The 57671-nt window shown below is 44.9% G+C and carries 57 protein-coding genes and 1 pseudogene (1 of these 58 running past the window's edge); 46 read left to right on the plus strand and 12 right to left on the minus strand.

Annotation, left to right across the window (positions count from 1 at the left end; translation table 11 throughout):
• Positions 1-190: 190 nt before the first annotated feature.
• From ACFWMP_RS29770 to ACFWMP_RS29800, 7 genes are all read left to right on the plus strand, one after another.
• Positions 191-583 (plus strand): MerR family transcriptional regulator, encoded by a 393-nt coding sequence (locus ACFWMP_RS29770; protein WP_042184564.1) that lies wholly within the window; start codon positions 191-193, stop codon positions 581-583.
• A 38-nt stretch (positions 584-621) separates the two neighbouring features.
• Positions 622-948: a thioredoxin family protein gene (locus ACFWMP_RS29775; RefSeq protein WP_042184566.1), complete on the plus strand. Its 327-nt coding sequence runs from the start codon at positions 622-624 to the stop codon at positions 946-948.
• A 214-nt stretch (positions 949-1162) separates the two neighbouring features.
• Positions 1163-2038, plus strand: a complete 876-nt coding sequence (gene sigJ / locus ACFWMP_RS29780; RefSeq protein WP_076285911.1) for an RNA polymerase sigma factor SigJ — start codon at positions 1163-1165, stop codon at positions 2036-2038.
• Between the two features lie 85 nt (positions 2039-2123).
• Positions 2124-2561, plus strand: coding sequence for a carboxymuconolactone decarboxylase family protein (locus ACFWMP_RS29785; RefSeq protein ID WP_042184569.1), 438 nt, complete (start codon positions 2124-2126; stop codon positions 2559-2561).
• 181 nt (positions 2562-2742) lie between these two features.
• The gene (locus ACFWMP_RS29790) at positions 2743-4485 is read left to right on the plus strand and encodes a spore germination protein (RefSeq protein WP_042184572.1); all 1743 of its coding nucleotides are present in this window, start codon (positions 2743-2745) and stop codon (positions 4483-4485) included.
• A 27-nt stretch (positions 4486-4512) separates the two neighbouring features.
• Positions 4513-5604: a GerAB/ArcD/ProY family transporter gene (locus ACFWMP_RS29795; protein ID WP_042184574.1), complete on the plus strand. Its 1092-nt coding sequence runs from the start codon at positions 4513-4515 to the stop codon at positions 5602-5604.
• Complete coding sequence (locus ACFWMP_RS29800; protein ID WP_340973963.1) at positions 5601-6812, plus strand: Ger(x)C family spore germination protein; 1212 nt, start codon at positions 5601-5603, stop codon at positions 6810-6812. Before ACFWMP_RS29795 ends, ACFWMP_RS29800 begins: the two co-directional genes overlap by 4 nt.
• Before the next feature lie 22 nt (positions 6813-6834).
• On the opposite strand, the gene ACFWMP_RS29805 is transcribed toward ACFWMP_RS29800, so the two are convergent.
• Positions 6835-7719 (minus strand): CHAD domain-containing protein, encoded by an 885-nt coding sequence (locus tag ACFWMP_RS29805; RefSeq protein WP_379425953.1) that lies wholly within the window; start codon positions 7717-7719, stop codon positions 6835-6837.
• 178 nt (positions 7720-7897) lie between these two features.
• Here ACFWMP_RS29805 and ACFWMP_RS29810 point away from each other — a divergent pair, with 178 nt between their 5' ends.
• Positions 7898-8827: a lipoate--protein ligase family protein gene (locus ACFWMP_RS29810; protein WP_052404138.1), complete on the plus strand. Its 930-nt coding sequence runs from the start codon at positions 7898-7900 to the stop codon at positions 8825-8827.
• A gap of 72 nt (positions 8828-8899) precedes the next feature.
• Here ACFWMP_RS29810 and ACFWMP_RS29815 read toward each other — a convergent pair whose 3' ends face one another.
• A complete protein-coding gene (locus tag ACFWMP_RS29815; RefSeq protein WP_379425955.1) occupies positions 8900-9679 on the minus strand; it encodes a carbon-nitrogen family hydrolase in 780 nt (259 codons plus the stop codon).
• 163 nt (positions 9680-9842) lie between these two features.
• On the opposite strand from ACFWMP_RS29815, the gene ACFWMP_RS29820 reads away from it, so the two are divergent.
• The 8 genes from ACFWMP_RS29820 (at position 9843) to ACFWMP_RS29855 (ending at position 16667) form a co-directional block, all read left to right on the plus strand.
• Positions 9843-10271 (plus strand): MarR family winged helix-turn-helix transcriptional regulator, encoded by a 429-nt coding sequence (locus tag ACFWMP_RS29820; protein ID WP_042184581.1) that lies wholly within the window; start codon positions 9843-9845, stop codon positions 10269-10271.
• A 42-nt stretch (positions 10272-10313) separates the two neighbouring features.
• Positions 10314-10955 carry a nitroreductase family protein gene (locus ACFWMP_RS29825; RefSeq protein ID WP_042184583.1) on the plus strand — a complete coding sequence of 214 codons (642 nt, stop codon included), beginning with the start codon at positions 10314-10316 and terminating at the stop codon, positions 10953-10955.
• A gap of 27 nt (positions 10956-10982) precedes the next feature.
• Positions 10983-11276, plus strand: coding sequence for a putative quinol monooxygenase (locus ACFWMP_RS29830; RefSeq protein ID WP_042184585.1), 294 nt, complete (start codon positions 10983-10985; stop codon positions 11274-11276).
• A 173-nt stretch (positions 11277-11449) separates the two neighbouring features.
• A complete protein-coding gene (locus ACFWMP_RS29835; protein ID WP_379425957.1) occupies positions 11450-13018 on the plus strand; it encodes a phospholipase D-like domain-containing protein in 1569 nt (522 codons plus the stop codon).
• A gap of 61 nt (positions 13019-13079) precedes the next feature.
• Positions 13080-13457 (plus strand): hypothetical protein, encoded by a 378-nt coding sequence (locus tag ACFWMP_RS29840; protein ID WP_339244578.1) that lies wholly within the window; start codon positions 13080-13082, stop codon positions 13455-13457.
• A gap of 72 nt (positions 13458-13529) precedes the next feature.
• Positions 13530-13856 carry an ArsR/SmtB family transcription factor gene (locus tag ACFWMP_RS29845; protein WP_042123860.1) on the plus strand — a complete coding sequence of 109 codons (327 nt, stop codon included), beginning with the start codon at positions 13530-13532 and terminating at the stop codon, positions 13854-13856.
• 99 nt (positions 13857-13955) lie between these two features.
• Positions 13956-15734 (plus strand): SulP family inorganic anion transporter, encoded by a 1779-nt coding sequence (locus ACFWMP_RS29850; RefSeq protein WP_379425960.1) that lies wholly within the window; start codon positions 13956-13958, stop codon positions 15732-15734.
• A 231-nt stretch (positions 15735-15965) separates the two neighbouring features.
• Positions 15966-16667, plus strand: a complete 702-nt coding sequence (locus ACFWMP_RS29855; RefSeq protein WP_076285900.1) for a DUF1361 domain-containing protein — start codon at positions 15966-15968, stop codon at positions 16665-16667.
• On the opposite strand, the gene ACFWMP_RS29860 is transcribed toward ACFWMP_RS29855, so the two are convergent.
• The gene (locus tag ACFWMP_RS29860; RefSeq protein ID WP_042184593.1) at positions 16664-16981 is read right to left on the minus strand and encodes an MGMT family protein; all 318 of its coding nucleotides are present in this window, start codon (positions 16979-16981) and stop codon (positions 16664-16666) included. The genes ACFWMP_RS29855 and ACFWMP_RS29860 overlap by 4 nt on opposite strands.
• Positions 16982-17020: 39 nt before the next feature.
• On the opposite strand from ACFWMP_RS29860, the gene ACFWMP_RS29865 reads away from it, so the two are divergent.
• The 11 genes from ACFWMP_RS29865 to galU all read left to right on the plus strand — a co-directional run bounded on the left by ACFWMP_RS29865 (position 17021) and on the right by galU (position 28091).
• The gene (locus ACFWMP_RS29865; protein ID WP_379425963.1) at positions 17021-17146 is read left to right on the plus strand and encodes a hypothetical protein; all 126 of its coding nucleotides are present in this window, start codon (positions 17021-17023) and stop codon (positions 17144-17146) included.
• 56 nt (positions 17147-17202) lie between these two features.
• A complete protein-coding gene (locus ACFWMP_RS29870) occupies positions 17203-18753 on the plus strand; it encodes a spore germination protein (RefSeq protein ID WP_379425965.1) in 1551 nt (516 codons plus the stop codon).
• On the plus strand, positions 18750-19904 hold the full coding sequence (locus ACFWMP_RS29875; protein WP_042184597.1) for a Ger(x)C family spore germination protein: 1155 nt from the start codon (positions 18750-18752) through the stop codon (positions 19902-19904). Before ACFWMP_RS29870 ends, ACFWMP_RS29875 begins: the two co-directional genes overlap by 4 nt.
• A 239-nt stretch (positions 19905-20143) precedes the next feature.
• A complete protein-coding gene (locus ACFWMP_RS29880) occupies positions 20144-21250 on the plus strand; it encodes a GerAB/ArcD/ProY family transporter (protein WP_042184601.1) in 1107 nt (368 codons plus the stop codon).
• Between the two features lie 126 nt (positions 21251-21376).
• Positions 21377-22003 (plus strand): hypothetical protein, encoded by a 627-nt coding sequence (locus ACFWMP_RS29885; protein WP_339244592.1) that lies wholly within the window; start codon positions 21377-21379, stop codon positions 22001-22003.
• 19 nt (positions 22004-22022) lie between these two features.
• The gene (locus ACFWMP_RS29890; RefSeq protein ID WP_379425968.1) at positions 22023-22319 is read left to right on the plus strand and encodes an antibiotic biosynthesis monooxygenase family protein; all 297 of its coding nucleotides are present in this window, start codon (positions 22023-22025) and stop codon (positions 22317-22319) included.
• A gap of 14 nt (positions 22320-22333) precedes the next feature.
• Positions 22334-23152 (plus strand): phosphotransferase family protein, encoded by an 819-nt coding sequence (locus ACFWMP_RS29895; protein ID WP_379425970.1) that lies wholly within the window; start codon positions 22334-22336, stop codon positions 23150-23152.
• 28 nt (positions 23153-23180) lie between these two features.
• Positions 23181-23726 (plus strand): DUF1697 domain-containing protein, encoded by a 546-nt coding sequence (locus ACFWMP_RS29900; protein WP_379425971.1) that lies wholly within the window; start codon positions 23181-23183, stop codon positions 23724-23726.
• 219 nt (positions 23727-23945) lie between these two features.
• Entirely contained in the window at positions 23946-26099 is a 2154-nt protein-coding gene (locus tag ACFWMP_RS29905; protein WP_379425973.1) for a glycosyltransferase family 39 protein, read from the plus strand.
• Between the two features lie 78 nt (positions 26100-26177).
• Positions 26178-27158: a glycosyltransferase family 2 protein gene (locus tag ACFWMP_RS29910; RefSeq protein ID WP_042184612.1), complete on the plus strand. Its 981-nt coding sequence runs from the start codon at positions 26178-26180 to the stop codon at positions 27156-27158.
• Between the two features lie 21 nt (positions 27159-27179).
• Complete coding sequence (gene galU / locus ACFWMP_RS29915) at positions 27180-28091, plus strand: UTP--glucose-1-phosphate uridylyltransferase GalU (protein ID WP_379425976.1); 912 nt, start codon at positions 27180-27182, stop codon at positions 28089-28091.
• 374 nt (positions 28092-28465) lie between these two features.
• Here the strand turns inward: galU and ACFWMP_RS29920 are convergent, their stop codons facing one another.
• From ACFWMP_RS29920 to ACFWMP_RS29935, 4 genes are all read right to left on the minus strand, one after another.
• Complete coding sequence (locus tag ACFWMP_RS29920) at positions 28466-29032, minus strand: FAD-dependent oxidoreductase (RefSeq protein ID WP_042184618.1); 567 nt, start codon at positions 29030-29032, stop codon at positions 28466-28468.
• Positions 29033-29141: 109 nt separating this feature from the next.
• Positions 29142-30725, minus strand: a complete 1584-nt coding sequence (locus ACFWMP_RS29925; protein ID WP_379425978.1) for a sensor histidine kinase — start codon at positions 30723-30725, stop codon at positions 29142-29144.
• On the minus strand, positions 30722-31405 hold the full coding sequence (locus ACFWMP_RS29930; RefSeq protein WP_076116779.1) for a response regulator transcription factor: 684 nt from the start codon (positions 31403-31405) through the stop codon (positions 30722-30724). Before ACFWMP_RS29930 ends, ACFWMP_RS29925 begins: the two co-directional genes overlap by 4 nt.
• 278 nt (positions 31406-31683) lie before the next feature.
• Positions 31684-31848, minus strand: a complete 165-nt coding sequence (locus tag ACFWMP_RS29935; RefSeq protein ID WP_379425980.1) for a hypothetical protein — start codon at positions 31846-31848, stop codon at positions 31684-31686.
• A 20-nt stretch (positions 31849-31868) separates the two neighbouring features.
• On the opposite strand from ACFWMP_RS29935, the gene ACFWMP_RS29940 reads away from it, so the two are divergent.
• From ACFWMP_RS29940 to ACFWMP_RS29950, 3 genes are all read left to right on the plus strand, one after another.
• A complete protein-coding gene (locus tag ACFWMP_RS29940; protein ID WP_042184623.1) occupies positions 31869-33032 on the plus strand; it encodes a glucose-1-phosphate adenylyltransferase in 1164 nt (387 codons plus the stop codon).
• Between the two features lie 122 nt (positions 33033-33154).
• On the plus strand, positions 33155-34258 hold the full coding sequence (gene glgD / locus ACFWMP_RS29945; RefSeq protein ID WP_042184625.1) for a glucose-1-phosphate adenylyltransferase subunit GlgD: 1104 nt from the start codon (positions 33155-33157) through the stop codon (positions 34256-34258).
• Between the two features lie 97 nt (positions 34259-34355).
• Positions 34356-36788, plus strand: a complete 2433-nt coding sequence (locus tag ACFWMP_RS29950) for a glycogen/starch/alpha-glucan phosphorylase (protein WP_379425983.1) — start codon at positions 34356-34358, stop codon at positions 36786-36788.
• 87 nt (positions 36789-36875) lie between these two features.
• Here the strand turns inward: ACFWMP_RS29950 and ACFWMP_RS29955 are convergent, their stop codons facing one another.
• On the minus strand, positions 36876-37355 hold the full coding sequence (locus ACFWMP_RS29955; protein WP_042184630.1) for a GAF domain-containing protein: 480 nt from the start codon (positions 37353-37355) through the stop codon (positions 36876-36878).
• A 227-nt stretch (positions 37356-37582) separates the two neighbouring features.
• Here ACFWMP_RS29955 and ACFWMP_RS29960 point away from each other — a divergent pair, with 227 nt between their 5' ends.
• From ACFWMP_RS29960 to ACFWMP_RS29970, 3 genes are all read left to right on the plus strand, one after another.
• Positions 37583-37864, plus strand: a complete 282-nt coding sequence (locus ACFWMP_RS29960) for a hypothetical protein (RefSeq protein ID WP_094874766.1) — start codon at positions 37583-37585, stop codon at positions 37862-37864.
• Between the two features lie 184 nt (positions 37865-38048).
• Positions 38049-38609 carry a GNAT family N-acetyltransferase gene (locus ACFWMP_RS29965; RefSeq protein ID WP_379425986.1) on the plus strand — a complete coding sequence of 187 codons (561 nt, stop codon included), beginning with the start codon at positions 38049-38051 and terminating at the stop codon, positions 38607-38609.
• Between the two features lie 24 nt (positions 38610-38633).
• Complete coding sequence (locus ACFWMP_RS29970; protein ID WP_042184634.1) at positions 38634-40142, plus strand: MDR family MFS transporter; 1509 nt, start codon at positions 38634-38636, stop codon at positions 40140-40142.
• 113 nt (positions 40143-40255) lie between these two features.
• On the opposite strand, the gene ACFWMP_RS29975 is transcribed toward ACFWMP_RS29970, so the two are convergent.
• Positions 40256-40723 carry a MarR family winged helix-turn-helix transcriptional regulator gene (locus ACFWMP_RS29975; protein WP_042123913.1) on the minus strand — a complete coding sequence of 156 codons (468 nt, stop codon included), beginning with the start codon at positions 40721-40723 and terminating at the stop codon, positions 40256-40258.
• A gap of 343 nt (positions 40724-41066) precedes the next feature.
• Between ACFWMP_RS29975 and ACFWMP_RS29980 the strand changes: the two genes are divergently transcribed.
• From ACFWMP_RS29980 to ACFWMP_RS29990, 3 genes are all read left to right on the plus strand, one after another.
• Entirely contained in the window at positions 41067-42410 is a 1344-nt protein-coding gene (locus tag ACFWMP_RS29980; protein ID WP_379425989.1) for an MFS transporter, read from the plus strand.
• 201 nt (positions 42411-42611) lie between these two features.
• A complete protein-coding gene (locus ACFWMP_RS29985; RefSeq protein ID WP_042184638.1) occupies positions 42612-43352 on the plus strand; it encodes an ABC transporter ATP-binding protein in 741 nt (246 codons plus the stop codon).
• The gene (locus ACFWMP_RS29990) at positions 43349-44611 is read left to right on the plus strand and encodes an ABC transporter permease (RefSeq protein WP_223178910.1); all 1263 of its coding nucleotides are present in this window, start codon (positions 43349-43351) and stop codon (positions 44609-44611) included. The genes ACFWMP_RS29985 and ACFWMP_RS29990 overlap by 4 nt, the downstream gene beginning before the upstream one ends.
• Before the next feature lie 68 nt (positions 44612-44679).
• Here the strand turns inward: ACFWMP_RS29990 and ACFWMP_RS29995 are convergent, their stop codons facing one another.
• Positions 44680-45948, minus strand: coding sequence for a BaiN/RdsA family NAD(P)/FAD-dependent oxidoreductase (locus ACFWMP_RS29995; protein ID WP_379425992.1), 1269 nt, complete (start codon positions 45946-45948; stop codon positions 44680-44682).
• A 178-nt stretch (positions 45949-46126) separates the two neighbouring features.
• On the opposite strand from ACFWMP_RS29995, the gene ACFWMP_RS30000 reads away from it, so the two are divergent.
• The 3 genes from ACFWMP_RS30000 to nadE all read left to right on the plus strand — a co-directional run bounded on the left by ACFWMP_RS30000 (position 46127) and on the right by nadE (position 49377).
• A complete protein-coding gene (locus tag ACFWMP_RS30000) occupies positions 46127-47848 on the plus strand; it encodes a two-component system sensor histidine kinase NtrB (RefSeq protein ID WP_081951015.1) in 1722 nt (573 codons plus the stop codon).
• A gap of 116 nt (positions 47849-47964) precedes the next feature.
• On the plus strand, positions 47965-48399 hold the full coding sequence (locus ACFWMP_RS30005; RefSeq protein ID WP_042184644.1) for a BrxA/BrxB family bacilliredoxin: 435 nt from the start codon (positions 47965-47967) through the stop codon (positions 48397-48399).
• A 168-nt stretch (positions 48400-48567) separates the two neighbouring features.
• On the plus strand, positions 48568-49377 hold the full coding sequence (gene nadE, locus ACFWMP_RS30010) for an ammonia-dependent NAD(+) synthetase (protein ID WP_042184646.1): 810 nt from the start codon (positions 48568-48570) through the stop codon (positions 49375-49377).
• A gap of 86 nt (positions 49378-49463) precedes the next feature.
• On the opposite strand, the gene ACFWMP_RS30015 is transcribed toward nadE, so the two are convergent.
• Entirely contained in the window at positions 49464-50285 is an 822-nt protein-coding gene (locus ACFWMP_RS30015) for an alpha/beta hydrolase (protein ID WP_379425995.1), read from the minus strand.
• Positions 50286-50492: 207 nt separating this feature from the next.
• Here ACFWMP_RS30015 and acpS point away from each other — a divergent pair, with 207 nt between their 5' ends.
• Positions 50493-50891 (plus strand): holo-ACP synthase, encoded by a 399-nt coding sequence (gene acpS / locus ACFWMP_RS30020; RefSeq protein ID WP_042184650.1) that lies wholly within the window; start codon positions 50493-50495, stop codon positions 50889-50891.
• A 37-nt stretch (positions 50892-50928) separates the two neighbouring features.
• Entirely contained in the window at positions 50929-52311 is a 1383-nt protein-coding gene (gene mutY, locus ACFWMP_RS30025; RefSeq protein WP_379425997.1) for an A/G-specific adenine glycosylase, read from the plus strand.
• Positions 52312-53124: 813 nt separating this feature from the next.
• Here mutY and ACFWMP_RS30030 read toward each other — a convergent pair.
• Positions 53125-53733, minus strand: a complete 609-nt coding sequence (locus ACFWMP_RS30030; protein ID WP_042184652.1) for a superoxide dismutase — start codon at positions 53731-53733, stop codon at positions 53125-53127.
• A 479-nt stretch (positions 53734-54212) separates the two neighbouring features.
• Between ACFWMP_RS30030 and ACFWMP_RS30035 the strand changes: the two genes are divergently transcribed.
• The 5 genes and pseudogenes from ACFWMP_RS30035 to folE form a co-directional block, all read left to right on the plus strand.
• A complete protein-coding gene (locus ACFWMP_RS30035; protein ID WP_036676822.1) occupies positions 54213-54632 on the plus strand; it encodes a GNAT family N-acetyltransferase in 420 nt (139 codons plus the stop codon).
• 190 nt (positions 54633-54822) lie between these two features.
• Positions 54823-55431 (plus strand): signal peptidase I, encoded by a 609-nt coding sequence (gene lepB / locus ACFWMP_RS30040; protein WP_042184655.1) that lies wholly within the window; start codon positions 54823-54825, stop codon positions 55429-55431.
• Positions 55432-55467: 36 nt separating this feature from the next.
• Positions 55468-56658: pseudogene (queG, locus tag ACFWMP_RS30045) on the plus strand (tRNA epoxyqueuosine(34) reductase QueG); the annotation flags it as partial.
• 136 nt (positions 56659-56794) lie between these two features.
• Positions 56795-57046 carry a YneF family protein gene (locus tag ACFWMP_RS30050; RefSeq protein WP_042123938.1) on the plus strand — a complete coding sequence of 84 codons (252 nt, stop codon included), beginning with the start codon at positions 56795-56797 and terminating at the stop codon, positions 57044-57046.
• A 45-nt stretch (positions 57047-57091) separates the two neighbouring features.
• On the plus strand, positions 57092-57671 hold the 5' portion of the coding sequence (gene folE / locus ACFWMP_RS30055) for a GTP cyclohydrolase I FolE (protein ID WP_042123940.1). It continues 14 nt past the right edge of the window; 580 of the gene's 594 nt are visible here — the first part of the coding sequence; the start codon lies at positions 57092-57094; its stop codon lies beyond the right edge, outside the window.

The raw sequence follows: 57671 nt of genomic DNA on the forward strand, positions 1-57671 counted from the left end.
GGATTTAAAAAAGATGACCCCTGTTCAATACAGAGATCATCTTCTTCAATCTGCCTAGACTTTTTTTAAATGTCCTTTACATAGGGTACAGTTTAGGATAACTACGGTTGGATTTTTTTATTGACTCTTACATTGATGTCAGGGTTTATACTGGTGTAGAACAATTCTCATGAACCCCGGGGAGATTGCTATGAAAATAGGTGAGCTTGCTAAAATGACGGGCGTAAGCGTCCGTTCAATTCGTTATTATGAGAGTCAGGGATTAATTTCGCCGATCCGTCAGGCCAACGGATATCGGGAGTACTCTCCGCTCGCTGTGGAGACGGTAGAAACGATAAAATTATATTTGAACCTGGGTCTGTCCACAGAGCAGATCGCGGGCTTTCTACATTGTGTCTTGAAGAACAAAGAAGCTTTCTGCGCAGAAGTGATGCCACTATACCGTAGCAAGCTTGAAGATATTGAACGTCAGCTTGTAGAACTGAATCAGATCAAACGCAATTTGGAAGAAAGAATGGCCTCTATCTTGCAAGAGCAGAACGAGAGTAGTTTAGAGGCATGTACACTGGAGAGTTTGGAGTAGGTACTGCTGGAGTTGAAAACTATGAGGAGGAATGACAAATGGCTATTACAAATGCAGATAGCGCTGATTGGGTACGAGCAGAGATTCGCGGTGGTGGAACGGTATTGGTAGATTACGGTGCGCCATGGTGTCCCCCTTGCAAGGTGCTGCTGCCTCTTTTGGAAGATCTTCATCAGGAATATGGAGACGATGTCTCTATTGTGAAGGTGAATTGTGACGAGTTGCCGGATCTGGCTGGTGAAGCTGGTGTTATGGGGATGCCTACAGTCATTGTATATAAAGATGGGCAGCCAATGGAAAAGTTAGTTGGCTTACGTCCGATAGCAGCCTACCAAGGGATATTGAACAAGGTTATTCTAGCATAGCGAATTGGAATTTAGTTGTATTTTGATGCTATATTAATTTCAAGCTGAGAAGGCATTAAGAAGCCTCATCCGGATATTTCCTGCGTGCACTCGATAGGCTAGACGTGAAGCCCTAGGAGAGCGTCTATATTGTTGATCATCCGCTGATCGATGTAGACGCCGCGGTGAGCCGTGATGGTATGAAAGGCACAGCTTTGGAAGGAGTCTAGCCCGTATGGATTTTCAGGTCGCATATACCAACTATCACTCTCTGCTGAAAGCAATCGCTTACCGTATGACCGGCTCTATAGCAGATGCAGAGGACCTCGTTCAAGACGTATTCATCGAGTACAGCAAGCTACAAACAATAGATATCACCCATCCGAAAGCTTACTTAATCCGTATGACAACAAATCGTTGCATCAACTATATGCAATCCGCCCGTATAAGGAGAGAGCAATATGTCGGCACATGGCTGCCGGAGCCACTCGTCAGCTTTACGAATGGAGGCGGAGATAATCCTGCTGATCTCTTCGATCACGATGAAAATGTATCCTACGCCCTGCTCGTCATGCTGGAACATTTGTCGGCTGTCGAGAGAGCCGTCTTCATCTTGCGCCAATCCTTCGCTTTCGAATATAGCGAACTTGCCGATGTATTAGGAAAATCAGAAGCCAACTGTCGAAAAATATTTAGCCGCGCTAATGATAAGCTGCATCAACAATCGCCAGTTCTGCCAGGCAACACGGCTCAGGCAACACCTCTTGCGACAGCATTCCTCGCAGCTGCGCGAGGCGGCAACGTCGATGCGCTTGTCAGCCTGCTGACCGAGGATGCGCTGCTTACGTCGGACGGCGGCGGTAAAGTTCGCGCAGCGATCTTCACTATTACGGGCAGGGATCGTGTTCAAGCTTTCATTGGAGGCGTCATTACGAAGGGCTTCCTCGGAGATTCGCAAAGGATGGTGCTACTTAACGGCCAGCTGGGCATCGTCATCTATCGGGATGGCCGGCCGCTTAAGGCGATCAGCTTCCAGCTTGATGCGGCCGGGGAGCGGATCGAGCATATTTATATCGTACTCAATCCCGATAAATTACAACGAATGGGGTAACCTGTCACAAACGGAGCTTTTGCATTGTCTTATTAGTGAAACAATCAAAAGATAACCGGTCTACAGCCGGAGAGGAGCTATCCCCATGGAACAAAGAATGGATCTGGCCGGTGAAATTCCAGCCGCATACAAAGCGATGATGGGTCTTGAAGCGTTCGTACAATCGACAGGCGTGGAGAAGTCGTTATTGGAGTTAATCAAAATCAGAGCGTCACAAATTAATGGCTGCGCCTTCTGCATCGATATGCATACGAAGGATGCCCGCAAGGCAGGCGAGTCGGAACAGCGCATCTACATGCTGAACGCATGGCGTGAAGCGCCGTTCTACAGCGACGAGGAGCGTGCAGTGCTTGCGCTGACCGAGTCGGTTACACTCGTGACACAAGGACATGTACCGGACGATGTCTATTCGGAAGCGGAGCGCCATTTCGATACTAAGCGACTTGGCGAGATCATCATGGCAATTGTTACAATCAATGCATGGAATCGCATCGCGATCACCACTCGCATGATGCCGCAATAAACTTTAATTACGTCAGCCGAACGTCCAAGGCTAGCATCCGACACTTTACAGATACAATAGAGGTATAAGAACATATGAAGTTTAACTTAGGGAGACCCCATACTATGGGGTCTTTTTTGTATGCATGAATTATCCATCTTCGGTAAAAAATACGGTCACAGCTATAAAGGAGGTGTTAGGGGTGTGGAATGAGGTAATAGAATTAATTCCAAGTTGGGGTGTGGTTTTCCAAGGGATTATGATTTTCTGTGTCCCTTTCTTCCTGCTTCGTACAATAAGCTGGGCTAAAGCTAAAGAAGACAGGATAACGACTAGAGCGGAAAAAGCTACTGGCAGCAAAGGTGGAGGTGTTTCTTCCGTAGAAAACTCTGGAGAAACAGGCATTTTAGAAGGGCCGGTGAAGCAGTCCAGCTCGAATGTAGTAACTAAGGATAAGGGGAAGAGAATAACTTATAGTGGCCATTTTGAGGATGATTTGCAGAAATTCAGAGAGATCAGCGCCGATATGCATGATGTGAATGTAAGGGAGTTGCGAATCGGAAGCATTAAGACAAGGGCAGCACTTTTGTACGTAGACGGTCTAACGGACAAAGACAAAATGGATCAGAATATTTTAAAACCGTTAATGAATGCATATCAGCCGTTTATGAACATGAATAACAAAGCGGAAGCGAAAGATCTACAAGATATTCTCATCCACGAGATCCTGCTTATCTCGGAAGTTGAGCTTACGGATAATGCATACCTCTCCCTTCAGAAGGTGTTATTTGGATCTGCCGTGCTACTCGTGGAGGGGATATCAGAAGTTTTTGTGCTTAGTAGTCCAAAGGGGGCTACAAGAGGGATTCAAGAGCCAGAATCTGAAGCAGTCTTACGGGGCTCACGGAGCGGATTTAATGAGACTTTAAGCGACAACACGGCAATGCTGCGTAGACACGGGCAGAGTACGGAGCTAGCGATGATTTCTTTTACTCTAGGAAAGAGAATGCAGAAGGAACTCATCTTAACCTATATCAAGGATATTGCGAATGATGAGCTTGTAGAAGAGGTTAAACGAAGAATTAAAACGATAGATATAGATGATGTTCAAGAATCTGGTTATGTCGAACAATTGATTGAAGATAATAGTTATAGTCCCTTCCAGCAGATTCAGAATACAGAAAGACCGGACCGCGTAATGGCAGCACTCCTGGAAGGAAGAGTAGCTATCTTAATTGATGGTACTCCCTTCGCGTTGATTATGCCGGTTACCTTCGGGATGTTACTGCAATCTCCAGAGGATTATAACGATCGTTGGATGGTAGGGTCGCTGCTACGTCTGTTACGTTTTTTTGCGGCAACGATATCACTGTTTGCGCCGGCACTATATATCTCCTTTCTCTCGTTCCAACCCGGATTGATTCCAACGAAGCTGGCCATTTCCATTATTGCCTCCAGGCAAGGCGTTCCCTTCACTGTATTAATCGAAGCATTGATTATGGAAACCTCGATTGAAATTTTACGGGAGGCTGGACTTCGTTTGCCTAAACCTATCGGTCCGGCGATGGGGATTGTCGGCGGTTTGATCATCGGCCAGGCCGCGGTAGAAGCAGGAATCGTGAGTCCAATCCTAGTCATTGTAGTATCAATTACTGCTGTTTCTTCCTTCTCTATGCCAATGTATAGTGCTGGGATGACGCTTCGTATGCTCCGGTTTGCGGCTATGTTTTTTGCAGCAATCTTTGGATTATACGGAGTGGTACTTTTTTTTCTTTTGCTTAGTAGTCATTTAATTAAGCTGAAGAGTTTTGGTGTTCCCTATCTTGGTCTGGCAGTCCCGAATAGAACATTCAATTGGAAAGATTTTATATTCCGAATGCCTTTGCAATTTTTAACCGGGCGGCCTACATTGTTGAAACCCAAGGACCCTTTGCGTAAAGGGTGAAAAGTCTAGGTGAAGGAGGAAGAGAACATGAGCGCCGAGGTAAAGGATCGAATAACTGCTGTTCAAGCGACGATCATTCTAGCCAATTATACGATTGCGGCAGGGGTACTTACGCTTCCTCGGACCATTGTAGAGGCCAGTGGTAGTCCAGATGTATGGATAAGTATTTTTTTAGGGGGATTAATCTCCTTTCTGTTAGGCTTGATCATTGTGAAACTTAGTCAAAGGTTTCCAGGCCAAACTTTTTTTCAATATATCGGGAAGATCATCGGCAAACCACTCGGAGTGGTTCTCTCAATAGGAGTCATTGGGTATTTTCTCAGTATTGCCGGCTTTGAGATACGTTCGGTGCAGGAAGTGACCTCTTTTTTTCTACTGGAAGGAACACCTCCTTGGGCGATAGTGGCTGCTTTTATATGGATCGCCTTCTATTTATGCAGAGGAGGAATTAATGCGATCACTAGCATGTGCAGACTTATTGTTCCGATTACCTGGACAGTGTTTCTGGGGGTTTGTCTGCTAAGTTTCGAAGTTTTTGACCTCAATAATCTACTTCCAGTACTGGGAGAGGGAATGGAACCCGTATGGAAAGGGATCAGGCCAACCATTCTGACCTTTACAGCTGGTGAAGCGATGCTGTTCGTTGTTGCTTTTATGGACAAGCCCCAAAAAGCAGTAAAGGTAATTATAGCCGGAACCTGTATATCGACGATATTTTATGTCCTGGCAGTTGTAGCAACCATAGGTGCCTTTTCTATAGATGGAGTTCTCACAAGAACCTGGCCGTTTCTCGATCTTGTACGTAGCTTTGAGGTGAACTATCTCATCTTTGAAAGGTTTGAGTCGTTGTTGCTGGTGATCTGGATTATGCAGATCTTTTGTACCTTTTGTGTTGCGATTTATGCAGCGGCGTTAGGTTTGTCTCAAATCATTCATAGAAGCTTCAAAAGCTGTTTATTGGCATTACTTCCGGTTGTTTATATAGTTTCTAGGATTCCTCCTAATGTGAATGCTTTGTTTGCTTTAGGATCAGGCATTGGTGATTGTATGCTTATTTTATTCGGAGTGCTTCCTTTACCATTATTAATCATCACATACTTCCGGAGGGCTGCTTCATGAAAAAATGGAGGTTGTGGATCGTACTCACTGTACTATGTTCTCTGTTATCAGGCTGCTGGAGCAGCGTACCGATCGAGGAATTAAACATGCAGATTGGTGTTGCACTGGACAGTGCGGAGGAGTCAGGAGGCGAGGGAGTAGCTAATCCGGAAGGTGGGAGCCATAAGAAGCCTGAAAAAATAATAAGTACCTATCAATTTACGATTCCACAAGGATCGGGAGGCGCCGTCATGAAGTCTTCTGCCAGTTCCTCTTCCTCCTCCTTTAAGAATTACTATAATATGAGTGAAACTAGCGATTCTATCTTTGAAGCGATGCGGCAGCTTTCACTGCGTACTAGACGCACTCCGATTGGTCATCATTTAAAGGTTATTGTGATTAGTGAAAAACTCGCGCGTTCCAATAATCTTACTAAAATCATAGATTTCTTTACGCGGGATAATGATATTCGTCCGAGTGTTATGTTATTTGTCAGCAAGGGAATGGCCAAGGATGTATTGGAAAATGCGCTGCCGGGTCAGACTCCTGCCTTTGTACTTGAAGGGATATTCAATAACAGAGACCGGAATATGGGGATATGGGAGCCGGTATCTCTGGCTAAAGTAGTTGGCCCGTTGCAAGGAAAGAAAAGCTTCTTATTGCAAAATGTTATCCCTATTGATCAGGAGACAAAGCTATCGGGAGCAGGTGTAATCAACGGGGAAACGGGGAAGCTTGTTGGGTTTTTGGATGAGTCGGAGCTGGAAGGGATGGCCTGGTTGACCGGAAAGGGGCTAGGGGGAGTGCTTAAGACGTATAATCCGGATACCAATGACCTCTTAACCTATGAGGTTAAAACCATGCATAGCAAGATCAAAGCCAATGTGAATAATGGTCAGATCTCTTTTAACGTGAAAATAACATCTACAGGTAGATATGCTGAGGTCTTTGCCGAGAAATCGAAGAAATTACACGACGGAATTGTAAAGAAGGATAAAGCCTTGCTGCAGAAGCGTGTCCTAGAAATGGTGCAAACTACTGTAACAAAGATGCAGAAGGAGCTGCATACCGAAGCTGCCGGTTTCGGCACCAGTCTACATAATCAGCATCCAGCCGTATGGCGGAGCGTCAAGGATAACTGGGACGAAACCTTCAGCCAAATTCCGATTACCTATGAAGTAAATGTGAATATAGAAGAATACGGCGCATCAGATACAACGGCTGAATAGAGAGATTGTAAAAGGTTCAGAGTTACTTCATTTGATGTGTGAGCGGTATGACATCATTTTGGTGCAGCGCATCGAGTACATCGGTTTTTAATTGCTCAGTAAAGGTATTCCATGTTTTTTTGCCGACATTCAGCTCTTCTCGCCCAATAGCATTTAGTGTTTCCAGCCAAAGGCGTTTATCGTTAATTAGCCCGAGTTGATCTTGAATCTGCTTATATATTTCCTCATGGGCATGAAATTTTTGATTTAACGCAAAAGAGGCTGCACTAGCGGTATATCGCAGTTCCTTAGCAGCCATCCTCAGCTCATGCAGTGAGTCGAAGGCTGCTTCTGATTCGGCATCTTGTCCACGAAATATAGCCTTGCAAGCTTTTTTCTTCTGCTCGTAAGCTACCTCAAGTTCGCGCATGACAACGTTGGCATCTTTTTTCGCTACCAGGGCCTCTAGCTGTTCACTTAGAAAAGCTTTCCACTTCTCATCCAGATCCTCATTGATTAGCTTAGGCAGCTCATCGGCCAGCTTCTTACGATAAGTTTTGCGCTTGTCCTTTTGGTGGTCGATCACAGCCTTCAACAGTTCTGCTGTCTTTGTATCGCCGTTTTCCTTGGCGTGTTTACGTTTAGTCTTGAACGATTCAATCAGAACGTCTGCATCTCTGACCTTGCCTAATCTCTTTTGGGCTTTTTCAAATAGGGGGTATAGCCCTAGAGTATGACCAGGGTCGATAATGGAAAGCAGTGTTAACAGCTTGCGGCAGTTCACTCTTGCTTGGTGAATGTCCTCGTCATCGAATTTGCTAAGTGCATCATGGCAGTAATCCCAAAAATCAATATACAGCAGGTTAAGTGCCTGTTCCCATTGTCTTGTCTTGGTTAACTGTCGTTCCTTCATCACTTCCACTGTCATGCGGCATCACTCCTTAACGTTGTGTATAGCATGAACCTAAGGCTACCCCCTATTCGAGCTGGGGTATGTTCGTATACTATAAGGATAGCGTTATCATAACCTCATTTCAATTCTGATTTCGCACTAGCGAGGCAGATTGATTACAATATTACGGATAATACGGGAAAGAGGGGAATCGGTGGATACTCGGGAATACGATGCAATGATCAATGGATCTGTTGATAGAAGTAAAGAAGTCATCGGACTTCCTGCAGAAATGGGACTTTTCCAGCATCTAATCTTAAAGGATGACAGGATAGATGAGAAAGCAGGGGGCATCGGGGAGATGTTGATCCCGTTCGCCTTTGAAGAGACCCTTTGTAGGGATGTCGGAGCGGGACTTGTTCCTCCTAGTCTGCACCTATGGAGTCATTCTGGGGGTGTTGTGCTCGGCCTACGGGACAGCAAGCTTCCGTACGCGGCTCAAGCGATGGCTAAGTTGGAGCAGCGAGGAATTCGTACAGCGGTAAGACATTCCGGTGGTGCTGCGGTGCCTCTGGATGATGGAATTGTTAATGTTTCGCTAGTTCTCCCCAAAGGACGCGGAAAGCTGGACTTTCATGATGACTTTAGGCTTCTGGCTTCTCTGATCACTGAGGCAGTTGCTATGAGTCATCCACAGGCTGCAGCTCAAATTGAGGCTGGTGAAATTGTTGGTTCTTACTGCCCGGGAGACTTCGATTTGGCGATCGGTGGGCGGAAATTTTGCGGCATTGCTCAGCGCAGACAAAATAATGCCTATTTCGTACATGCATTTGTAGTGGTTTCAGGTTCGGGACAGGAACGTGGTGAACTCATTCATAAATTCTATGAGCAAGCCTCTGGAGGAGACTCAGCATTATCTTATCCGCGGGTTCGTCCAGAGACGATCGCTGGGCTTGGCGAACTAGGCGGACCGAATGCGACTGAAGTATTTGCCGAAGGCATTAGACAAGCATTAGCCCACCGTGGAGTGGTGCTTAAATCCTCTGACAGGCTACAGCAGGAGACCGGATATTTCCTAGACTATGAAGATCCGCGTGTTCTGGATGCTGCGCGAGTCCTGCATGAACGTTATGCCCAAGGATAAATGGATATTGCGCATCGTTAAGAAAGGACGAAACAGAAGTCTGGCGAGAGGCCAGCATCTGTTACGTCCTTTTTAATCATATAAGTCCGGACGTCTGTCTGAAAAAATCGGGATTTGTGCTCGAATTTCACGCACCATATGTAAATCGATATCCCCCGTTAGGATTTCTTCCCCTTCAGAAGCTTCACATAAAATATCTCCCCAAGGATCAATTATCATAGAATGCCCAGCAAAGGTATTGTTAGGATCGCTTCCTGCACGGTTACAGGCTACTACATAACATTGGTTCTCGATCGCTCGGCTGATCAGTAGTGCACGCCAATGTGACAGCCTGGATAATGGCCATTCTGCACTGATAAACAAGATTTCTGCACCTTGTGCGGTATGAGCCCGAACCCACTCTGGAAATCGGATATCATAACAGATTAATCCGGCACATAACGTGCCCTCCAATGTGAAGAGGCCTTTGTCTTCTCCAGGCTGCAAATATAGATGTTCATCCATTAGCTGAAACAAATGTAGCTTACTGTATTCGCCAACGAGTTCTCCAGTTCGATTAAATACAAACATACGATTAGTTACACCGGAGGCGTTCCTGCTAGCGACTGAACCAGCGACGATATTGATGTTGTATTGTCTGGCTAAGATGGAGATGAATTCCTTGGTAATTTCTCCTTCTGGATCACCAATATCTTCTAGTCGGGTCAGATCATAGCCAGTGGTCCAAAGCTCAGGGAGAATAAGACAGTCGGGGGCTGTGGCGGCAGCTACACTAATTTTATTTGCTACAGCAGCATAATTCATATCGGGTTTGCCAAATGCTATATCCAGCTGAATCAGGGAGATTCTCATAGGATTCCTCCTTTTTGTTCAAGACTATAGCACCATAAGAGGATAAGCAATGTTGATTTTTAAAAAATGATTTGATATATTAGTTGACGGGTCAATGATTATCAGTTAGTATTATTTTATACAAAACAATTGTGCACAATTAAATTTATAAAGGAGGTATATTTTGACGGAGCACTATCCTGAGGAAGACCGTATATTTGAACTGCTGCAGGCATTAAACAAGGGAATCTGTCCGAAATTCGAACGATGTGCTGGGATTAGTCCCACACGGCTTCGCCTCCTGCATGAACTATTCCAGGTGGATGAAGTCAGCCAAATTACGCTGCAAAAGGGCATGGATATAGATGCGGCCGCCGTCACTCGGCACTTGAAAGGGATGGAAGAGAGTGGTACGATCACTCGCCGCAACAACCCCGCAGATAACAGGGTTACATTGGTCTCATTGACGGATCAAGGGCGGGAAAGAATGATTCAATATGGCGAAGAGAAGAGACGATTTGTCGCTACTCTGCTTACTGGATTTAACGATCAGGAGCGAAAAGTGCTCATAGATATGCTTAATCGTCTGCAATCTAATATCAATCTGTTGTAACTGTAACTACCCAAATTACACATTCAAAGGAGAAATACACATATGAACGCTACACAAACACAAACCAATGATTTTAAAGAAATTATTACGGGTCGCCGCTCTATCCGCAAATATGATCCATCCGTTAAGATCAGCAAAGAAGAGATGACTCAGATTCTTACGGAAGCGACTCTTGCACCTTCTTCTGTAAACATGCAGCCTTGGCGGTTTCTTGTCATTGAAAGTGACGAAGCAAAAGCTACTTTAGCTCCTCTTGCTCGCTTTAATGGCGTACAAGTTGAAACCTCTGCAGCTATGATTGCCATTTTCGGTGATTTGAACAATTTCGACTATGCAGAGGAGATTTATGGCACAGCTGTTGAACGTGGACTAATGCCTGCTGAAGTAAAAGAAAACCAATTAACTAGATTATCTGCTCACTTTGCTACCTTGCCACGTGAAGTTAACAAAGATACTGTGCTTATTGATGGTGCTCTTGTTGCAATGCAATTGATGCTGGTTGCCCGTGCACATGGATACGATACAAACCCAATCGGCGGTTATGAAAAAGATCAAATCGCAGAAGCGTTTGGCATGGAAAAAGATCGTTATGTTCCTGTAATGTTGCTTTCCATCGGTAAGGCTGTTGATGCAGGTTACCCATCTGTCCGTTTGCCTATCGATAAAATTGCTGAGTGGAAATAATACTTTATACCTTAGGAGGAAAACACAATGATCATTATCCATGCAGTACTTAAAGTGAATCCAGAACGTCGCGAGCAGTTTTTAGCGGAGTCCAAAACACTTCTCACAGCTACTCACGCTGAAGAAGGAAATCTCTCTTACGAGCTGTATGAGAATGCTGGAGAAGCGAACTCATTTATTATGGTGGAGACTTGGCGCGACGCTGAAGCCGTATCCAGCCACAATACGAGCGCTCATTTTACCGCGTTCTCAGCTAAAGCTGGTGAATTCTTGGCTGCGCCACTAGACGTAAAAGTATTTAGCGCAGAGCAAGTGAAATAAGTTATCTCGATTCTTAGTGAATCCTGGTTAATCTTAAACAGGGATGTTCCATAGCCATAATGGCTGCGGGGCATCCCTGTTTTTTATGTTCCCCGTTTATAAGGAGAAGTTCAAGGGTATCTATCCTTACCTTGATACATGTGCACTCACAATAAAGATAGGGGATCTTACATATGGAAATACAGAAAAATATGATCGATATGGTGAACTATTATTTATCAGGCGGTTCACTTGCCCGCATTATGGGCGAAGCAGGAGAAGAGGCGGAGCACAGGCTAATGGGGATCGATCTGGAGGCGGCTAGAGCATACCGACAGTCCATTGGCGGAGTCATTACGGAGGGTCAGCAGCTATTTCAGGTTCCTGGCTTTAGCCCAAGATTGCTGGGGCAACTTACTGAAGTATTAGACAGATTAGATTCAGACAAGCTAAAAGCTCTGGCCCCACAAACCACATGGAATAACCAAGTAGATCCTTACGTGAATGGACCCGAGTGCCTAGGGATGATACTAGAAGAAATAAAGAAGGCACAGCATTATATTCACCTGTCCGTGATGCTCTTCTTTAATGACCGTTCAGGCAATCTGGTTGCAGATGAATTATTTCACGCCCTTAAACGGGGGGTGAAGGTACGGATCATGGTCAATTACGCGCTGACAGCTTTAGGGTATGAGAACAATCTGGCGTTTGGTCAATTTTCCAAGATTTCTGAAAGGCTCGAGAATGCAGGAGCTAAGCTGTTGAATACCTTCAATTCTTATTATACAGCCGTAGAATGGCGTGTGAAGCGGAAGGCGCTGAAGCAACAAGGCGTACCGGAAAGTATCCTGTTCTTACAGGATAAAGTACAAGAGGACGTTGAAATCACTGGGTTGAATGTCATTGATCATCGGAAGTTTATGGTCATTGATGGGGTAACCTCTATTATTGGCAGCCTGAATATTGGAGATCAATACACGTACGTGACGCCTGTTCAGGCATCTTCTTCGATCAGTATAGAAGGACATCTACAGGGGATTCCTAGTAAAAAAGAGGAGTGGCATGATGGCTGCTTCCGCATCCGTGGCGCGGCGGCGCAGCCTTTAAATGCTAAGTTTCATTCCCGTTGGTTACTTCTGGGAGGTGATCATTTTGACGTGGATGATGCCTTCTACCATCCGAATGTAAATTATCATTTTGGGGAGGAAGAATGTACACTGTTTGCAAGCTTTCCGGGTAATCCAGTTAACTTAATTCAGCAATACTATTTGAATTTAATTACCTATGCGACTGAGGAGACGGTGATTGTAAATCCTTATTTGATTGATCAAGAGTTTTGGGATCGGCTGGGGGAGCTGGGGCCAGACTGTTCCTGTCATCTGAGCATCTGCAATCCGCTGAAGGTTAATGATCATCCTACCAATACTGCGGCGGTACGAGGCAATATGTATAAGCCGTTTCTCAATGGGGTTTCCTTTTATGATTACAGTTTCACAGGTCGTTTTTCACATTGGAAAATAACCTATGACCATAGATCACGGGCGGTATTTCATGGCTCCTACAACATCAATGAGAGAAGCGCCTGCCACGATTTCGAGCTGGGAATGCTGGTGAAAGGGGAGGCCTTCGCAGCGCGGATAAAGTCTATGATCGATTATGATCTGGGTGTCTCACGGAGAATTACGAAGAAAAGTGAGTTCTTTAAGTATCCTTGGCTGCATCCTAGTACGTATCTGAACAAGGTTACTCAGAATTACACTTGATAATATCGGTTCATTGTCATGTATAATGATCGTTATAAATTATCAAGGTGGAATAATAGCTATGAAAATCAAAATTACAAAGAATGGCATGAAAAAGGATGAGGTATTCTTTCGCACAGAGTTTGGCGAGGGTCGGGGGATCTGGTGCGGTGCTCCTGTGGAGCCAGATACGGAAACAGATGTGGAATTCGAGCTTTCGGAGCTGCTGATGAGATGGGTGGATATTCTGCCTGCACCTGCTAGTGAGTTCAATACTAGGTTAGAGGGAGATAAGGTTGTTTTTACCGGTGTGCTGGAGAATATTGAAGAGGACGGAACAGGATTTTTGCGAATAGGTGAAAGTTTAGTGATGTTCGAGTGTCTCGGTGAGCCTATGGCGCTTGGTGTGTTTGTAGAAGTACAGGTTCGTAATGTGAGTATCTACCCTTTGAGTATTTGACGCTTATCAGGGACTAAGATAACATACAAAGATAGCATTAGATTCAGAAGTAAGTATGAGGAGTAGAAGTCTATGAACACCGAAATTCAGCAATTTAAGACCGAATTCTTCAAGGCGCTGGCTCATCCGATGCGAATTCGTATACTGGAACTGCTCAGCGAAGGTGAGAAGAATGTGAATGAGCTACAAGCCATTCTAGGATCAGAAGGCTCTGCTGTATCCCAGCAGCTAGCTGTTTTACGCGCCAAGAATGTAGTAGCCAGTGTAAAAGAAGGCACCACTGTGATCTATTCGTTACGTGATCCTCTAATTAAAGATCTTCTGGTCGTAGCCAAACAAATATTTGATAACCATCTGGTGAATACCATTTCATTGCTCGAAGGTATGCGCGGAGAATAAAGGAATAACATTATTTTGGCGTTGACAACAGTTGCGTCCTAGAGTAATGTTCTTCTTATATTCAAATAATCAGATATTTAAAGAAAAGAAGGTTTGATCATGACAGGGTGGGGCCGATATAAAGGCTACAACATGAATGCATTTCGCAAGGATTTGATTTCGGGAACAATCGTTGGTGTTATTGCCATTCCTTTGGGGATGGCATTTGCTATTGCATCTGGTGTAAAACCGGAGTATGGCATTTACACGACAATCGTTGCCGGAATATGTATTTCATTGTTCGGAGGATCAAAATTTCAAATTGGTGGGCCAACAGGTGCTTTTATTCCTATCTTGTTTGCCATTGCGATGGAGTATGGCTATGAGAACTTGCTTATCGCTGGGATGATGGCAGGGGTTATTCTAGTTCTCATGGGATTATTAAAGTTGGGTGTATTGATTAAGTTTATTCCGAGGCCAGTAACGATTGGTTTCACAGCAGGGATAGCGGTCATTATCTTCACCGGGCAGATTGCTAATTTCCTTGGACTAAGGAATATAGAACGGCATGAGAGCTTTGTAAATAATATGAAAGAAATAGGGCTTCATCTATCGACGATGAATGGATACAGTATTCTGACCGCCGTGATTTGTCTTGCCATCGTTATCCTAGCGATTCGATTCGCTCCGAAGGTGCCTGGATCATTGGTAGGTCTTCTGTGCGCGACTGTAGTTGCTGCGTTATTCTTTAGCGGCAAAGTGACTACGATTGGCTCTGCTTACGGAGAAATCCCTAATACCTTACCGAGCTTTCGATTTCCGGACATTACTTGGGAACGAATTACCCTGCTAATTCGTCCGGCATTTATCATTGCAATGCTAGGTGCTATAGAGTCATTGTTATCCGCTGTTGTAGCGGATGGAATGACAGGCAGCCGCCATAATAGTAACCGAGAGCTGATCGGTCAGGGAATCGCAAATATTGCTGCTCCATTGTTCGGGGGCATACCAGCGACAGGAGCAATTGCTAGAACAGCGACGAACATCAAGAGTGGCGCTGTTTCTCCCATCTCGGGGATCGTTCACGGTGTTGTGGTGTTTCTAATTCTCCTGTTGCTCGCACCCTATGCTTCCAGTATTCCTTTAGCTGCGATGGCACCGATCTTAATGGTAGTAGCTTGGAATATGAGTGAGCGCAAAGAGTTCCTTCATCTGCTTAAGATCAAGACCGGCGATTCCTTGGTGTTATTCATCACCTTCTTGTTAACGATATTTGCAGATTTAACGCTGGCTGTAGAGGTGGGATTAATTCTTGCGGTTATTCTGTTTGTGAAACGAATGGGAGAGGTTCATCTGGTAGCCAAAGTGCTGCCTGATCCGAAGTCCGTTAAGGTAGAGGCACACATGGTTACGGAGAGTCATGACTGTCCGCAAATTGGAATTTACACGGTGGAAGGTCCGCTGTTTTTTGGCGCTGCTTATCGATTCGATGACACTATGCCAAGCTATGGTTCAGATCAACCTAGAATTATATTAATGCGGATGGGGAAAGTACCCTTCATGGATACCACTGGAGAATCCAATTTAGCAGAGCTTGTGCGGCATTTACAAGCTGTTGGAGGGAAACTTATGATTTCAGGTATTCAGCCACAGCCGCTTGAGCTACTCAAGAGAACTGGACTGTATAGTACCATAGGTGAGGCTCAGTTTTATCCGCACACCGGGGAAGCCATTAATGACGCACTTAACAGCATCGATTACAACAAGTGTATTGGATGTAGCCATGCCGCTTTTAGGGAGTGTACAGCGTTCTCCTGTCTGGAAGAGGCGGGAAGTGTGCGCGGTCTGAAAGGGCGTAAGAAACCTGTAATTGCACCTGAACTAAATAGTGGTCTTTGAGTGAAATAGATAAGAGTCAGCCCGGACGTTTCTGCGTCCGGGTTTTTCTGTTCAAATATATGAATTTAAGTTTCACATTATATATTATCCTTATATTTCTCGCTTAAACGCTGATCGTCCTAATAAGGGCGACAAAGGCGTTTATGCTTGAGATTGGACTTGGGAATGCCAAATTTGTACAATTGGGTATAAGTTAAATGTAAACTATCTCGATAAGGAGAATATAAGCTCATGAAGGAATTGCATTATCCGAAGGTGTTTATGCTCTTGGCAGGTCTGTCTGTGGCGACATTGGCCGTATATCGTGTAGTGTCACTACAGACGGATTCGTTTTATGCATTTTTACTCTGGAATTTATTCCTGGCTTGGATTCCGTTCCTGTTCTCTATGGCTGCTTATGAACTGGATAAAAGGAAGATAGGCGGCTTGCTGCTTGTTCCGCTAGGCGTCGCTTGGCTGCTGTTCTTTCCGAACGCGCCTTATCTCATGACGGATCTGGTGCATCTGACGATAAGAAAAAGCAGATATATCGTGGATGGCACCATTCAGAATCGGTATTGGTATGATCTGGTTACCCTCTTATTGTTCACTTGGAGCGGCTGGTTGACTGGTTTCTTCTCTTTATACCAGTTCCAGACGGTTGTTTATCGCAAAAGCAGCCTGCTGTTCTCTTGGATATTCGTATTCGCAGCATGTGTACTTGGGGGGTATGGTGTCCTGCTTGGCCGAGTCTACAGGCTGAATAGCTGGGATGTACTGACGGACCGGCATCAGTTGTACCAACTGGTTATGGACAGCTTGAATCGACAGTCGGTATTTTTCAGCTTGTTCATTGCGTTTGTATTGCTGGTTATCTACGCTACGATGTACTGTTTGCTGAATGGTCTTGGAACCAGTGAAAGAGGAAGGGGCGCTAAGCGCATACGTGGTTAATCCATAAATTCCGGATCAAATTGGTATTGCTTCAGATCTACCACACCTTTTTCATTAAAAATAATCCCTTCCTCCTGTAAATAAAGCTTCTGGAGGGAGTTGGATTCATCTTCAGTCAAGGCGATCATTCCTTTGGCGTTGATAACCCGATGCCAGGGAAGCTTATATTTTCTACTCATGGAGTGAAGGATACGAACTACCTGCCTTGCGCCTCTTGGGCTTCCTGCCGCACGAGCAACGCCTCCGTAAGTCATCACTTTTCCTTCAGGTATAGATTGTATGATACGAATCACTTGTTCTGTAAATGGTGTCATAGGGAGCTCCTATCTTTTATTTTCATCAAATTATACCAGATGATCACTACAATCATAAACATTCAACATGCCGCTGCTAAAGCGGCTTTTTTTTATTTTAACGGATGGACTTTACTCTCCTTTGCGAAGAAGTTGATCCCTTTACAGTATAATTTTGGCGGATAGTATTTAGTGAGATGGGGGATAATTTCTAGGAAACTATTGTGACAGGAGTGACTACTGTGGAGAAACAGACAGCAGATGGTATCCGCAAAGATTCCCTAAAAAATACGACGTCTGGGCAGACTCCGAGTACGTCACTAGATGAAATGATGAATCTGTTTCGACAAATATTCAAGGATGATGGGACACTTAGAATAAGGGTGATAAATAATATCCATAGTGACGGCATCCGCTGCGGATTAGTCTATGTAGACGGAATGGTAGACAGGGAAATGATCCAGTACGGGGTGATAAAGCCTCTAATGGATTTTGATTTTACGGCAATGGATAGCGGGAATACAGCTGAAATGATGGAGAAAATTCGGACGCTGGTTATTAACATTAGTGATGTGGTTTGCTCTACGAGTTTGGATGAGATGGTTAGCGCGGTCGTAGCCGGAAAAACTTTGTTTCTGATGGATGGCTTTGCGGGTGCGCTTAACATTAGTGCGCAGGGGTGGGAAACGAAGGCTATCGCGGAGCCTGTGACGGAAAAAAGCGTAAAGGGTCCGCGAGAAGGTTTTACAGAGTCGCTGCTTGTAAACTTGACGCTCATTCGCCGAAGAGTGCAAAGTCCGGACTTAAAGATTATTTATGGTCAAGTCGGGACTCGCTCCAAAACACAAACTTGTATTTGTTATATCGAAGGTTTGGCCTCACCGGATGTTGTTAAAGAACTGCAGAACCGAATTCAACAGGTGGACATAGATGTTGTATTGGATACGTCTATTCTTTCGGAGCTTATTCGAGATGAACCCTTTTCACCCTTTGAAATGACGGGAAGCACAGAACGTCCTGATTCTGTAGTAAGCAAAATTATGGAGGGTAGAGTTGCCTTATTAATGGAAGGTAGTCCTTATGCAATGACAGTGCCCTATTTGTTTGTGGAGAATTTTCAGGCCAGTGCTGATTATTATATTAACTATTACTTTGGTTCATTTAACCGAATGATAAGGGTACTTGGAGCCTTTTTGTCTATTAGTATTCCTGCTTTGTACGTAGCGTTGGTTACCTATAGTCAGGAAATGCTGCCTACCATGTTGTTACTTAGTATTTCAACGTCGAGAGTAGCCGTTCCTTTTCCAACTGTGGTGGAGGTCTTGTTCATGCTAACGATATTTGAAATTCTGCGAGAGGCAGGAGAACGAATACCGACCTACATTGGTCAGGCGATTAGCATCGTAGGTGCGCTTGTACTGGGTCAGGCGGCTGTGGAAGCGAGAATCGTTAGCGCTCCTATGATTATTGTAGTGGGTTTAACAGGAATTATGGCTTTGCTTAACCCAAGACTGACGGGTCCTCTAATCGTAGTAAGGTCGCTTTTGCTGTTCGTAACCTTTTTTCTGGGATTATATGGGTATTTTTTGGGTGTGATCGGTTTAGTGATTCATTTGATGAGTTTACGTTCCTTTGGGGTTCAGTACATGCTTGGAGTAGGTTCTATTCATCCGCAGGACATTAAGGATACAGCTATAAGGGCGCCGTGGTGGCATATGTATTTACGTCCGGCGATGATTGGAGCGCGTAACCGAAAGAGAAAAGCGACCAATAAAGTAAGGAATCGGTCATGAAAAAAATCAAAAAAGGGTTGCTAGCTTGTATATCGCTATTACTTCTGGTAAGTACCTTGGGTTGTTGGGATTACGCCGAAATTGAAGATAGGGCAGTTGTAGCAGGCGTGGGCATCGATAAGGATTCTGACGGGAAGCTACTAGCAACGGTCGAAATTGTGGATACGAAAGAGGGGATGAAATCTAGTCAAGCGGGTTATAAGATGGTTAGTCTTTCAGGAAAAACGATGTTTGATATTGTAAGAAGCATGATTTCAATCACGGGAAAGAAACTATTTTGGAGTCATTCCAAGGCGATCATCCTCAGTGAGGAGATAGCGAAGGAAGGGGTTGTAAAAGTGATTGATTGGTACAACAGAGATACAGAAACTCGATCGGATGTATACGTGTTTGTTTCTAAAGAGAAGACGGCTCAGGAAGTAATTAATTTAAATAGCTCAACAGAAACTATTATGTCTTATGGTCTTGCTCAGCAGATGGCAATTGAACAAAATGTTAGTACGGCCCCGGTTGTGGAGATTTGGGACTTCATTGAAAAGCTGGAGACGCCCGGGGATTGTGCTATAGCTCCTCTTATTTATATCCACGAAAAAAATGGTCAGAAAAATCCGCGTGTTAGTGGAACTGCTATATTCAAAATGGACAAAATGATTGGCAAACTGAGTGGCGAAGAGACCAAGTACATGTTGTTTATTAAAGATGAGATAAAGGGTGGGGTGTTAACCGTGAATAACGAAAAGGGAGCCCCCGACTTCACACTTGAGATTTTTTCCAATAAAACAAAAGTAAAGCCTGTTTGGGTAAACGGTAAGCTTCAATTACAGATAAATATGGTCACACATACCGGGCTTGATGAGGTAATGACTACTGAAGGATTCACTAGTCTGAATAGTAAGAATGTTATAGAGAAGCGTGCCGCTAAGGAATTACAGAAGCATATTCTCTCTGTAATTAAAAAGTTGCAGCAGGAATATCATTCCGATATTTTTGGATTCGGAGAGATTATCTTTGAGAATATGCCTAAGACCTGGACCGAGCTAGATAAAGATTGGGAGCGGGAATTCTCTGATCTAGATGTGGTTGTAAATTCAACAGTAATTATTGAGAGCAGTGCTCAAAACTCAAGATCTATCCAGATCCATCAAGAATAGGTGATAAAATTGGCTGTTATCGTTGTTTTGATCTACTTTTTTGTTGTATTGATGGATCCTTACGGATTGTTAAAGCAAGGGATGAAACGGGATTTTTATGTGTGTTGTACACTATGTCTGTTTTCTTTCTGTATTGCTTTTGCATTGGCCATGAAATGGCAGCTTCCTAGTCCTTCACCTTTAATTGTAAGCTGGATCAGCAAGTTATTTTAGTTACAAGTCCAAGAGGAGATTTAAGCATGAAAAAAGAGATCATACCCACAGGGCATTCTATAAGTATTGTTGTTCTATTTATTATTGGGACTTCACTATTCATGGGTCTGCCGGGGAAATCGGGCAACAGTAGCTGGATTGCTCTACTTTTTGCCATATCTTTAACGGTTCCCCTGCTGTTTATATACGCCAGATTTCATGTGCTTTTTCCGGGTAAGAATCTATTTGATATATTGATCATCGTATTTGGATCTATCTTTGGGAGAGTAGTTTCTTGTATGTATATATGGTACGCGCTGCATATGGGGGCCCTCGTTCTACGGAATTTTGGGGAATTTAGTAAAACGGTTGCCTTGACAGAGACGCCTATGATTGCACCCATGTTATGCGTAGGTCTGTTATGTATTTGGGTGGTTAAGGCAGGAATTGAGGTGATTGGGAGATGTGCTAAGCTATTTCTGCTGCTTCTTTTAGCTGAGGTTCTGTTTATTGAAATTTTAGCCATTCCCAAGCTCAAGTATCACTATTTGAAGCCTTTTCTTGCCAGTGGATGGTCACCAATATTTGCAGATACATTTGGGTCATTTACTTTTCCTTTTGCTGAAATTGTTCTTTTTATGGGAGTGTTCAGTCATTTACCGGCAAAAGACTCAGCCAAAAAGATTCTGCTAAGCGGATTGCTGATTTCTGGTGGGGTGATTTTGCTCGTTTCTCTGCGGAATTTGCTGATTCTCAATCCTGATATTGTTCAAAGTTTATACTTCCCCTCTTATGTAGCGGTTAGTCGGATTAATATAGGGGATTTTTTGACCCGAATGGAGGCATCATCAGCACTTGGATTTGTCATCACGATATTCATAAAGACTAGCTTATGTTTATATGTGGCTAGTGTTGGAGTCGCTAAATTATTCAAACTGAAGAGCTACCGATCCGTTGTGCTTCAGCTGGGATTGATTATGGTTTATTTCTCTCGATTTATCTTCAAGGATATTATGGAGATGCAGCATTTTGCCTATACTATTTATCCAATATATGCGCTTCCTTTTCAGGTGATTATTCCGTTGATATTGTGGATTTGTGCTGAAATTAAGGTTAGTAAAAGTAAAAATAAGCAGGTGGCATCACAGCAATAGACCTACTTTCGAACATTCCTGATCTCTAGTAAAGATTAGGAATTCTTTGATTTTAAAACTAAACATAAGTTAGCTATAATGATAGATATATATAGAATGGTTGTTTTAGAAAAGAGGGAAACAGGTATGAACGTCAGCAACATCATTATGTCCTCTTATTGGGGTAGAGAGGTTAGACATAAATATATTACTCAAGGATCTAAGGCATTGGCTGTTATTTTTCCAGGTAAAAATTACTCGGCTGAACGCCCCCTGCTAGATTATGCGGCCAAAGCAGCTCGGGAACATAATTGCGATGTCCTGCTGCTTGAATATGGCTACCAGAGTGCTAGAGTAGGTTTTAAGCGTGATGAAATGATTATTCTCATTCAGGAATGCAAGGCGGCCATTGCATCTCTTCCTGAATACAAAAAGATTCTATTCATTAGCAAAAGCGTGGGTTCGGTCATAGCAGGGAGAATTGCAGAAGAGCTAGAAATACAGAAAAAGACGTCTCATCTATATATAACACCATTACCTGAGGCGATCCCTTTGATACAGCAGAGTCGTGGGACTGTAATTTATGGGGGAAGCGACCCTTTATTTAGCGAACAGCTTTCTGGTGAAATTAGTGGGCTTCATCATTTGAAAGTGTATAGAATCGATGATGCTAATCATAGCCTTGAGGTAGAGCAGGTCAACGAGTCACTAGCCATTCTGCTTGTTATTATTAATTTTTATCATGAATTTTTCCGTGATGCTTTAAATACATAACCTTTGGAGGATGCTGATTATGATTTTGGAAGCTGCGATGCTGCAAGTGAAGCCTGGTTTAACTACTGAATTTGAAAAAAGCTTCAAGGAGGCATCGAGCTTAATTTCTTCGATCGAAGGCTACATAGGGCATGAATTGCAACATTGCTTGGAGGATGAACATAAGTATCTACTGCTTGTGAAGTGGAGAACGCTTGAAGATCATACCATAGGATTCAGAGAATCCAGCCAGTATCAGGAATGGAAGGCGCTACTTCACCATTACTACAACCCATTTCCGGTTGTTGAGCATTTTACCCGCATTAATCTGGACTAAATGGAGGCTGCCGAATGAAGGCGAAGCTTGTTGGGAAAGGCAGAACAGCGGAGATCTGGCAGCATGATGATCAGAGGATTCTTAAATTGTACCTAGAGGATGTTTCAGAACAGAATATTAGCCGAGAATATAAGATCAGCCAGTTTGTGCACTCGCAGGGCGTCCGGACACCACAGCCATTTGAACTCATTTCTGAACAATCAAGACAAGGTATTGTATTTCAACAAATTAAAGGTCCCTCCCTGCTAAAGGTGATGGGTGAGAAGCCTTGGAAAGTTAGTAAGTATGCCAGAATGATGGCTAGGCTTCACTACGATTTGCATAAGCTTGAAATTACTGAGGAGATTGGACAGCAGAAGGATATGTTGAAGTGGAATATCATGGGGGCTCCAATGCTTAGTGAAGATGAGAAGTCAGCCATCCTGCGCTATCTGGAGAAGTTACCACAAGGAACCTATTTATGTCATGGAGATTTCCATCCTGACAATGTACTTATGGATGATCAGCTCTGGGTAATCGACTGGATGACAGGTGTGGTGGGAGAACCAGCGGCCGATGCTGCGCGATCTGTAGTGATGTTCAGTATGGGAGCCATGCCCCCTGGAGCCTCTGCCTTATCGAGAATGATGATAGGTTTTATTAGAAAGAAATTAACCAAGGGATATATTCAGGAGTATCTCCGTTTATCAGGACTCACCTATGAGGACGTAGACCACTGGATTTTGCCGATCGCTGCCGCGCGTCTGGTGGAGGGGCTTTCGCCTTCAGAGAAGGAGCTGCTGGTAAAAGAAGTTCGTAAACGTCTACAAACCTTAGCCGCAGAGGTAAGCTGATCATGGCACAAAAACGGAGGCGTATTCTATGACTACCTATATTGCGCTGCTGCGTGGAATTAACGTCGGCGGGAACAAAATTATTAAAATGTTGGACCTGAAGGCGATGTTTCAGACTCTTGGATTTGAAAATGTACGAACGTATATTCAGAGCGGAAATGTTGTATTTGAGAGTGATGAAGGTTCGGAGAGTCTGCTTACTGGAGTCATTGAACGTAAGATTCATGAGGTTTTTGGATTCGAGGTCTCTGTTATTATCCGTACCTTAGCAGAAATGGAGAACGTGATCGCTAACGATCCCTTTCAGCTCTCCGAGCCAGAGGAATTCAAAAGATGGTATGTTACTTTTTTACCAGTCGAGCCTTCAGCGGAAGCATTGGATAAACTGCGCACTTATGAGGATGGAACAGATAAAGTGCGTTTTGTCGGCAGAGAGATGTACGTGTTATATGAGGTCAGTGTGAGCCAGTCGCCGCTTTTCAAGGTTCCTTTTGACAGAATATTGGGTATGACGCTTACAGCACGTAATTGGAATACGGTGAATAAGCTTGTTACTATGGGCAGAATGGAATAGTCTATTTTAAAATATTTGCTTGGGTTGGGATTTGAACAGAAAGCCTCCACAGTTGTGGGGCTTTTTTTGCGTTCTGGTGGCCTTGTATATTCAGCAAACATTCAGCTTGGACTCATTGAGAGTTAAGGTAAGGGTGAAATAATACACCTACAGAAAGTTTGAACCGGGGGCACAGAACTGCCGGAATTATAGACGATCAAAGGATAGGAGTGGATGGAGATGAGTAGGTTCAAAAAAATAAGCTCGGATCTTATACTTTGGCTCATTTTATTACTTGCCGCTTTTTTGTATGGTTATGGAGTTTGGAACGACCACTATGTGAATACATACTACACCACCGCGGTGGGAAGTATGCTGCAGAACTTTCATAATTTCTTCTTCGCTTCATTGGATTCCGCGGGTTCAGTAACGGTGGATAAACCACCAGTTACCTTTTGGATTCAGACACTTAGCGCACTTATCTTCGGGCTGCATGGTTGGAGTGTGATTTTGCCACAGGCACTCGGCGGCGTGGGCTCCGTGTTACTTGTATACCTGCTGGTGAAGCCTACCTTTGGCAGAGCGGCAGCACGTATAGCAGCTCTAGTCATGGCGACTACTCCGGTAGCAGCGGCAGTCAGCCGGACGAACAATATTGATGCACTGCTTGTATTCACCCTTCTGCTTGCGGCATGGTTTTTATTTAAAGGGACGAAGAGCAACAAGATGGGTAGCCTTCTTACCGCATTTGCGTTAATCGGTGTTGGGTTTAACGAGAAGATGCTGCAGGCGTACATGGTTCTGCCGGCTTTTTATTTCTTTTATGTCTTAGCTGCCAAAGTGAACTGGAAGCGGAAGACGGGAGTATTGGCAGCCTCCACAGCAATATTGCTTGTAGTCTCCTTATCCTGGGCAGTGATCGTGGATTCGATTCCCGCCAGCAAACGGCCTTATATCGGCAGCAGTGGTACCAATTCAGTGCTGAATCTTGCTTTTGGGTACAATGGCGTTGCCCGATTAACGGGGGATCGTGGGGCAGGTGGTGGTGGCGGTGGAATGCCAGGAATGAATGGCGGTGAGATGCCAAACATGAACGGTGAAATGCCCGCGATGAATGGTGAGATGCCAAACATGAACGGCGAGATGCCAGCTATGGATGGGTCAGGCAGTAATAATGGCACTGATGGTGGACGTGCAGCATTTTCGGGCCGGCAAGGCACAAATTCGACCTCAAATAGCCAGACTGGTGACGATGATGGAGGTGCACCAGGTCAGCCTCCTAGTGGAACAGACAGTCAAGGCCGGCAATTTGGTGGCGACGACGGCGGGCGAGGAAATCGCGGCGGCATGAATGGCGGTGGAAGCGGAGGCGGAATGTTCAATACAGGAACAGCAGGCCCACTGCGCCTGTTCCAATCAGAACTGTCAGGTCAAGCTAGCTGGATGCTGCCTTTTGTATTGCTAGGCATCATTGGATTATTCGCCAATCTGCGGAGAAAGAACTTTACTCAGGCTCATAAAGAAGCTCTCTTCTGGTTAGCGTGGCTGGTGCCCGTTATGGGGTTCTTCAGTATCGCAGGGTTCTTCCATCAATATTATCTGGTGATGATGGCTCCGCCAGTTGCAGCGTTAGTCGGTGCAGGATGGTCAAAGCTGTGGACGCTATATCGCGAGCACTCTGGTTGGCTGTCTTGGTTATTGCCAGCCGCAACGCTGGTTACAGCAGGTTTCCAGTGGTACATTGTTCATCCTTATAACGATACGATCGGCAGTGGCTGGTCCATTGGGATTTTAGCTGCAGGCATTGTGGTTTCGCTGGTACTGGTAGTTCTTAAAGGCAAGAAGAAATCCTTTATATATACGACAGGCATTGCAGCCGTATTAGTATTGTTAATTGGGCCGCTTTACTGGGCAGCTACCCCCATTACTTATGGCTTGAACAGTCAAACCCCTGAGGCGGGCCCGACTAGTAGTGAGGGTAGAGGGGGAATGGGAGGCAGTCCAAGCAATTTTGGACGTAATAGCGCCGCAAGTGCGAATGAGAGTCTGTTGTCCTATTTGGAGGAGAACAATACTGGGGAGCCCTATCTTTTCGCTACATTGGATTATGGCACAGCAGCTCCTTATATCGTTGACAAGGGTACATCGGTAGTTATTTTGAACGGATTTTCTAACTCAGACACCGTGTATACCCCAGATACCCTAAAGGCGTTTGTAGAGAGTGGAAAGGTGAAGTACTTCCTGATCAATAGCGGTGGTATGGGTGGTGGACGCGGGGGAAGCTCCGAGTTAACGACTTGGATCACAGAGAATGGTACAGAAGTTCCAGCAGCCGATTGGGCAGGAAGCGATGGAGGAAATAGCGGGACATTATACAAAGTTACTGTAAACTAGGCGAATGTTAATCCTATGAGGCGTGTTATGAGATAGATCAGGCACGCTTCATTATTCAAATTTAAGGAGGAGCTGCTCATGAGTACCAACGTGCGCTATTCCATTATTATACCGATGTTTAACGAAGAGGCGGTCATTCAAGAGACGTATCGACGTATCAAAAAAGTAATGGGTTTAACTAATGAAGTGTATGAGCTGATCTTTGTGAATGACGGCAGCACAGATAATTGCGCCCAGATGATTGAGGAATATAGCTACTGGGATGAAAGTGTGAAACTGATCGACTTGTCTCGTAACTTTGGACATCAGATCGCTATTACTGCCGGAATGGATTACGCCCTAGGGGATGCAGTTGTCATTATTGATGCCGATTTGCAAGATCCGCCGGAACTGATTCTGGACATGATTGCGGAATGGAAGCAGGGGTATGAAGTTGTATATGCCAAAAGGATAAAGCGCAACGGAGAATCCTTATTCAAAAAGTGGACGGCCAGTCTCTTTTATAGAGTGCTACGTTATTCAACCGATATTTCAATACCTGTAGACACGGGGGATTTCCGCCTCATCGATCGTAAAGTCTGTGAGGAGCTCAAACGCCTGCCGGAGAAAAATCGGTTCGTACGCGGGCTAGTCAGTTGGGTCGGTTTTCGGCAAAAAGCCATTGAATATGAACGCGATGAACGTCTGGCTGGAGAAACTAAATATCCGCTGAAACGGATGATCAAGCTCTCTCTGGATGGAATTACTTCCTTCTCTTATAAGCCGCTGAAGCTGGCAGGATACCTTGGCGCACTGCTGTCGGCCTCCGGCTTTCTATATCTGATGTATGTGCTATATCTGGTGATTTTTACGGATTCAGTCGTTAAGGGCTGGGCATCGATGATCGGAATCACACTGACCTTTAATGGCTTTGTGCTCATTATGTTAGGGATTCTGGGTGAGTATGTCGGTCGGATTTATGATGAGACCAAGGGACGTCCGCTCTATATTGTTCAAGAGTTCTATGAAGGTAAGAAACAGCAGGATGTTCGTGAGCAGCAAGTTCTACATCGTCAATAAATGTAAGGGGAGGGATTCGTTGTGAAGATTAGAAAAGCGGTTATTCCCGCCGCGGGTTTAGGCACTCGTTTCCTGCCTGCAACTAAGGCTCAGCCCAAGGAAATGCTGCCCATTGTGGATAAGCCGGCGATTCAATATATCGTAGAAGAAGCTGTTCGATCCGGCATTGAAAGCATCATTATCGTGACGGGTCGCAACAAGAAGTCGATTGAAGATCATTTCGATAAATCAGTGGAACTGGAACAGACGCTTTTGGAAAAAGGAAAAGAGGAGCTGCTTCGTGAAGTCCAAGCGATTAGCGAACTGGCCAGCATTCATTACATTAGGCAAAAAGAGCCGCTAGGACTAGGTCACGCCATCCTTTGTGCGGAACAGTTCGTTGGCGATGAGCCCTTCGCTGTTCTGCTCGGTGACGATATCATGGTCTCGGAGGACCCGGCGCTGCTGCAAATGATGCGATTATATGAACAAGAGGAGAAGACCATCGTCGGTGTTCAGTCGGTACCACGGCAGGATGTTCATAAATACGGAATTATTTCATCAAGCGGTTCTCTACAAGGCGTCCATGAAGTTAAAGGTTTGGTGGAGAAGCCCTCCCCGGATACGGCACCTTCAGAGCATGCGATTATGGGACGTTACATTTTGGAGTCTTCGATATTTTCAGTGCTGGCTAACCTTGAACGGGGAGCAGGTGGTGAATATCAACTGACTGATGCATTGCATGAGGTATGTCGTAATGAAGGTTTGCTGGCCCTGGATTTGATCGGCAAACGTTATGATATTGGTGATAAATTCGGCTACATTCAGGCTACGCTGGAGGTCGGATTGATGCGGGAGGAGTTGCGTCCATTACTGGTTCCGTATTTGAAGAAACTGGCTGCTAGTCTGAAGGAAAGTGAAGAAGTGGGGGCGTTACCTTGGGGTACACGCTAGTGATTGAAGGAGACTGTTTCAAACGATCCTAACATCGTCTTCGGCGGCGGTGGGATGATGTTTGGGGCAGTTTTTTTGCGCGTGGGGCGTTTACAGGGCAGTTGGGGATGAACAAATAAGTGTACTTTATACAATTAAAAAGCGCATCAGACTGCTATGGATCGACTTAGTTACACTTGATACACTTATTTCTTCAAAATCCAATGGAAATACTCTTTCCATCTGTTTTTAGTTGCATAAACTACACTTAAAAGAGTCATAGAGGGGCTAAAATATGAAATACCTGCACCAAATGCAGTTATTTTTTGCGATATAAAAAATCCGGAGGACAGATTCCTAAGAATCGTCTCCGGATCTATATTTTCAGTCATTGATTAAGCCTTTAGTACATCATGATCCACGTAACGCGCACCATTTAACTCGCTAATCACATTAATGGCTACCTTCGCGCCATCGCCTGCCGTAATAATGGCATGTACACTTACTCCGGCAACGGTACCTGCAGCCCAAATGCCTTCAATATTTGTTTTGCCTTCTGGATTAACAGCGACAACTGTTTTGATTCTTGGCTCTGTACCATCCTTAGTTTCCACGCCTGCTTTGGCGGCTAGATCGGTAAGGGCGCCTGTTGCAAGAATAACATGTTTGGCTTCATAAATGATTCCATCTTCGGTCTCAATGACAAATCCGTTGCCGCTGGAAGTGAGGTTAATAGCTTGTTCTGCTACTAGCTCAGCGCCGAATTTGACGGCTTGCTTATGTCCGGTTTCTACGAGATCAGGACCGCCTACTTCGGAAATTCCATAAAAGTTCTCAAACCATCCTCTACGGGTCATGCCTTTATCATTGTCGATCAGCAGCGTTTTTTTGCCCGCCTTGGCGGCGAACAGGGCTGCGCTTGCACCGGCAGGACCGGCTCCAATTACGGCGATTTCGTACATTTTTTTGACCTCCTCAAAGTTTTGCGGAGCGTGGCTCCTTACAATGGACAACATAGCAAAACTGGCATCATAGACATAGGCTTAAGTCTATCATCTATTATAACGGTTGTTACTCTCTCTTGGCTAATCCTTCCTCGCAAGGAAGGGTAACCCTAAACGTTGTTCCCTCACCGAGAGTGCTGCTTACACTAATCTTGCCGTGATGTGCCTCCACGATAGACTTGGTAATAGAAAGGCCGAGTCCAGATCCACCATATTTTCGTGTGCGAGAGGAATCGCTGCGGTAGAAGCGATCGAAGATATGTGGGATATGCTCTGGAGAAATCCCGCAGCCGTTGTCTTGCACCGTTAAAATGGCCTCATTTCCTCTAGTATGTAAAGAGAGATGAATGGTGCCAGATTCTGTATCCGTATGCTGAACTGCATTGTGGAACAGATTCAGAATTACCTGTTTGATTTTATTGGGTTCATATTTACCATGGATGCCATACGAGATATCAAAAGTAACCTTGCGCTGATCCGCTAACAAGAGCAGATGCGGCTTCATTTCGGAAATGACCTCACCGAGCAGCAGATCCGTCATCCGCAGTTGAGGGGCGCCGTCCATCCGAGCGAGCAGCAGCAAATCCTCCACCAGCTTATTGATCCGTTTCGATTCGCCATGCATGCTTCGCAATGAATTGTATAACTGTTCTTTGTTGTCCGCAGCGCCACGCAGTAAGACCTCCAAAAAACCGTGGATTGAGGTCAGCGGCGTTCGCAGCTCGTGAGAAGCATCGGCAGCGAAGCGGCGCATCTGTTCCTTGGCTTCCCGTTCATTATGAAAGGATATTTCGAGACGCTCGAGCATACCATTGAATGAATGGGCCAGCTTGTCGATCTCAGTCTGGCCTTGGTTAATTGGAAATCGGATATCCAGATTACCGGCATCAATGATCTCGGCGGACTCTCCCATATTTGAAAGAGGGACCAGCGTCTTTCGAAGGGCAGGCAAGTATAGGAAGAAGCCAGCCAATAAAGCAATCACTGACAAACCTGCGTAGATCATCAATTGCTGTAAGATTACATCCGTAAGAGGTCCGGTATTCACGCTCATTTGGAGAAGCAATCGAGTATTTCCAGGTCTATAGAGATTCACGAATATAGCCAGATGTTCAGTGCCGTCATCGGCCTCTATGAGCTTGTAATTTCCTGTTGCTCTATCCGTGGTATGAATGAGCAGATTATTGTATTGCTCATTCGTTAATCTAGGCGCGGCTGAATCAGATAAAGTCATTTGCTGTAAGTCTCTGAAGGTGCCATCTGAGCTATAAATAGCGAGGGTTGTATGGGCATCCAGCAGGAGTGGACGCCTATTCTCACCGGTTCTTTGACCATTTGGGATTTTATTCTCGCCGTTTCTTTCCCCCGGCAAATTGCCGTTATACTCGGTGTTTCCCTCATTCGGAGTTGTGGTGTCCTCGTCATAGGAATTGAAAAAGTTGAAAAACATCTCACGGGGAACTGAACGTATTTGCGCTTCCATAGACTCTGCTCTATTGCTATATATGAAATCCCGCATGAGTATATATTGTAATACTCCGATTAGAAGAAGCAATCCTGATAGAATGAGCAGCGAAATGGCTAGCAGCTGTTTGCGTAGAGAACGTGGTGCGGGCAGCTTACGAAACCATTTAGAGAAGCGCGTACTCATAGATCTACCCGGTAGCCTGCTCCCCGCAGGGTACGGATAATACGGTGCTCCTTATCCCCGAGCTTCTCGCGAAGCGAACGGATATAGACCTCAACGATATTTTCCTCACCACCAAAGTCATAGCCCCACACTTTATCAAGAATCATGGGTTTACTTAGTACAAGGCCGTGATTAATAACGAGATACTGTAATAACTCGTATTCCGTGGGTGAGAGTTCAAGGACTTCTTCCTTGAAGCGAATTTCTTTTCTACGGCTATCAATTCGGAATGGACCGCAGCGTACCTCGCCGAGCAGACCTGGAAACTGATTGCGTAGCCGCGCTTGAATTCGGGCAAGCAATTCGTCGAAGCTGAAGGGCTTGACCATATAATCGTCAGCACCAATAGTGAGACCCTTGACTCGATCGTCCACTTCATCCTTTGCAGTTAGCATGATAACGGCTAGTTCCGTCTCTTCCGAGCGAAGGTAATGACATAACTCGAATCCATCCATGCCAGGCATCATGACATCTAGGATGGCTACATGTGGCTTGAACTCAGCAGCGACCGAGATGGCTGTGATTCCGTCGGGTGCGGTTCTGACTTCAAATCCTTCGTTAAGGAGACCCAACTCTAGAAATTGTAATATATGAGGCTCATCATCTACGAGCAGTAGTCGAACGCCTTGAGCTGCTTTCATCATAGGTACCTCCAAATCAGTGATAGATAGCTACATTATGACATATTCGGTTGAATGTTTGCTGAAGATGAGTCCCTTTGCTTTACGATTAAAGGAGCCTTTTCTTATTTCATGATGATTCAAAGCGGTTAATTTAGTTATAAGTAATATTAATGTGTTTAATAACAAACAAGGTTAAAAAATTCGGATTTTCGAAAATGTGATAAAGGGTTTTGACGGCGGATATAGAACACTTTACAATAAGGATAATCTCCTGATTTTGGTGAAAGTTACCCATTTTAGGAAAGATCATCCGGCCGTGTTACATTTCCTTCCACGTTTTTCTCATCTTTGTCCATCTTCCTATCAAGGCTCATTTCTTTCAAGTGTATTTCTTGTTCATTCATTTCTTTTTGGAACTTCTGTTCATTCAACCTGTGCTTGCTGAACTTCATATTACCCATAAGTCAAGGGAGGCTTTTCCATGAAGAAAAAGGAAATGGTAGCCATGCTATTGGCTGGAGGCCAAGGCAAAAGATTGAAAGGTTTAACCAAATCGCTTGCCAAGCCCGCTGTTTATTTTGGAGGGACCTATCGGATCATCGACTTCCCTTTAAGTAACTGCTCCAATTCAGGTATTGATACAGTTGGTGTGCTGACTCAATATGAGCCACTCATACTGCATTCTTACATCGGAGTAGGCAGTGATTGGGATTTGAACCGTAAGAACGGTGGGGTATTCGTGTTGCCACCGCATGAACGTGAGAATGGAAGCAGCTGGTATCGGGGAACAGCCGATGCGATTTATCGGAATCTTAAGTTTGTGGATCAGTTTGATCCAGAGCATGTTCTTATTCTGTCCGGTGATCACATTTATAAAATGGATTATCACGCTATGCTTCAATACCACAAGGAAAGAAACGCTGATTGCACAATTTCTGTCATTGACGTTCCGCTGGAGGAAGCAAGCCGATTTGGAATTTTGAATACGGAGGACGATCTAAAAATTTACGAATTTGAGGAAAAGCCCGCTCAGCCAAAAAGCACATTAGCTTCTATGGGTGTGTATATCTTCAAATGGGAGGTTCTCCGCAAGCATTTACTAGAGGATGGGGAGAATGTAGGATCATCCCACGATTTCGGCAAGGATATCATTCCTTTGATGCTGGAGGACGGAAACTCCTTATTTGCGTACCCTTTTGAAGGATACTGGAGAGATGTAGGTACAGTAACTAGCTTATGGGAAGCAAATATGGATTTGCTGAGCGATACTCCGCCACTTAATCTAAATGATCCCAGCTGGCGCATTTTTACACGTAATCCGAATCAACCTGCCCAATATGTTGCCCCTGGGGCGAAAGTGTCAGGCTGCATTATTAATGAAGGCTGCATAGTACACGGAGAAGTGAATCATTCGGTTCTCTTTTATGGGGTAGAAGTGGGTGAAGGAAGTGTAATTACGGACTCCGTGATTATGCCTAAGGTCAAGATTGGCAAGAACGTACGCATTCATAAAGCGATTATTAGTGAGAATACGGTAATCGACGATTATATGGAAATAGGCATCGAACGGGAGAACGAGAACGAAATTCTGCTGATCGACAATAAAAGCAAAAAACGTAAATCAGCTGTGGCCAAAACCATATAATCAAGCTAAAACGCCTTCGGCGTCCTTCTAGGGACGGTAAGCGTTTATGCGAGATTTATAAGGATAAAGTATATCGTGAAACTTATACTTTCTTATAAATTATAAGAGGACGGTGGATTCCGATGAAGCAACTCATGGGTGTAATTAATCTGGATCATGAACTCGACAAACTAAATGAACTCACTTATTTCCGCTGTGGTGCAGCCGTACCTTTTGCCAGTCGTTATCGGTTGATTGATTTCGTGCTTTCTAATATGATGCGTGCAGACCTGGAGAGCGTTGGCCTGTTCGTCCGCCGTAAATACCGTTCTCTAATGGACCATTTGGGTGACGGGAAATCGTGGGATATGAACCGCAAGCATGGGGGATTATTCATTTTGCCTCCAGACTGGAACGATCCAACGGATACTTCTCTCGGGGACTTACAGCATTATCATAACAATCTGGATCTTTTTAAACGGGGATCTGCTAAATATATCGTGTTTTCCGGCAGCCAGCATATCAATACGATCGATCTTCAGGATTTGTACAGTTATCATCTGGAGAAGGGTGCCGACGTTACAGTAGTGTATAAAAAGATTGAAGAACTACAGCCAGAACATGATCTATGCCAGCGTATTGAAGTAGACGAAGAGAATAAGGTGACTAATATCCATCATGAGAAAGACCATCCTAATTTATATCTGGATATCTTCATTATGGAGAAAAAACTGTTCTTGGAGCAGGTGGAGCATTGCATTGCGCATGGAGAGAGTTATTTTTTCCGAGATGTAGTTCAGAAGAACCGACACAAATTTAATATCGCCGCATACGAATATCATGGCTATCATGCCGTAATTAATTCATTAGAGAGTTATTATAAGAACAGTTTGGAACTGCTCCAACAGGAGAATTACTTCAGTTTGTTCAAAGAAAGCCCGGTACAGACGAAGATTAAATACGAGGCTCCAACCCGGTACTTGGAAAGTGCTAATGTCAGTAATTCGTTGGTGGCTAATGGCTGCATTATAGCTGGAACGGTAGAGAATAGCGTGATCTTTCGGGGGGTTCAGGTACGTAAGGGAGCGAAGATCATCAACTCAGTAATTATGCAAAAGTGCGTCATCGAAGAAAATGCGGTCATTGAGAATGTAATCATGGATAAAGACGTACATTTGAGTAAGAATCGAATTCTTGTTGGAGATAGCAAACGTCCATTCGTCATCGCCAAGAGCAGCAAGATCTAACGACTGGATTAGATGAACAAAGCAGTATTAACCTATCTGATCTAATGGCACAGTCTGCTGCACTTCTAATAAAAGCATTTGTCAGGAGGAACTACTGTTGTTTAACGATAAAGAATCTTTCAAACAGGTATTCCGTGAGACCCTCATTGGTAAATTAGGTAAACCGCTTGAGGAAGCCTCGAATGCCGATGTCTATAAAATACTGGGCAACATGATTCGTGAGAACGCCGGGAAAAATTGGGCGGAAACGAACCAAAAATATAAGCTCGATAAAGATAAGCAGGTTTACTATTTTTCAATGGAGTTCTTGATCGGTAGGCTTCTGGGGAACAATCTGTTGAATATGGGTGTACTGGAAGTAGTACGTGAAGGTTTAGCGGACCTTGGCTTTTGTTTGCAGGATATAGAGGAGGAGGAATCGGACGCTGGGTTAGGGAATGGAGGTCTCGGTCGTTTGGCCGCCTGCTTCCTAGACTCACTCGCTTCCCTGCAATATGCGGGACATGGCTGTGGTATACGGTATAAATATGGCCTGTTCGAGCAGAAGATCGTTGATGGGTATCAAGTGGAACTTCCTGATTACTGGCTGCAGAATGATAATGTATGGGAAGTGCGCCGCGAAGACAAGCAGGTTGAAGTTAGGTTCTGGGGGACTATCGAGACCCGCGAAGAGAACGGACGGCTCATATTTGATCATACGCAATATGAGGCTGTTCGTGCAGTGCCTTACGATGTCCCTATCATTGGTGCTGATCGCCGGCATGTGAATACACTGCGTAATTGGAGTGCGGAATCCATCACCCAGCCCTCAAGAACCTTTGGTTCTTTTGCCGGGACGGACTATCATAAGTTTCTGGAGTATAAGCGTTCTGTAGAATCCATTTCGGAGTTCCTTTACCCAGATGACTCTCAATACGAAGGTAAGCTGCTTCGCCTGAAGCAACAGTATTTCCTCTGTAGCGCGGGGCTGCAAAGTATTCTGCGTACCTATGCCAAGCTTGGGATTCCTATAGAATCGCTGCCAGACAAGGTTGCTCTTCATATTAATGATACACATCCAACGTTGGTGATTCCTGAATTGATGAGGATTCTGATGGATGTACATGGTTTAGGATGGGATGAGGCATGGAGTATCACCACGCGTATGGTCTCTTACACTAATCACACTATTCTGAGCGAGGCGCTTGAGAAATGGCCTATTCAAATGGTTAGGGAGCTACTGCCACGTATTTTTCTTATCATTGAAGAGATCAATGCGCGTTTCTGTGGCGAGCTTATGAGTCGTTATCCGGGGGATCAGGATCGAATTGCGCAGATGGCGATAATTCATGATGATCAGGTTCGAATGGCTCATCTGGCGATTGTAGCGAGCCATAGTGTCAATGGAGTAGCGGCGCTGCATACAGAAATATTAATGAAGCGCGAGATGCGACTTTTTAATGAAATGTATCCACACCGTTTCAATAATAAGACGAACGGTATTACCCATCGGCGATGGTTACTGCATGCCAATCCAGATCTGGCTAATTTGATCAATCAATCGATAGGGACCCGTTGGGTGAGCCATCCTCAAGAAATGATTGGCTTGATTAAATATTGTGAGGATGCTTCCTTCCAGGAACAAGTAGCCAGTATTAAGCGCCAGAATAAGCTTCGTCTTGCAGAGTACATCTACAGTAAGCATTCAGTACATGTCGATCCTGACTCTATCTTTGATGTACAGGTGAAACGTCTACATGCCTACAAGCGCCAGTTGCTTAATATTTTGCATATTCTGCATTTGTACAATCAAATCAAAGATAATCCTTCGATGGATATGGTTCCACGCACGTTTATATTCGGAGCAAAGGCAGCGCCGAGTTATCATCTGGCGAAGCGGATTATCAAACTGATTAATACAGTTGCGGAGGTAGTCAATAAAGATCCGGATGTTAAAGGGAAGATTCGTATCTTTTTCCTTGAAAATTATTCGGTATCTCTAGCAGAAAAGATCATTCCTGCAGCGGACATCAGTGAGCAGATTTCTACAGCCAGCAAAGAAGCATCCGGTACCGGGAATATGAAGTTTATGATGAACGGTGCATTGACGGTAGGGACGATGGATGGCGCAAATGTAGAAATGCATGAAATGGTGGGAGACAACAATATGTTCCTGTTCGGACTTCGTGCTGAGCAGGTCATGGATTACTACCAGCATGGTGGTTATCATGCGCGTGATATTTACAACGGGGATAGTCGTGTGAAAGAAGTGCTGGATCAGTTAATCAAACCAGGACCTATATGTTGTCACGCTACGGAGTTTGAGAGCATTTTCCACTCTCTTCTGGATAATAACGATGAGTTTTTTGTCCTGAAGGATTTCGCTAGTTACGTTGAGACGCACGTCGAAATTGATCGGGCATATCGCAACCGGCAAGAATGGCTGAAGAAGTCCATTATTAATATTGGTCATTCCGGTAAATTCTCCAGCGATAACACAATTAGTCGCTATGCAGCTGAGATTTGGAACATTAGTCCGGTTCGACTGTAGGATCAACATAAAAAGGCTGTCTTATAAGTAGGTACCCCTACAAATAAGACAGCCTTTTTTCTTATGGGATATAAAACGAAGAAATTTTTAGATAGCTTCCGATACTAAAGCTGCGAACCGCTCTAGAAACCGGCGTTCTTCATCATCAAAGCGATCCTTGAGCGGACTGTCGATATCAAGTACGCCAAGCAAGCGATCATCCTTTATTAAAGGAACAACAATCTCGCTGTTGGAGGCTGCATCACAGGCGATATGACCTGGGAATGCATGCACATCACCAACTACAAGTGTGCGCCGCTCGGCGGCTGCCGTTCCGCACACCCCGCGAGATAGCGGAATTCGAATGCATGCAGGGAGGCCTTGAAAAGGTCCAAGTACTAGCTCCTTGCCGTCAAATAAATAAAAACCGGCCCAATTCGTATCCGGTAGAGCGTGTTTAAGTAGTGCCGAAGCATTAGCCAGATTGGCTGTAGCACTTGGTTCGTCCTTTATCAATGCTTCGAGTTGGATTAGAACGGCTTCAAACTGCTCGCTGCGCGTTCCATCATATGGCATAGCTTGAAACATGAAGCATCACCTTCCTGTACTTTAAATTCAATATGAAACCATAACTGTAACTAACAACATAGTACAGCTATGAGGGGTACGTCAAGACACAACATTGTTTTGTAATTTTTTGGGATGGGCTATGATCCCTCTGTAGCACTGAACCCTTGTGATGATGTTTCCGATGAACTGTCATAGGGTAATGCAAGAGTAAATACCGAAGGCTTTGTTGCCAGAAGGAGTGGAATATGCGCGCTGATGTACAGAACTTGTTCATAGGAATTCACATGCTTTATTGTGCTCATGATAAAGATGTGACGATCTCGGAGATGCTGCTCGGACTGGAAGACATGGGGTATCGTGTAGGAGAACGCGAAGTGAAACAGGAATTGGAAAAGCTGACGCTGGACAACTTTCTGACTGCACATAGTGAAGGGTACAGTATTACTGGCACGGGTATTGAAGAGTTCAAGGATATTCGAGCCAAACTTCAGGTGCTGTGTAGTGAAGTTATTCAGGGAGCAGAATGAAATCATTTAAAGCAAAGTTCCATAAAAGTGTCTGTATCAAGGGAGAATTAACCTTCTGATGCAGGCGCTTTTTACGTGAGAGGATACAATTTGTTCTTTTCAAAGTTAAAGAAATTAGAACTTTTAGCTTAAGGATATACTCTTGAATGATGTATAATTGATAAGTTGAAGGGGGAGCGGAGAATTGTATCTATGCAATGGAGTGACACCTACACTGATCGGTAGAAGATTAAAATTATGTGCTATGACTACTGAGCATGCTTCAGCGTTATTTCAGGTTTGGTCTCATCCGGAAGTTTCTCTCTGGCTGGGTGCTCCGGCATTATCCTCTATAGAAGAGACGAAGCAGCTTATCGACCTTCTATCACAGATGGCTCAGGAAGAGGAGAGCTTACGTTGGAGTATTATTGGACCTGGGGAGGAAGTCATAGGTAGCTGTGGATATAACCATTGGCAGCTTCAGGGAGCTTACCGTGGTGAAATAGGCTGTGATCTGTCGCCTGCCTTTTGGGGGCTTGGATATATGAAGGAAGCGCTTGGGATTGTACTCGATTTTGGTTTCAATATTATGGGCTTGAATCGGATTGAAGCGCTCTGTCATCCTGATAATATCCGTGCGGAGAGGCTGGTTCATACGCTTGGATTTCAGAAGGAAGGCGTATTGCGTCAATACAGGCAGATCGCTTCCGGCTTTCAGGATACTGCTCTCCATGCTCTACTGCGCGAGGAATGGCAATCCACTTAATACATAAAGAGAGGGTTTGGAATATTGAAGTCAACAGGGGATTTAGAACGTAAACTAATATTAACAGGGGTACTGCTGGCCACGTTTCTGGCGGCTATTGAGGGAACTGTAACAGGACCAGCCGGGCCGGCGATTGTAGGCGACTTTCAGGGAATGCAGTGGCTGAGCTGGATATTTACTTCATATTTACTGGCAATGGCTATTACTACACCTATTTTCGGCAAAATCAGTGATCTGTTTGGACGCAAGCCAGTATTCATGTGGGGAGCGGCTGTTTTTTTACTAGGCTCATTATTATGCGGCATATCTCAAAGTATGGAACAGCTGATCCTGTTTCGCGCGATACAGGGGATCGGTGCGGGTGCACTTATTCCAATGACCTTTACCATTATCGGTGATATTTACAGCATTGAAGAAAGAGCAAAGACACAAGGGTTGCTAAGCTCTGTATGGGGGATTTCCTCTTTGGTAGGGCCACTGCTTGGTGGCTATGTGGTAGATTACTTAAGCTGGCGCTGGGTATTTGTATTCAATCTGCCATTTGGCGTGTTGGCAATGGTATTTATTGCGCGCTACCTGAAGGAAGAAAAGGTGCGTCGGAAGACACAGATCGATGTGCCAGGCGTCCTTCTGTTCGCGGCAGGCATGGGTGCTCTACTCTTTGGACTCTCCACGGGAGGGCAGAACCTGGCATGGACCTCTCCTTTACTACTCGCAACACTGGGTGCAGCGGTTATCCTGTTAATCCTATTTTTGCTTGTGGAGCGCCGTGCACCAGAGCCTATGCTTCCGCTGAACCTATTCTCAAATCGTAATATCGCAGTATCAACGGGTGCTAACCTGCTTGTAAGCACATTAATTATTGGACTTTCTACGTACATCCCTTTATGGGTTCAGGGCGTTTCTGGAAAAAGCGCTGCGATCTCAGGCTTGCTGCTTGCGCCAATGTCTGTAGGCTGGATGTTTGGGTCAATCGCAGGCGGACGAATGATTCTGCGAGCAGGTTCTCGCCGAACGGCAATGCTTGGATTGATGATGATTGCTGCTGGAGCTATTGGTCTGGTTTTCTTGACAGGAGAGTCTTCACAGGTAATCCTCTTATGCTTGATGCTGGTCTGTGGGGTAGGCTTCGGATACTCCTCTACGGTCTTCACGATTATCGCTCAGTCGTCGGTTGCGTATGATCAACGCGGTGCGTCCACAGCACTTAATGCATTTACAAGGTCCCTAGGTCAGACCATTGGGGTGGCTATTTTCGGTTCCTGGCTGAACTTGAATATTGATCAGCTGTTGCGAAAACAACCGGATTCAAACGTTACAGGTGATGATATTAATAAGCTGCTAGGCTCGCATACAGGCACTAACCTCTCCGGCGAAGTATCAAACAGTTTACGTGGTGCACTAGAAGGGGGACTTCATTCACTATTTATTGTGATGGCAGTTTTCGCAGTCTTGTCACTAGTTATATCTTGGGGTTTGCGCAAGGGTGTACCTTCAGTAGAGGATGCTACGTCGTCTTTGAAAAAGGCATAACTCATTCTCTAAATCACATAAAGAAGCCCGACCGGGTATTTACCGGTCGGGCTTCTTCGTGCAATAACAGCTTGTCTAACACATATGAAGTAAAAGCAGCCTAGCCTCTAGCTCTACTTACGGGGAAGAGGAGAAAGCTTCTCAGCTTGCAGACCCATCTTCTTGAGCAGAGTGATCATTTGTTCCTTCTCTTCATCATTCAGTCCGCTGAAAGCAAGATGAAGACGCTCTGAGTATTTCGGATACATCTCATTCATGAGACGTTCGCCTTCCGCGGTCAACTCTGCGAAAATCACACGACGATCACTTGGACAAGGTTTGCGTTGCAAATAGCCGCGTTCTTCAAGCTTGTCGATAACGTAAGTGACGTTGCCGCTCTGTAGCAGTAGTTTGGCACCAATTTGTTGAATGGGCTGTGGTCCCTTATAGTACAACACTTCCATGACGGCAAAGGCAGTAGGGTTAAAACCTTCAATTTTGCTGCCGGTAACAGCATGCTCATTAATACTCTTGAATGATTTGGCAAATACCCGGTACAAATGTAGTGTTAATTGTGTATCACGTTCATAAGATTGTATCATGCTTCTCCACCCTCTATCGTTAATCATGTGAACTCGTCGCACGTCTGTAATCATATTAATTAGTGCACGGTTTACCTGTGCAACGAACTTTGAGATAACAATAGAATACGTGAAAGATCGAATGAAGAACATGTGATTTGTCACAATGAGCAACTTTTAATTATTAAAAATCAAACAATTTTTTGAAGATGCTGAAATTGAATGTTTTTTTACTTCGATCTCTGAAAGGATATCAATTTCATCCCCCGGTTCAGTGTTATTTACGCCTCCAGACGGATGAATGACAATCCCCAATATTTTACTATTATTTCATTGAGAAATAGTAACGGGGAGTGAAGGAAGGATGGAGGAACATCATATTGATGGTTTAAAAGAAAGTAAGCTAACCGCAAATAAACCATTCATGCTGCTTATTGCGGCACAGCTTGTATCGAATGTAGGAGACTGGTTGCATATACTAGCGCTACTGACAATGGTAGGGTTTAAATGGAATGCCACACCGTGGGAAATTACGGCTATATCTTTATGTATGGCAGTGCCTTTGCTCTTAGGAGGACCGTTTGCAGGTTACTTAAGTGATCGTTTTAACCGCAAGGCACTAATGATTGGTTCGGATATAGCCCGTGCAGCGGTTGTTATTTGCTTGGTATTTGCAGGCTCGCTGTGGCAGGTTTATGTGCTGCTGCTGGCTAAGGGATGTATGGATGTGCTGTTCTCTCCGGCCAAAAGCGGAAAGATTAAGGAACTTGTTCCTGCGGCTCAGATGGATAAAGCAATGGCGCTTAGCTCATCTATAGAGCAGATAACTAAAATTGTGGGTCCAGCGCTTGGTGGATTGCTAGTTGCAGCCTTCGGCATATCTGTTTGTTATATGATCGATTCTGCTACATTCGTTTTATCGGCGATTATTTTGCTTGGATTACCGCGTACAGCTGTGATAAAGAAGGAAGATACGGAAGCAAGCTCGGGGGATACGGATGTGCGTAAATCCTTCCGCCAAGAAATGTCGGCAGGTCTGCATGTGATTGCAGGAATGCCTGTAGTGCTGTGTGGCATTGTTATGCTAGTACTGGTGCTGCTAATGCTACAGATCGGAGACTCTCAGATTGTAACGTTATTCCGGGAGATTCCAGGTGTGAACGGAGATCTGCTGGGGTGGTGTGTAGCAGCCAGTGGCTTTGGAACCTTGCTATCTGCGCTGCTTGTAAGCCGATTAGGCAGTGGTAAGCATCCGCTTATTTTTATGGGATTAGGGGCTGTAATCATGGGCGTTGTCTTCTCAAGTGCAGGGATCGTAACTGCTCATGGTCAAGCCGGAATCTGGATGAACATTGCTTTGTTTGGGTCCTTCATGTTTGCTGGTGTGGGTGCAGGACTAGCGTTTATCCCCTTCAATTCAATGCTCCAGCAACGGACACCTGCGGAATACACGGGTCGTGTATTTGGAACCATAGGCAGCCTGACAAGCGCAGCTGTTATTCTAGGACCTGTAGCCGGTGGAGCCTTAGTGACAGCATCGGGGCCGGTATCTGCCTTTATTCTATCTGGTTTGCTTACAGGATTGCTAGGACTAGGGCTGTTAATGCTGCGTGGTAAAATCGAGCGCAGGGATGAAGCGGCGATCAAGAAGCAGGAAGGAATAGCTGCGTCGAATAATATGGACCTTGTAGGACAGACCTCCCTTTGATGGGAGGTTTCTTTTATTCGCTATTGCGCAGGGCTTAAGTTATTATTGTGAAAAAAGCAGCTTGATTATTTTTAGGAAAAATATATAGTACGATTAGATAAGTTGCGATTGCCTCTGTTGATCATTTGAATATCATTCATATACGCAATAGGGAATGCAATTTATAATAGTATTTATTAGAAGTACTAGGAGATGGAGAGTATGGAAAAAGAAGAAACTACAGTGGATACCGAGAGCTATGACGACATTGTGCTCGATGTTGAGATCGATGAAGCTGGCTATGAAGCGGGAGATCCTTGCATATTCGATATTTCTTTTCAAGTGAAGCGAGGTCAACTGCTCGGACTGATCGGACCTAATGGTGCTGGGAAAAGTACAACCATTAAGACCCTGCTTGGTTTGTTGAAGAATACCAAGGCTAAGGTGTCTTTTAGTGGAGTTAATAAATCTTACGCTTATGTACCGGAGCAACCTGTGTTTTATGAGGATTTGACATTGTGGGAGCACTTGGATTTAGCGGCCGCTGCCTACGGACTGAAGTACGAACAGTTCGAAGAAACTGCAGAAAGACTGTTGAAGCAGTTTGGTATGGGTCATGTGCGCAATGATCTTCCAGCTGGATTCTCTAAGGGCATGAAACAAAAAATGATGCTAATGCTTGGCTTCTTGGTACAACCGGATGTTTATATTGTGGACGAGCCATTTATTGGTTTAGACCCCCGCGCCACTAAAGATTTCCTGCGGCTGCTAGAAGCGGAGCGGAAGCGCGGAGCTGGTGTATTAATGTCTACGCATGTACTGGATACAGCAGAGAAGATATGCGATGATTTCGTATTGATCTCCGGGGGAAAGGTTGCCGCCTCAGGAACACTCGAAGATATACGTGATTATGCTGGACTGCCGGAGGCGTCGTTGTTTGATTGCTTCGACGAATTAACATGAGTAAGCAGGGACAGCGGGCGTTTGCTTTTTCTAACGCTAAACAACTATTCAGACGGCGGCTATTCTCTCATTGGCGTGAGCAATCCGCTATTATCCGTACGGCGGCTGATTGGACCGTTCTTTTATATATTCTTATTCCCGGGGGATTATTGGGAGGGCGTTTGTATTATGGGTTCTGGAATGAGGCGCTACCGGCTTGGAGTGTGAATTTGCCGTTTATGCTCATTCCTTCATTATTAGTGCTCTTGATCTGCAACGGGGGCTTGGTACTGTTATTGCAGGAAGGCGATCTATTATTTCTTAGACAACGGCAACGATGGATGAATACGATCCTATTTCGCGGGTTGCTCTACAGCCTGATTGTAACCTCGCTGAAGTTCTGTGTAGCTTTTGCACTGTTACTGCCTTTTCTGATTCGGGGATTTGAGATGACGTCATCGGAGGTATGGGCGCTTTTCGCTCTGACCTTGGCGTGCAGTTGGTGTGTTAAGTTACTTGGACATCTTGTAAAAGTACAGAAGCAAGGTTGGCGTCGCTGGTTATGGCTATTTTTGGCGATCTCCGTCCCGAACGCTATTTATTTCAGAGTAGCTAGCCTTTGGAATGATCGCCCGCTTATCATATTGCTGAGTGCGGTTGTATTCACAGTCGTTGCAATATTTGCTTTCCGGTGGCGCTTATTGATGCGTGGGACATTTATGAACGATGTACGCGAGGACTACAAGCAGCGAATGAAGATAGCGGCCATACTGCTCCGCCATGTTCTGGATAAACCTCGCCCGACTCGCCATAAGCCATGGATTTTCCGGAAGTCGCAGCCTTTGCTTAAATCAAAGACTGCCGAGAGCCGTTTCTCTGCGGCAGCGATTAAGGCACTCGTACGGAATCCAGCCCATTTGAAGCTTTACTTGGCTTTCACTGCCGTGTCCGCGGTAGCGATCCTTATCATTCCATCGGGATTTAAATGGCTAGGATTTGTAGTATTAACATCGCTTATGACTTTTTGGCTGTTTTCGTTCTGGTCTTTGTTTGTTGGAGATGATTACATTGGGATACTTCCATTTACGAAAGAACAAAAGGCTGAAGCGGGTATGCATGCGGTCCCTATTTTATTACTTCCCTTTACAATGATTACCTCCGCACTAATCTGTCTCTCTTTATATGGATGGTGGGGGATCATCTTGTTCGTACCGGTTGGATACATGGTTGGACTCTTTATCAGCAGAATATTTGGTACGTTCCGATTGGGCAAAGATTGATAGATAGATAAAAAAAACAGCGTGACTTGAGAAGCCTTTCAAGTCACGCTGTTTTTAGTTGCAACGCATTAACTAAGGCGAAGGTCAGCGGCATGTTTGCCTGCTGTATATCCAGTAGAGAACGCTGCTGTTATATTGTAGCCACCAGTGTAGCCATGGATATCGAGTACCTCTCCACAGAAGAATAACCCTTGCATAAGCTTAGATTCCATTCTTTTGGGATCGATCTCTTTCAGATTTACGCCGCCACCCGTAACAAAGGCTTCGGACAGGGAGCGGGTACCATGAACATTAACGGGCATCCTTTTCAAGATACCTGCTAGCGCATGCAATCCATTCTTGGATACATGATGACCCGTAATATCTCCATCCAGGTCAGCTTTAGCTAACAAGAGGGGAATGAGACGTTCTGGCAGCAGCCCCTTTAGTGAATTGCGGATCGCTTTCTTCGGCTCCTGGTCCAGCTTGTCCTGCAGCGATGATTCCACTTCTTGCAAGTTCAGATCAGGGAAGAGATCGATGGACATCTCAACCGTGTCATTCCCTGATTTACGCTGGACCTGTCTCAGAAATTGACTGCAGCGCAGCGCAATTGGCCCTGATAATCCAAAATGGGTGAAGATCATATCTCCGCGATGAGAAATGACCTTCTTTCCTTTTGGATTCCATACAGTAAGTGCCACATCGCGTAGCGACAATCCTTGCAGCTCACCGGATTTAATCCACTCTTCCCGTGAAATAATCGGTACCTCTGTCGGAAACAGCTCAGTAATGGTGTGGCCTGCGGCTTCAGCCCATGGGTACCCATCTCCAGTAGAGCCGGTCTGAGGAACGGACTTTCCTCCGGTGGCGATGATTACGGCAGCACTGGAAATCGTTTTGCCCGAGCCCAACTGAACGCCCTTAACGGCCCCTTCTTCATATATTACATGTGAAACAGGACTATCCGTCATAATCTGCACACCTAGACCCCGTACTTTGTTAATTAAGGCGGAGACGACGCTGGAGGCCTTATCGGAGACGGGAAACATCCGTCCGTTGTCTTCTTCCTTTAATGCAATGCCTAAGCCTTCAAAAAAGGCAATGATATCTTGATTATTAAAATGGTCGAAGGAGCTATACAAAAACCGCCCGTTTCCCGGGATATGGGAGATTAACTCATCTCTCTCCTTGACGTTCGTTACATTGCAGCGTCCGCCACCAGATATCCCGAGCTTTCGTCCTAGCTTAGCTCCCTTGTCGATCAGTAGTACGGATGCCCCGTGTTCTGCTGCGGCCACGCTTGCCATTAATCCCGAAGGGCCGCCACCTATGACGATCACATCGAAGTTGCTCATGAAATTTTACTCCTTTACATGTTAAGACACGGGTGTTACTTCGTGTTTTCCTAACGGAATCATACCATTCTGACTGTCATGTAACCAGTCTTGTCCGCTCACTTGGTTATAATCGTTGTCAGGAGAGTAATCCTGTGCTTTAATCTAGTCATGTAGGGCAATTTGTCCATTTTGGGGTGTGATTGTAATTATTGGCGCAATTAAGGATATATTATTGCAAATATCGGCAGCATGCTCCTTTCTTTTTCTGATTCAGTGGTGGGTGGACCGAGGGCTTGTGGCTCGAAAAAAAGGTAGTTTCCCGGATAATCAAACTTTTTTGGTTTTGGCGTGTGCGTTAAGTCTTATGCTATGCTCTCTTCTTTCGACGACTTTATTCGGTATTGCTTATTTGAATTTAGGAATGATTCCTGCTTATATCGGTATTTTATATGGAACTGTACGTTCAGGCATTCTGCTGTCCATCTTTTTGCTTGTCTGTAATATATTCATTGCAGAGCCAGCAGGAATAAGTAATATGATATTAAATTCAGGAATATTATTATATCCATTGCTGTTTGGGCTGGCTAAGCCTTTTAAGAAAGGCACAGTGGTAGAGAAGATAGGTATGTTATGGATGGTTCTTTGTCCGAATATGTTGTTCATTGCACTTGTGCCTATTATAGGTGGAAAAAATATATATGAGGCTCATTCTGGCGAGTCACTTTTGATTACTTTGTATCTATTTTTCAGCATCGCACTAGGCGGTATTTTTGTTTATTTTGTTGAAATGGTCTGGAGTAGTTGGCGGGCTAAAATACATATGGAAAGTATAAGTGATAATTTCCAGTGGGAGTCTGAGAAGCTGCAGCAGATTACAAATGTAGTACCTCTGAGTATTATGTCCCTGGATGATCACGGAGTTGTGACCGACCTCAATGATTGTATGTTGGGAATGGCACGAATTCATTATCCCAATTTGAAAAGGGAAGATATTATTGGCAAGCCGGTTAGGGAATTTTTTAATGGTTCAGCGGATGTTGATGCATATATGAGGGTACGGGATAACATTCAGCATAAACGGCGTTCCCATGAGCGAATGATTCATGGAACGCGGATCTATCAAATTTATTCAGCACCACTAATGCATAAGAACTCAGGATTAACGAGTGGAGTGGTACTCATTGCACAGGATATTACGGATGAAGTGAAACTCCGCTCAGAGCTGGATCATGTGGAACGATTGAGCTTAGTAGGGCAGATGGCTGCCGGAATTACCCATGAGATTCGTAATCCTATGGCGGTAGTTCGCGGATTTTTACAGCTAATGAGAGAAAAGAGCTCGGATGATTTGGATTCTTATTATCAGATCGTATTGGAGGAGCTGGATCGGGCGAATAGCATTATTAATGATTTCCTATCGCTGGCGCAAAGCCGGATATCCGATAAAGAGAAAGTGCTATTACACCGAGTTATAGAAGAAGTCAGTCCGCTGCTGTGGGCGGATGCTAATCTTCGTGGTCAAAGTGTTGAGCTAAAGCTGAACGCATCCATCCATGAATTGGAGTTAAACGTTCGGGAAATCAAGCAGCTTATCCTTAATTTAGGCCGCAACGGCATGGAGGCTATGGGATCCAAGGGGATTCTGACACTGGAAACACATAGTACTCAGGAACAAGTGGAGCTGATTGTAAGGGATAGAGGAATCGGTATGTCGGACAGTCAACGAGAGAAGCTGTTTTCCCCTTTCTTCACAACAAAAAGGGAGGGAACGGGTCTAGGGTTATCCTTGTGTCTCAGTATTGTGGAACGGCATAACGGTAAAATAACTGTAGATTCTGTAGAAGGAGAGGGTACAGTATTTACCATCTCATTCCCTTTAGTAAAGGATGAATATAGTGAAGCCATGCTTGCGGATTAAATCAGGTTACTGTAGCATCTCTTGCTTTCACAGAGTATGAATGTATAATAAAGTTAGTAAGTACTGCTGTAATGTTATCTGACAAAACAGTAATCAGTGAAGGAGAGTGCAGAGAAATGTCCATGTCTTTTAATCAATATATGAGAGATTCGATTCAGCCTATGCGTGATGACCTTACAAGCATTGGGTTTCAGGAGCTTATGACTCCAGAAGAGGTGGAAGCCACTCTTCCTACCGCAAAAGGTACGGCGCTTGTAGTCGTGAATTCGGTCTGTGGTTGTGCCGCTGGACAATGCCGTCCTGGTGTAGCTCAGGCATTGCAAAATGAGATCGCTCCGGATCACTTGTTCACAGTGTTTGCAGGTCAAGAGAAAGAAGCTACTGCTAAAGCGCGTGAATATTTTGCTCCTTATCCGCCATCTTCCCCTTCCATCGCATTGATGAAGGATGGAGAGCTCGTTCATTTTATTGAACGCCATAGTGTTGAGAATCGTTCGGCTGCTGAAATTGCTGCTGAGTTGAAAGAAGTTTTTGATCGTTTTTGCAAGTAAAAAAGTTATTCCATATAATCTCGCATTAGTCGGTAATTCGGCTGTTGCGGGATTTTTCAAAATATAAGAGCGATAATGGGATAGAATATACTTAGAAGCATAGAGCTTCACTTGGTATGGATATTTTGATGGATATGGAACCATTTCTGATGGAACGGGGTGTGGTTTGTGAGTTTGCAGGAAGAAATTATTGCAGATCTTGGTGTGAAGCCAACGATTGATGTAGAAGCAGAGGTACGCAAACGGGTTGATTTCTTAAAGTCGTACGTGCTGAAGGCAGGTGCCAAAGGATTATTGATCGCCATTAGCGGCGGGGTGGACAGCGCGGTAGCTGCGGGTCTGTGTAAGCAGGCTACGGACGAGCTGTCGGCTCAAGAAGGCACAGAGTATATTACGCTTGGCGTATACCAGCCATATGGTGTTCAAGAGGATATCCAGCACAGCTATGATGTCGCAAAAGCTTTTAATCTGACCCATACCGTGGAGACAAACATTGAGGAAGCTGTAAATGAGATTGCGCTTGAAGTTGAGCATAGCCTGAAGTCCTTGGGCCAACATCGTCATATGACCCATCAAGGCAAGGGGAATGTTAAAGCGAGAACACGTATGGTTATGCAATATGCGCTCTCTTTTGAGAACAATCTGATTGTAGTAGGAACGGATCATGCTTCAGAAGCCATTACGGGTTTCTACACCAAGTGGGGGGATGGCGCTGTAGATATTACACCTCTATCCACACTTAACAAACGTCAGGTTCGTCAATTAGCTGCTCATATTGGTGTGCCTGCGGATATTGTTACTAAAGCACCTACGGCAGGCTTATGGCCGGGGCAGACGGATGAAACCGAGCTGGGCATTACTTATGATGATAATAGCGATTATTTGGAAGGCAAACAGGTTAACCCTGAGGTAGCGGAGAAACTCGAGAATTATTACCGGAGAACGGCGCATAAGCGCAATGTCATTCCTGGAATTTAGAATAGGTAGAAGTAGAAACCGCCACGGGTCTGCGTTGTAGCAGCTCTCGTGGCGGTTTTTTGTAAGATGGATAAGCTACAAGAATCTTAGTTAGCCATTGTTTGATCGATAAAATTAGTGGTCGAAGCAATCGCAAGCTCCAATTGTGGGGTAGTGCCGGCAAAAGGATGCACAGTACCGAAGGTATGATTACCCTCAGGAATATGAACCCAGTTAATATCGGGTCGGAGCTCAGTGAGCTGCTCAGATCCTTGCCGGAGGTGCGCTCCATCCAGACTGCCTTGAATAAGAACAACTGGGAAGGACGCTGTCTTCATGCGTTCAAGGATATTATAACGTTCTTGTTGGTTCTCCATATCTTCTAAAATAACAGCATCCAGCGGCATTTGTTGGCCTGTGCGTGCATTAAGGACATGGGTTCGTCCTGTTTGCTTCATCTCCTGCTTTTGTTCTTCCGTCAACAAATCGAGCTTCGTAACCCCGTTCCAGGAGATGACCCCGCTAACTTCACTCGGATGATCAAGCGTGTAGACTAGACAAATGCCCCCTCCAAGACTATGTCCTAGAAGGAATAAGGGCAAGCTGCCGAATTTCGGGTGCTGGCTAAGGTAGGACAACAGTATTTCCATGTCCTTCAGCTCGCGACGAAAGGTGTTGCGGGCGAATTTTTCAAGCTCGGTAAAATGCAGCAGATCCTCTCCGATTCCAGCATGAGAGAAGTTGAAGGTGATCACTTCGTGATCTTGGCTGAGAGTAGTGGCTATGTAAGGAAACATCCCCCAATCTTTGAAGCCCTTGTAGCCGTGTGCAATAACGATAAGGCTCTTAGGTGCTTCTTGGGCGGGAAAGTGTGAGCAGCGGAGAACAGCGTCTTCACCAGCGGGTATTTCGAAATTACGATGCTGCATAGGGTAATCCCCTCTCTCTATATATAAATGAAGTAAATCAGCTAGTCCATCACGAAAGCGGCTAGATAGACTTCCAAAGCATTTTCTTTTAAGATAGCAGAAAGAATCTTATAGGACTATAATTTAAAATTGAAATGAATGACCTGTATAATGATCATACCATTATTGAAGTAGTATAGGATACACGTCCATAAGGAGCGTGAAATTTTGATTTACGGAATCGGACATGATGTGTTAGAAATTGAGCGAATCTCAGAGGTAATACGCAGGGGACAGGGCAAGAAATTCAACCAGCGCATCCTAACGGAGCAAGAGTACCAGCTTGCTGAGCAACGAGGTGGAAGGTTGGCTGAGTTCGTAGCCGGGCGTTTTGCTGCCAAGGAAGCTGTTGTGAAGGCTTTAGGTTGTGGCATTGGTAATGTGGTTGGTTTTCAGGATATTGAGATATTACCTGGCCGCAAAGGTAAGCCGGAAGTAACCTTATCATGCGAAGCCTGGAGCAGACTAGATCTACCTGAAGGACAGAAGTATACCATTCATCTTACGATAACACATGGCCGTGATTTGGCTTCAGCTTTTGCGGTGGTGGAGGAGCTAGGTTCATGAATTGAACCGTGATTATAGAAGGGCAAGGAGAGTTACAATGAAACAACAAGAGCGACAGGATTTGCAGGAACGAGGAGAAAGACGAGAGTTAAAAAAAGGACAAGATCTGCAAGATCAAGATGAACGACCAAAACAGCTGGATTTTAAAGAAGGACAAGATAAACAAGATCAGGAGTTACGAGAGGCCAAGCAATATTTCAGTTATCATTTGCTGGAGTGGTATCAAGGGCAGAAGCGGGATTTGCCTTGGCGCAGGCACCGCAATCCTTATTATATTTGGATTTCTGAAATCATGCTGCAGCAGACAAGGGTAGATACGGTAATCCCTTATTTTAATCGTTTTATTGAACGCTTTCCGACGGTGGAATCACTCGCTGACGCCCCTGAAGAAGACGTGCTTAAGTGTTGGGAAGGCTTAGGGTATTATTCTCGCGCACGTAATATACAGCATGCAGCCAAGCAGGTAAAGGAGCTTTATGGTGGACAGGTGCCGAATGACCGTGATGCGGTGTTCAGTTTAAAGGGAGTGGGTCCTTACACAGCAGGGGCTATTCTCAGCATCGCGTTTAATCGGCCAGAACCAGCGGTAGATGGTAATGTAATGCGGGTGTTGTCCCGATACTTCCTCATCGAGGATGATATCGCTAAGGGACCCACCCGTGTGAAAATGGAGCGCCTGGCGGCTGAGCTGATCCCGGAGGGGGAAGCTGCCTCATTTAATCAGGCGCTTATGGAGCTAGGGGCGCTCGTATGCACCCCGAAATCACCGAGCTGCTTAACCTGCCCGGTGATGGAGCATTGCGCTGCGCGCCTGGCGGGCTGCGAGACTTCGCTGCCCGTCAAGACCAAGGCCAAGCCGCCGCGCCCAGAGGAGCGGCTGGCGGCCTTAATCGAGGGCCGCGGTACCCACGCGGGCCAAGTGCTCATCCGGCAGCGGCCACAAAGCGGGCTGTTAGCCCGCATGTGGGAGCTGCCGCACTGGCAGGCGCCGCCAGCGGAAGGCGGCGCTAAGAGCGCGCGGCTGCCGGAGGCCGCGGCGCTGGACCGGCTGCGCCGGTCACTGCGGCAGGCCGGGATCTCCGCCCGGCCTGAGGAGCACTGGATGGCTGCTGAGCATATCTTCAGCCATATTGTGTGGACCCTGCAGGTGTATCGCTGCAGGGAGGAGGACGCCCTTCCGCTGCCAATAGCGGCAGAAGGACGGGCAGCCTACACCGCGGATGCAGGCCTGTTCCCAGAGATGGACAGCAGCGTGCCCGTCGAGAGATTTGAGGACGGTAATGCTAGTCCAGAGGATGGCGGAGCTGTTCGCTGGATCAGCCGTGAGGACATGGCTAATTATGCGTTCCCTAATGTCTTCTTGAAGCTGCTGAATCTTTATTTCGATGAGCAGGAAGAGCTGGCGAAGTCGGGGAAGTAGCAGATTATCCGATGTAGCAGAAGAATGAGTTGTAAGAGAAGCAACTGATACATGAGAAGTGCCTGAAGTAAGTAAAGTACACTGAAGTCGATGAGTAAGAAACGCATCCAAAGTCTCTGGAGTAGGAAATATGTTAAATGCGTCGATTGCTAAGTGAGTTGATTGTCTTGATGCAGTTTGATGTGTTAAATGTGTTGAATATATAAGTTGTGTGTGAAGAGAGAGTGGCGTACGCATCTAAACATGATCACTTACCTCATCCCCGTGGTCAGTTTAAAGGGAATTCCTCCCTATAAACTGGCTGTGGGGATCTGTTTCTGATCTCTTTAGGGAAAAACTCCCTTTAATTTGGGTGAATATCTGAATTATGCTCCAATATGGATGATTTAGAGGGAGGATTTCCCTAATTACTCGTATTTAAGTGTTTATGAGCACAATTAGAGGGAGTTATTCCCTAATTAGAAGCAGAATGCCTCATTTAGGCGTCTTTCCAACAGCGGTACGATAAAGGGTAGTCTCGTTCCACACTCATTGATCTGCATTCAAGCGGGGTAAAAAAGCGATGTCCGAGGAGAAGATCTACCCTATTTGTTTCTAACGAACCCTGTTTCTAACGAACCTTTTTTTTAACAAACTGCTTCTAAACGAAATTAGTCTCAAACAAACTCTCTACACACCCACCCAAATAAACGACCCAAACACAAAAGAAGGTATCCCTTAGCCATAACGCTCGGAGATACCTTCTTTGTTTATACTTAGTTAAACGGTAAATCCACAGCCTTGAAGGCTATGACTTTATCCGTAATTAATTCCTTATTTCGCGCTTTCGTAACGTTTGCCAACTTCTTCCCAGTTTACTACGTTCCAGAACGCTTTGATGTAATCAGGGCGTTTGTTTTGGTAGTTCAGGTAGTAAGCGTGCTCCCATACATCAAGTCCGAGGATTGGAGTAGCACCTTCGCTGATTGGGTTGTCTTGGTTAGGTGTGCTTGTTACTGCCAGTTTGCCATCTTTAACAACTAGCCAAGCCCAGCCACTGCCGAAACGAGTAGTTGCTGCTGCTGCGAAATCTTCTTTGAATTTTTCGAATCCGCCCAGTTCGCTGTCAATAGCTGCTGCAAGTGCGCCAGTTGGTGCGCCGCCGCCGTTTGGTCCGATAACTTCCCAGAACAAGGTGTGGTTAGCGTGTCCGCCACCATTGTTACGAACAGCAGTGCGGATAGCTTCTGGTACAGCGTTCAGATCTGTAAGAAGTTCTTCGATGCTTTTGCTTTGCAATTCAGGTGCCTTTTCCAAAGCTGCGTTCAGATTAGTCACATATGTGTTATGGTGTCTATCATGGTGAATTTCCATCGTCAAAGCGTCGATGTGTGGTTCGAGTGCGTTGTTTGCATAAGGAAGTGCTGGTAATTGAAATGCCATGGAAAAATCCCTCCTGAGTATATTAGAATTTGTATAGATAAAGAACTTCGGCGGTTTATCGTCAAAATTCTTTATTGTTGATATGTACTATAGGGTATCTCCCAATAGGATACTTTAATTAAACAGTATCTGGATCAATAATGCAACACTAAACAAACATAAATGTTTATAAAGTATGATGGGAGTGTAAACAGAATCATCAATTGTATTTAAAATGTTAAAATAAAGAGCCGTCACCCCATAGACATAACTCTTTATAATTACCCTTATAATGAAACAATGAATCTTAGTCAAAATGTAAACGCTTGATATTAAGCGCTTTCAAAAGAAAAATGATGATATCACGAGAAAAGTGTGCTTTAATAGATTTAAAAGCAGGTATTCCTCGGTATTTGATGCTTTTTTTTATTTTCTCAATGTTAAGGGAACCCCTTCTTTTTGTTAAATTCATAAGCCATAGACAAGGGAGATTTTAAAGAATGCACGTTCGTTCCTTTCAATTAAGCGACGTTAGCCCTGTGACTGATTTGCTGCAAACAGCATTATCGGAAGAATGTTTCGAGAACACTATCGAGCCTTTCTCCAGGCAGCTTTCATGGGATTCAGATCTCATTGTAGTTGCGGAAGATGAAGAAGAAATTGTTGGAGCACTGATTGGTACGATTGAGAAAAACCACGGTTGTTATTTCCGGATTGCTGTACATCCTGATTATCGCCGCAGAGGAGTCGGTAGAAGTCTGGTATCGGCTATGGAATCCAGGTTTCAAGCTCGTAAGGTTAGTGGTATCTACGTAGCCGTCGATGAGCATAATTCTTTTGCATTGCCATTGTATGAAGCTATGGGATATAGCGAGAATCAAATTTTTAAATCTGTCCGGAAGCTGAGCATTGTTGGGTAATTTTGATCACTCAGATGCGTAAGCGGAAACATTTACTAAATAAAGAACTATAGTTGATGATATAGTCTGTTTCATTCATACTCAAGCGTATTTTCCAGAAGTCCATTACTAATGGCTGGGAGATATGCTTTTTTATTGTTATAATATCTGCAAGTATAGACATCAATAATTGAGAATAAGAGGTGACATATTGAGTCAGGAGTCCCAAGTAGAGTTCATGCGTAATCGGAAGCAAAGACATAGATCGTCCAGATCAAACAAAGGCTTTGGTGGTCGTTTGGCCGCGGAATTGAAGGATTGGTTGCTTACAGCGGTAGTTGTCTTTGCGGTAATGTCGGTTCTTAATATTTTTGTGTTCAATATATCAACGGTTAAAGGTCAGTCTATGCAGCCAACGCTTGTGGAAGGTGAGAGGCTCTTTATTAATAAGCTTTCATTGATGTTTGTAAACCCAAAACACGGGGATGTCGTCATTCTTCATGATCCTAGCACTGGACCAAGTCGGAAGGACTTTTTAGTAAAACGAGTCATTGGTATACCTGGAGATATCATAGAAGTGAAGGATCACCAGTTATATGTGAATGGAAAAATAGTGAATGAGCCGTATATAGATACCGAGATTGAAGACCCGGATTTCGCGGCGTTAACTGTGGAGAGCGGAAACTATTTTGTCATGGGAGATAACCGTCATGCTTCAGCAAGCAAAGATAGTCGTTATTTCGGCTCCATCCCACAGGACATGATTGTAGGCAGGGCGGATTATATCTGGTGGCCGCTGTCTAAACTGAAAGGGTTATAAGAATTTTATCGATAACATGAAAAGGAGAAGGCGGAAATGAACAATACATTTCAGTCACCGTATGCACCCCCGCCTTCCAAGTGGGCACAGCTTAAAGCGGAGATTCAGGAGGCTGCGACGTCACTCGGTATTGATGATATCGGGTTTACTACAGCAGAGCCTTTTTTATATCTGAAAAATATTTTGCAAGACCACCGAGACAAAGGATATGAATCTGGTTTCGAGGAACCGGATCTGGATAAAAGGACAATCCCCGCTCTGAGCTCTGGGGACAAGCCCTTATCTATTATTTCAATTGCTGTGGCCTATCCTTCCAAAATGGAGAATCCTCCGAAGTCTGAGCCAGGTGCACGAAGAGGTATTCTCGCCAGAGCATCATGGGGCAGGGATTATCATCATGTGCTGAGGGAGGCCTTAAGTAAGCTAGAGGACTTTATTCATGAACGTGTACCGGAGGCTGTGCTGGAAAGTATGGTCGATACCGGTGTACTGGTAGATAGAGCGGTAGCGGAAAGAGCGGGGATAGGCTTCAGCGGCAAAAACTGTTCTATCATCTCACCCAAATGGGGATCTTGGATTTATCTAGGGGAGATGGTTACGAACATTCCTTTTGCTCCGGATGAGCCTGTTGAGGAAGGCTGCGGGGAGTGTACCAAGTGTATTGATGCTTGTCCAACCGGTGCACTGGTGGGGCCGGGTCAGCTTAACGCGCAGGCTTGTATTTCTTTTCTGACGCAGACCAAAGGATTTCTGAGTGATGAATACATGACCAAGATTGGCAACCGTCTATACGGCTGTGACACCTGCCAGATTGTATGTCCCAAGAATCGAGGGAAGAACTGGAATCATCGCCCTCAGATGCTGCCTGATCCTGAGATCGTGAAGCCATTGTTAATGCCAATCCTGGATCTTAGCAACCGTGAATTCAAAGAGAGATTCGGAAATAGCTCTGCTGCCTGGAGAGGCAAAAAGCCGATGCAACGAAATGCGATCATCGCTCTCGGTAATTTCAAGGAAGTAGAAGCGGTGCCAAAGCTAACAGAAATTGTTCTGAAAGAGCCGCGGCCTGAGATGCGAGGCACTGCTGCTTGGGCGCTGGGACGCATCGGTGGTGAGGAGGCTCTAGCTGCTGTTGAATCGGCTTTAGAGCGCGAAGAGCATGACACGGTAAAAGAAATGCTGAGCCGGGCGCAGGATGTGCTCCTTACTGCGAAGCAGGCACGAGAGGACAACGATGTTTAATGAAGGAAAAAGATCATAGACAGGTTGCATATTCCCAATTGCTGTCCAGTTCTCGAAATGCTATGATAGATTCGCGCGCCATATGGCGATGCAGACAATAGAGTGTAGAGGTGGGCTTTAGATGAATATCGCATTACCTATTATTACATTGGTCGTAGGTCTCATCGGTGGATTTTTTATCGGTGTGTATTATCTGCGCAGACAAATGACAACTATGCAGAATGATCCTGAAATGCTGCAAAAGGTTGCGAAACAAATGGGTTATAACCTGAATGGGAAACAAATGCAACGTGCCCAACAGATGATGAAGAATCAGAACCAGACAGGCGCCCGACCAGGAGCAGCTAAAGGGAATAAACGTAGAAGTAAGTAACCGGGTCCGGATAGAAATTATACGGGTGCGGAAGGGGGAGACATCATGGGGAACATCAATGAATACGTGAACGGTAAAGTATCAGAGAACCGTGAGCAAATCGAGTATCACGTTGAGAAAATATTAGAATTAATCGGTGAAGATACCGGCCGCGAGGGACTGCTTGAAACACCAGCGCGTGTTACGCGGATGTACGAGGAGATATTCGGCGGTTATTCGATAGATCCCCGCGAGGCGCTCGGTGTTACTTTTGATGAGTCTCATGAAGAGCTAGTGATCGTGAAGGATATCGTCTATTACAGCCAATGTGAGCATCACATGGCTCCTTTCTTCGGTAAAGTGCATATTGGATACATTCCGAGCGGACGGATTGCTGGACTCAGCAAATTAGCTCGCCTAGTTGAAGCAGTGAGTCGGCGTTTGCAGGTTCAAGAGCGCATTACGACGCAAATTGCGGATATTATGACGGAGGTACTAAGCCCTCACGGCGTTATGGTCGTTGTGGAAGGTGAACATCTTTGTATGTGCGCACGTGGAGTGAAGAAGCCAGGAAGTAAGACGGTAACCATGTCTACTAGAGGGGTCTTCCGGGAGGATGCCGCCGCTCGTGCGGAGTTTCTGAGCT

The sequence above is a fragment of the Paenibacillus sp. NPDC058367 genome (assembly GCF_042723305.1).
Taxonomy (GTDB): Bacteria; Bacillota; Bacilli; order Paenibacillales; family Paenibacillaceae; genus Paenibacillus_AQ.

Coding starts and splice junctions, on each gene's coding strand:
- ACFWMP_RS29770 (WP_042184564.1), top strand. CDS start 191: ATGAAAATAGGTGAGCTTGCTAAAATGACGGGCGTAAGCGTCCGTTCA.
- ACFWMP_RS29775 (WP_042184566.1), top strand. CDS start 622: ATGGCTATTACAAATGCAGATAGCGCTGATTGGGTACGAGCAGAGATT.
- sigJ (WP_076285911.1), top strand. CDS start 1,163: ATGGATTTTCAGGTCGCATATACCAACTATCACTCTCTGCTGAAAGCA.
- ACFWMP_RS29785 (WP_042184569.1), top strand. CDS start 2,124: ATGGAACAAAGAATGGATCTGGCCGGTGAAATTCCAGCCGCATACAAA.
- ACFWMP_RS29795 (WP_042184574.1), top strand. CDS start 4,513: ATGAGCGCCGAGGTAAAGGATCGAATAACTGCTGTTCAAGCGACGATC.
- ACFWMP_RS29800 (WP_340973963.1), top strand. CDS start 5,601: ATGAAAAAATGGAGGTTGTGGATCGTACTCACTGTACTATGTTCTCTG.
- ACFWMP_RS29805 (WP_379425953.1), bottom strand. CDS start 7,719: ATGACAGTGGAAGTGATGAAGGAACGACAGTTAACCAAGACAAGACAA.
- ACFWMP_RS29815 (WP_379425955.1), bottom strand. CDS start 9,679: ATGAGAATCTCCCTGATTCAGCTGGATATAGCATTTGGCAAACCCGAT.
- ACFWMP_RS29825 (WP_042184583.1), top strand. CDS start 10,314: ATGAACGCTACACAAACACAAACCAATGATTTTAAAGAAATTATTACG.
- ACFWMP_RS29830 (WP_042184585.1), top strand. CDS start 10,983: ATGATCATTATCCATGCAGTACTTAAAGTGAATCCAGAACGTCGCGAG.
- ACFWMP_RS29835 (WP_379425957.1), top strand. CDS start 11,450: ATGGAAATACAGAAAAATATGATCGATATGGTGAACTATTATTTATCA.
- ACFWMP_RS29840 (WP_339244578.1), top strand. CDS start 13,080: ATGAAAATCAAAATTACAAAGAATGGCATGAAAAAGGATGAGGTATTC.
- ACFWMP_RS29845 (WP_042123860.1), top strand. CDS start 13,530: ATGAACACCGAAATTCAGCAATTTAAGACCGAATTCTTCAAGGCGCTG.
- ACFWMP_RS29850 (WP_379425960.1), top strand. CDS start 13,956: ATGACAGGGTGGGGCCGATATAAAGGCTACAACATGAATGCATTTCGC.
- ACFWMP_RS29855 (WP_076285900.1), top strand. CDS start 15,966: ATGAAGGAATTGCATTATCCGAAGGTGTTTATGCTCTTGGCAGGTCTG.
- ACFWMP_RS29860 (WP_042184593.1), bottom strand. CDS start 16,981: ATGACACCATTTACAGAACAAGTGATTCGTATCATACAATCTATACCT.
- ACFWMP_RS29865 (WP_379425963.1), top strand. CDS start 17,021: ATGATCACTACAATCATAAACATTCAACATGCCGCTGCTAAAGCGGCT.
- ACFWMP_RS29875 (WP_042184597.1), top strand. CDS start 18,750: ATGAAAAAAATCAAAAAAGGGTTGCTAGCTTGTATATCGCTATTACTT.
- ACFWMP_RS29880 (WP_042184601.1), top strand. CDS start 20,144: ATGAAAAAAGAGATCATACCCACAGGGCATTCTATAAGTATTGTTGTT.
- ACFWMP_RS29885 (WP_339244592.1), top strand. CDS start 21,377: ATGAACGTCAGCAACATCATTATGTCCTCTTATTGGGGTAGAGAGGTT.
- ACFWMP_RS29890 (WP_379425968.1), top strand. CDS start 22,023: ATGATTTTGGAAGCTGCGATGCTGCAAGTGAAGCCTGGTTTAACTACT.
- ACFWMP_RS29895 (WP_379425970.1), top strand. CDS start 22,334: ATGAAGGCGAAGCTTGTTGGGAAAGGCAGAACAGCGGAGATCTGGCAG.
- ACFWMP_RS29900 (WP_379425971.1), top strand. CDS start 23,181: ATGACTACCTATATTGCGCTGCTGCGTGGAATTAACGTCGGCGGGAAC.
- ACFWMP_RS29905 (WP_379425973.1), top strand. CDS start 23,946: ATGAGTAGGTTCAAAAAAATAAGCTCGGATCTTATACTTTGGCTCATT.
- ACFWMP_RS29910 (WP_042184612.1), top strand. CDS start 26,178: ATGAGTACCAACGTGCGCTATTCCATTATTATACCGATGTTTAACGAA.
- ACFWMP_RS29920 (WP_042184618.1), bottom strand. CDS start 29,032: ATGTACGAAATCGCCGTAATTGGAGCCGGTCCTGCCGGTGCAAGCGCA.
- ACFWMP_RS29925 (WP_379425978.1), bottom strand. CDS start 30,725: ATGAGTACGCGCTTCTCTAAATGGTTTCGTAAGCTGCCCGCACCACGT.
- ACFWMP_RS29930 (WP_076116779.1), bottom strand. CDS start 31,405: ATGAAAGCAGCTCAAGGCGTTCGACTACTGCTCGTAGATGATGAGCCT.
- ACFWMP_RS29935 (WP_379425980.1), bottom strand. CDS start 31,848: ATGGGTAATATGAAGTTCAGCAAGCACAGGTTGAATGAACAGAAGTTC.
- ACFWMP_RS29940 (WP_042184623.1), top strand. CDS start 31,869: ATGAAGAAAAAGGAAATGGTAGCCATGCTATTGGCTGGAGGCCAAGGC.
- glgD (WP_042184625.1), top strand. CDS start 33,155: ATGAAGCAACTCATGGGTGTAATTAATCTGGATCATGAACTCGACAAA.
- ACFWMP_RS29955 (WP_042184630.1), bottom strand. CDS start 37,355: ATGTTTCAAGCTATGCCATATGATGGAACGCGCAGCGAGCAGTTTGAA.
- ACFWMP_RS29960 (WP_094874766.1), top strand. CDS start 37,583: ATGCGCGCTGATGTACAGAACTTGTTCATAGGAATTCACATGCTTTAT.
- ACFWMP_RS29975 (WP_042123913.1), bottom strand. CDS start 40,723: ATGATACAATCTTATGAACGTGATACACAATTAACACTACATTTGTAC.
- ACFWMP_RS29980 (WP_379425989.1), top strand. CDS start 41,067: ATGGAGGAACATCATATTGATGGTTTAAAAGAAAGTAAGCTAACCGCA.
- ACFWMP_RS29985 (WP_042184638.1), top strand. CDS start 42,612: ATGGAAAAAGAAGAAACTACAGTGGATACCGAGAGCTATGACGACATT.
- ACFWMP_RS29990 (WP_223178910.1), top strand. CDS start 43,349: ATGAGTAAGCAGGGACAGCGGGCGTTTGCTTTTTCTAACGCTAAACAA.
- ACFWMP_RS29995 (WP_379425992.1), bottom strand. CDS start 45,948: ATGAGCAACTTCGATGTGATCGTCATAGGTGGCGGCCCTTCGGGATTA.
- ACFWMP_RS30005 (WP_042184644.1), top strand. CDS start 47,965: ATGTCCATGTCTTTTAATCAATATATGAGAGATTCGATTCAGCCTATG.
- ACFWMP_RS30015 (WP_379425995.1), bottom strand. CDS start 50,285: ATGCAGCATCGTAATTTCGAAATACCCGCTGGTGAAGACGCTGTTCTC.
- mutY (WP_379425997.1), top strand. CDS start 50,929: ATGAAACAACAAGAGCGACAGGATTTGCAGGAACGAGGAGAAAGACGA.
- ACFWMP_RS30030 (WP_042184652.1), bottom strand. CDS start 53,733: ATGGCATTTCAATTACCAGCACTTCCTTATGCAAACAACGCACTCGAA.
- ACFWMP_RS30035 (WP_036676822.1), top strand. CDS start 54,213: ATGCACGTTCGTTCCTTTCAATTAAGCGACGTTAGCCCTGTGACTGAT.
- ACFWMP_RS30050 (WP_042123938.1), top strand. CDS start 56,795: ATGAATATCGCATTACCTATTATTACATTGGTCGTAGGTCTCATCGGT.